The sequence below is a fragment of the Pseudomonas viridiflava genome (genome assembly GCF_003702045.1).
Lineage (GTDB): Bacteria > Pseudomonadota > Gammaproteobacteria > Pseudomonadales > Pseudomonadaceae > Aquipseudomonas > Aquipseudomonas viridiflava_C.
In genome coordinates, this window is the sequence record NZ_RBTP01000065.1 from 113,091 (window position 1) to 170,496 (window position 57,406).

General features: G+C 58.8%; 50 protein-coding genes and 2 tRNA genes (2 of these 52 only partly in view). 24 read left to right on the forward strand and 28 right to left on the reverse strand.

The annotated features are described in order from the left end of the window. Positions 1-400, reverse strand: partial view of a transcriptional activator NhaR gene (nhaR, locus tag ALP40_RS19175; RefSeq protein ID WP_122209863.1) — the 5' end (the start) only. The gene continues 503 nt to the left of window position 1, outside the view; 400 of the gene's 903 nt are visible here — the first part of the coding sequence; it begins with the start codon at positions 398-400; its stop codon lies off the left edge, out of view. Between the two features lie 132 nt (positions 401-532). Between nhaR and ALP40_RS19180 the strand changes: the two genes are divergently transcribed. Continuing rightward, on the forward strand, positions 533-775 hold the full coding sequence (locus ALP40_RS19180) for a hypothetical protein (protein ID WP_122209768.1): 243 nt from the start codon (positions 533-535) through the stop codon (positions 773-775). A gap of 38 nt (positions 776-813) precedes the next feature. After that, a complete protein-coding gene (locus ALP40_RS19185) occupies positions 814-1,572 on the forward strand; it encodes a TerC family protein (protein ID WP_122209769.1) in 759 nt (252 codons plus the stop codon). Positions 1,573-1,662: 90 nt separating this feature from the next. On the opposite strand, the gene ALP40_RS19190 is transcribed toward ALP40_RS19185, so the two are convergent. Next, on the reverse strand, positions 1,663-1,842 hold the full coding sequence (locus ALP40_RS19190; RefSeq protein ID WP_122209770.1) for a hypothetical protein: 180 nt from the start codon (positions 1,840-1,842) through the stop codon (positions 1,663-1,665). 221 nt (positions 1,843-2,063) lie between these two features. Between ALP40_RS19190 and ALP40_RS19195 the strand changes: the two genes are divergently transcribed. Then, positions 2,064-2,759 carry a peptidase C39 family protein gene (locus ALP40_RS19195; RefSeq protein ID WP_122209771.1) on the forward strand — a complete coding sequence of 232 codons (696 nt, stop codon included), beginning with the start codon at positions 2,064-2,066 and terminating at the stop codon, positions 2,757-2,759. A gap of 63 nt (positions 2,760-2,822) precedes the next feature. Here ALP40_RS19195 and ALP40_RS19200 read toward each other — a convergent pair whose 3' ends face one another. Beyond that, positions 2,823-4,106: an FAD-binding oxidoreductase gene (locus ALP40_RS19200; RefSeq protein WP_122209772.1), complete on the reverse strand. Its 1,284-nt coding sequence runs from the start codon at positions 4,104-4,106 to the stop codon at positions 2,823-2,825. Between the two features lie 184 nt (positions 4,107-4,290). Here ALP40_RS19200 and ALP40_RS19205 point away from each other — a divergent pair. Together ALP40_RS19205 and ALP40_RS19210 are read left to right on the forward strand one after the other, a co-directional pair. Continuing rightward, positions 4,291-4,367, forward strand: a tRNA-Val gene (locus tag ALP40_RS19205). A gap of 169 nt (positions 4,368-4,536) precedes the next feature. Further along, a tRNA-Val gene (locus ALP40_RS19210) sits at positions 4,537-4,613 on the forward strand. A 143-nt stretch (positions 4,614-4,756) separates the two neighbouring features. Here the strand turns inward: ALP40_RS19210 and ALP40_RS19215 are convergent. Both ALP40_RS19215 and ALP40_RS19220 read right to left on the reverse strand, forming a co-directional pair. Continuing rightward, positions 4,757-5,119, reverse strand: a complete 363-nt coding sequence (locus ALP40_RS19215; protein ID WP_122209773.1) for an NUDIX hydrolase — start codon at positions 5,117-5,119, stop codon at positions 4,757-4,759. 613 nt (positions 5,120-5,732) lie between these two features. Next, entirely contained in the window at positions 5,733-6,797 is a 1,065-nt protein-coding gene (locus ALP40_RS19220) for an NAD(P)-dependent alcohol dehydrogenase (protein ID WP_122209774.1), read from the reverse strand. Between the two features lie 267 nt (positions 6,798-7,064). On the opposite strand from ALP40_RS19220, the gene ALP40_RS19225 reads away from it, so the two are divergent. From ALP40_RS19225 to ALP40_RS19245, 5 genes are all read left to right on the forward strand, one after another. Beyond that, a complete protein-coding gene (locus ALP40_RS19225) occupies positions 7,065-9,950 on the forward strand; it encodes an EAL domain-containing protein (RefSeq protein WP_122209775.1) in 2,886 nt (961 codons plus the stop codon). 186 nt (positions 9,951-10,136) lie between these two features. Then, a complete protein-coding gene (locus tag ALP40_RS19230; RefSeq protein WP_122209776.1) occupies positions 10,137-10,691 on the forward strand; it encodes a hypothetical protein in 555 nt (184 codons plus the stop codon). Between the two features lie 294 nt (positions 10,692-10,985). Beyond that, positions 10,986-11,945, forward strand: coding sequence for a LysR substrate-binding domain-containing protein (locus ALP40_RS19235; protein ID WP_122209777.1), 960 nt, complete (start codon positions 10,986-10,988; stop codon positions 11,943-11,945). Positions 11,946-12,017: 72 nt separating this feature from the next. Beyond that, positions 12,018-12,626: an FMN-dependent NADH-azoreductase gene (locus ALP40_RS19240; RefSeq protein WP_122209778.1), complete on the forward strand. Its 609-nt coding sequence runs from the start codon at positions 12,018-12,020 to the stop codon at positions 12,624-12,626. 339 nt (positions 12,627-12,965) lie between these two features. Then, positions 12,966-14,036 (forward strand): dienelactone hydrolase, encoded by a 1,071-nt coding sequence (locus ALP40_RS19245; RefSeq protein ID WP_122209779.1) that lies wholly within the window; start codon positions 12,966-12,968, stop codon positions 14,034-14,036. Between the two features lie 112 nt (positions 14,037-14,148). Here ALP40_RS19245 and ALP40_RS19250 read toward each other — a convergent pair whose 3' ends face one another. The 10 genes from ALP40_RS19250 to glgA all read right to left on the reverse strand — a co-directional run bounded on the left by ALP40_RS19250 (position 14,149) and on the right by glgA (position 28,216). Beyond that, entirely contained in the window at positions 14,149-14,802 is a 654-nt protein-coding gene (locus ALP40_RS19250; protein ID WP_122209780.1) for a glycosyltransferase family 2 protein, read from the reverse strand. Next, positions 14,744-15,397, reverse strand: a complete 654-nt coding sequence (locus ALP40_RS19255; RefSeq protein WP_122209781.1) for a bifunctional 2-polyprenyl-6-hydroxyphenol methylase/3-demethylubiquinol 3-O-methyltransferase UbiG — start codon at positions 15,395-15,397, stop codon at positions 14,744-14,746. Before ALP40_RS19255 ends, ALP40_RS19250 begins: the two co-directional genes overlap by 59 nt. Continuing rightward, positions 15,394-16,167: a PIG-L deacetylase family protein gene (locus tag ALP40_RS19260; RefSeq protein WP_122209782.1), complete on the reverse strand. Its 774-nt coding sequence runs from the start codon at positions 16,165-16,167 to the stop codon at positions 15,394-15,396. Before ALP40_RS19260 ends, ALP40_RS19255 begins: the two co-directional genes overlap by 4 nt. Beyond that, positions 16,164-17,198: an acyl-CoA dehydrogenase family protein gene (locus ALP40_RS19265; RefSeq protein ID WP_122209783.1), complete on the reverse strand. Its 1,035-nt coding sequence runs from the start codon at positions 17,196-17,198 to the stop codon at positions 16,164-16,166. Before ALP40_RS19265 ends, ALP40_RS19260 begins: the two co-directional genes overlap by 4 nt. Beyond that, the gene (gene glgX / locus ALP40_RS19270) at positions 17,195-19,378 is read right to left on the reverse strand and encodes a glycogen debranching protein GlgX (protein ID WP_122209784.1); all 2,184 of its coding nucleotides are present in this window, start codon (positions 19,376-19,378) and stop codon (positions 17,195-17,197) included. The genes ALP40_RS19265 and glgX overlap by 4 nt, the downstream gene beginning before the upstream one ends. Before the next feature lie 157 nt (positions 19,379-19,535). Beyond that, a complete protein-coding gene (locus tag ALP40_RS19275) occupies positions 19,536-19,925 on the reverse strand; it encodes a DUF2934 domain-containing protein (RefSeq protein ID WP_122209785.1) in 390 nt (129 codons plus the stop codon). Positions 19,926-19,942: 17 nt separating this feature from the next. Beyond that, complete coding sequence (locus ALP40_RS19280) at positions 19,943-22,726, reverse strand: malto-oligosyltrehalose synthase (protein WP_122209786.1); 2,784 nt, start codon at positions 22,724-22,726, stop codon at positions 19,943-19,945. Continuing rightward, positions 22,723-24,801: a 4-alpha-glucanotransferase gene (malQ, locus tag ALP40_RS19285; RefSeq protein ID WP_122209787.1), complete on the reverse strand. Its 2,079-nt coding sequence runs from the start codon at positions 24,799-24,801 to the stop codon at positions 22,723-22,725. The genes ALP40_RS19280 and malQ overlap by 4 nt, the downstream gene beginning before the upstream one ends. Then, positions 24,794-26,605, reverse strand: coding sequence for a malto-oligosyltrehalose trehalohydrolase (gene treZ / locus ALP40_RS19290; protein WP_122209788.1), 1,812 nt, complete (start codon positions 26,603-26,605; stop codon positions 24,794-24,796). The genes malQ and treZ overlap by 8 nt, the downstream gene beginning before the upstream one ends. Before the next feature lie 18 nt (positions 26,606-26,623). Beyond that, positions 26,624-28,216: a glycogen synthase GlgA gene (gene glgA, locus ALP40_RS19295; protein WP_122209789.1), complete on the reverse strand. Its 1,593-nt coding sequence runs from the start codon at positions 28,214-28,216 to the stop codon at positions 26,624-26,626. A gap of 597 nt (positions 28,217-28,813) precedes the next feature. Here glgA and ALP40_RS19300 point away from each other — a divergent pair. Continuing rightward, positions 28,814-29,305, forward strand: coding sequence for a GNAT family N-acetyltransferase (locus ALP40_RS19300; protein WP_122209790.1), 492 nt, complete (start codon positions 28,814-28,816; stop codon positions 29,303-29,305). Between the two features lie 276 nt (positions 29,306-29,581). On the opposite strand, the gene ALP40_RS19305 is transcribed toward ALP40_RS19300, so the two are convergent. After that, complete coding sequence (locus tag ALP40_RS19305) at positions 29,582-29,755, reverse strand: DUF6026 family protein (RefSeq protein ID WP_122209791.1); 174 nt, start codon at positions 29,753-29,755, stop codon at positions 29,582-29,584. 260 nt (positions 29,756-30,015) lie between these two features. Between ALP40_RS19305 and gnd the strand changes: the two genes are divergently transcribed. From gnd to ALP40_RS19325, 4 genes are all read left to right on the forward strand, one after another. Further along, positions 30,016-31,044 carry a phosphogluconate dehydrogenase (NAD(+)-dependent, decarboxylating) gene (gene gnd / locus ALP40_RS19310; RefSeq protein WP_258198142.1) on the forward strand — a complete coding sequence of 343 codons (1,029 nt, stop codon included), beginning with the start codon at positions 30,016-30,018 and terminating at the stop codon, positions 31,042-31,044. After that, complete coding sequence (gene zwf, locus ALP40_RS19315) at positions 31,044-32,576, forward strand: glucose-6-phosphate dehydrogenase (RefSeq protein WP_122209793.1); 1,533 nt, start codon at positions 31,044-31,046, stop codon at positions 32,574-32,576. The genes gnd and zwf overlap by 1 nt, the downstream gene beginning before the upstream one ends. Next, a complete protein-coding gene (locus tag ALP40_RS19320) occupies positions 32,569-33,402 on the forward strand; it encodes an HAD family hydrolase (protein WP_122209794.1) in 834 nt (277 codons plus the stop codon). The genes zwf and ALP40_RS19320 overlap by 8 nt, the downstream gene beginning before the upstream one ends. A 104-nt stretch (positions 33,403-33,506) precedes the next feature. Further along, positions 33,507-35,327 carry a glycoside hydrolase family 15 protein gene (locus ALP40_RS19325; protein WP_122209795.1) on the forward strand — a complete coding sequence of 607 codons (1,821 nt, stop codon included), beginning with the start codon at positions 33,507-33,509 and terminating at the stop codon, positions 35,325-35,327. Positions 35,328-35,359: 32 nt separating this feature from the next. Here the strand turns inward: ALP40_RS19325 and alkB are convergent, their stop codons facing one another. From alkB to ALP40_RS19340, 3 genes are read right to left on the reverse strand one after another with little or no spacing between them, the layout of a single operon-like run. Beyond that, a complete protein-coding gene (alkB, locus tag ALP40_RS19330; protein WP_122209796.1) occupies positions 35,360-36,037 on the reverse strand; it encodes a DNA oxidative demethylase AlkB in 678 nt (225 codons plus the stop codon). A 26-nt stretch (positions 36,038-36,063) separates the two neighbouring features. Then, the gene (locus tag ALP40_RS19335) at positions 36,064-36,243 is read right to left on the reverse strand and encodes a hypothetical protein (RefSeq protein ID WP_122209797.1); all 180 of its coding nucleotides are present in this window, start codon (positions 36,241-36,243) and stop codon (positions 36,064-36,066) included. Between the two features lie 22 nt (positions 36,244-36,265). Then, positions 36,266-36,571, reverse strand: a complete 306-nt coding sequence (locus ALP40_RS19340) for a DUF1883 domain-containing protein (RefSeq protein WP_122209798.1) — start codon at positions 36,569-36,571, stop codon at positions 36,266-36,268. A 167-nt stretch (positions 36,572-36,738) separates the two neighbouring features. Here ALP40_RS19340 and ALP40_RS19345 point away from each other — a divergent pair, with 167 nt between their 5' ends. Then, positions 36,739-37,092, forward strand: a complete 354-nt coding sequence (locus tag ALP40_RS19345) for a hypothetical protein (RefSeq protein WP_122209799.1) — start codon at positions 36,739-36,741, stop codon at positions 37,090-37,092. 43 nt (positions 37,093-37,135) lie between these two features. Here ALP40_RS19345 and ALP40_RS19350 read toward each other — a convergent pair whose 3' ends face one another. Beyond that, the gene (locus ALP40_RS19350; RefSeq protein WP_122209800.1) at positions 37,136-37,417 is read right to left on the reverse strand and encodes a hypothetical protein; all 282 of its coding nucleotides are present in this window, start codon (positions 37,415-37,417) and stop codon (positions 37,136-37,138) included. Between the two features lie 465 nt (positions 37,418-37,882). Between ALP40_RS19350 and galU the strand changes: the two genes are divergently transcribed. The 3 genes from galU (at position 37,883) to ALP40_RS19365 (ending at position 41,553) form a co-directional block, all read left to right on the forward strand. Next, positions 37,883-38,722, forward strand: a complete 840-nt coding sequence (gene galU / locus ALP40_RS19355) for a UTP--glucose-1-phosphate uridylyltransferase GalU (RefSeq protein WP_122209801.1) — start codon at positions 37,883-37,885, stop codon at positions 38,720-38,722. 103 nt (positions 38,723-38,825) lie between these two features. Next, the gene (gorA, locus tag ALP40_RS19360) at positions 38,826-40,184 is read left to right on the forward strand and encodes a glutathione-disulfide reductase (protein ID WP_122209802.1); all 1,359 of its coding nucleotides are present in this window, start codon (positions 38,826-38,828) and stop codon (positions 40,182-40,184) included. A 67-nt stretch (positions 40,185-40,251) separates the two neighbouring features. Beyond that, positions 40,252-41,553, forward strand: coding sequence for an ATP-binding protein (locus tag ALP40_RS19365; protein ID WP_409077532.1), 1,302 nt, complete (start codon positions 40,252-40,254; stop codon positions 41,551-41,553). Here the strand turns inward: ALP40_RS19365 and ALP40_RS19370 are convergent. Beyond that, complete coding sequence (locus ALP40_RS19370; protein WP_122209804.1) at positions 41,546-42,577, reverse strand: DNA-binding protein; 1,032 nt, start codon at positions 42,575-42,577, stop codon at positions 41,546-41,548. The two genes, ALP40_RS19365 and ALP40_RS19370, sit on opposite strands and share 8 nt — an antisense overlap. Before the next feature lie 177 nt (positions 42,578-42,754). On the opposite strand from ALP40_RS19370, the gene ALP40_RS19375 reads away from it, so the two are divergent. The 3 genes from ALP40_RS19375 (at position 42,755) to ahpF (ending at position 46,075) form a co-directional block, all read left to right on the forward strand. Next, positions 42,755-43,714: a site-specific integrase gene (locus ALP40_RS19375; RefSeq protein WP_122209805.1), complete on the forward strand. Its 960-nt coding sequence runs from the start codon at positions 42,755-42,757 to the stop codon at positions 43,712-43,714. 101 nt (positions 43,715-43,815) lie between these two features. Continuing rightward, positions 43,816-44,379, forward strand: coding sequence for an alkyl hydroperoxide reductase subunit C (gene ahpC, locus ALP40_RS19380; protein ID WP_024687933.1), 564 nt, complete (start codon positions 43,816-43,818; stop codon positions 44,377-44,379). Between the two features lie 133 nt (positions 44,380-44,512). Further along, complete coding sequence (ahpF, locus tag ALP40_RS19385) at positions 44,513-46,075, forward strand: alkyl hydroperoxide reductase subunit F (protein ID WP_122209806.1); 1,563 nt, start codon at positions 44,513-44,515, stop codon at positions 46,073-46,075. Positions 46,076-46,163: 88 nt separating this feature from the next. On the opposite strand, the gene gloA is transcribed toward ahpF, so the two are convergent. Beyond that, on the reverse strand, positions 46,164-46,685 hold the full coding sequence (gene gloA / locus ALP40_RS19390) for a lactoylglutathione lyase (protein ID WP_122209807.1): 522 nt from the start codon (positions 46,683-46,685) through the stop codon (positions 46,164-46,166). Between the two features lie 153 nt (positions 46,686-46,838). Between gloA and ALP40_RS19395 the strand changes: the two genes are divergently transcribed. Beyond that, positions 46,839-47,390 (forward strand): DUF4946 domain-containing protein, encoded by a 552-nt coding sequence (locus ALP40_RS19395; RefSeq protein WP_122209864.1) that lies wholly within the window; start codon positions 46,839-46,841, stop codon positions 47,388-47,390. 483 nt (positions 47,391-47,873) lie between these two features. Here the strand turns inward: ALP40_RS19395 and ALP40_RS19400 are convergent, their stop codons facing one another. The 6 genes from ALP40_RS19400 to ALP40_RS19425 all read right to left on the reverse strand — a co-directional run bounded on the left by ALP40_RS19400 (position 47,874) and on the right by ALP40_RS19425 (position 56,874). Beyond that, positions 47,874-48,236, reverse strand: coding sequence for a histone-like nucleoid-structuring protein, MvaT/MvaU family (locus tag ALP40_RS19400; RefSeq protein WP_122209865.1), 363 nt, complete (start codon positions 48,234-48,236; stop codon positions 47,874-47,876). A 478-nt stretch (positions 48,237-48,714) separates the two neighbouring features. Beyond that, positions 48,715-49,815 carry a lipopolysaccharide assembly protein LapB gene (locus ALP40_RS19405; protein ID WP_181116038.1) on the reverse strand — a complete coding sequence of 367 codons (1,101 nt, stop codon included), beginning with the start codon at positions 49,813-49,815 and terminating at the stop codon, positions 48,715-48,717. A 135-nt stretch (positions 49,816-49,950) separates the two neighbouring features. Continuing rightward, positions 49,951-51,348 (reverse strand): efflux transporter outer membrane subunit, encoded by a 1,398-nt coding sequence (locus ALP40_RS19410; protein WP_122209809.1) that lies wholly within the window; start codon positions 51,346-51,348, stop codon positions 49,951-49,953. Next, positions 51,348-54,539 carry an efflux RND transporter permease subunit gene (locus tag ALP40_RS19415; RefSeq protein WP_122209810.1) on the reverse strand — a complete coding sequence of 1,064 codons (3,192 nt, stop codon included), beginning with the start codon at positions 54,537-54,539 and terminating at the stop codon, positions 51,348-51,350. Before ALP40_RS19415 ends, ALP40_RS19410 begins: the two co-directional genes overlap by 1 nt. 12 nt (positions 54,540-54,551) lie before the next feature. Then, positions 54,552-55,793 carry a multidrug efflux RND transporter periplasmic adaptor subunit MexE gene (gene mexE / locus ALP40_RS19420; RefSeq protein WP_122209811.1) on the reverse strand — a complete coding sequence of 414 codons (1,242 nt, stop codon included), beginning with the start codon at positions 55,791-55,793 and terminating at the stop codon, positions 54,552-54,554. Between the two features lie 181 nt (positions 55,794-55,974). Continuing rightward, the gene (locus ALP40_RS19425; protein ID WP_122209812.1) at positions 55,975-56,874 is read right to left on the reverse strand and encodes an AraC family transcriptional regulator; all 900 of its coding nucleotides are present in this window, start codon (positions 56,872-56,874) and stop codon (positions 55,975-55,977) included. Between the two features lie 151 nt (positions 56,875-57,025). Here ALP40_RS19425 and ALP40_RS19430 point away from each other — a divergent pair, with 151 nt between their 5' ends. After that, positions 57,026-57,406, forward strand: the 5' portion of a protein-coding gene (locus ALP40_RS19430; RefSeq protein ID WP_122209813.1) for an aldo/keto reductase. It continues 690 nt past the right edge of the window; only the first 381 of its 1,071 coding nucleotides appear in the window; its start codon is at positions 57,026-57,028; its stop codon lies off the right edge, out of view.

Sequence of the window (57,406 nt, forward strand, 5' to 3'; positions counted from 1 at the left end):
GCAGTCGCTCAAGCTTGTCCTCGCGGCAGGTGATGCGAATCGACTCCTTCAGATCCATTGTCGGCGCGATCAGGTGATAGACGATGGATTTGGGCACGACGTCCGCCACGCCGATCCGGAACAGCAATTGCTGTTCATCCGGATGCGAACTCAACAGTGTCTCCAGCTCATTGCCCAGCTGAAACATCTGCTCCGCGTAGGGCAACGCCATGCGTCCCGCCTCTGTCATTTCCAGTTGGCGACCCACGCGCTGAAAGAGATCAACGCCCAGTGACGTTTCCAGCAAGCTGATTTGTCCGCTGACGGTTTGCGGTGTGAGGCTCAGTTGCTCACACGCGCGCACGATGCTGCCGGTCTTGGCCACCACCCAGAAGTAGTGCAGTTGGCGATAATTGAGCATGTTCACTGGCCGATTCGTTAAAACCGAAGTATATCGCTTATAAAATCGAATTTTCCTTATGTTTCCATTTCCCTAGAATGCCTTCCAACGCCGGACACGACACCTCGTCCGGCTTTGCCCACCGAGGGAAATATGAATAAATCATTTTGCGCTGTACTTTTGGCAGGTTCGCTGGTGGTAATGGCCGGGTGCGATCAGATTGAGTCGTCTTCCAAGCAGATGCTGGACACAGCGGCCAATTCTGCCAGGCAGGCGATTGACGAGACGCACCAGGCTGCGACCAAAGCGGTAGAAGAAGCCAAGCAGGAACTTTCAGGACTGGAGGCGCCACCAAGCTCCGCTGAATCAGACGGCAAGTCCGGTAAAGAAATCTAACATTCGTTCAACTATTGGCTCAGGCAGGGCAGTGATCTATGGAATACCTATTGGAACTCGCGACCAGTCCGGCTGCGTGGATTGCGCTGGCGACGCTGGTCGTGATGGAAGTCGTGTTGGGTATCGACAACCTGATCTTCATCTCGATCATCACCAACAAGCTGCCGGAACATCAGCGTGAGAAAGCGCGGAAAATGGGTATCGGCATGGCGCTGGTCATGCGTCTGGGCCTGCTCAGCACCGTGGCGTACATCGTGCAGTTGACCGAGCCCGTGTTTGAAATGTTTGGCCAGGCGTTCTCGTGGAAAGACATGATCCTGATCGCCGGTGGCCTGTTCCTGGTCTGGAAAGCGACCACGGAAATCCATCACAGTATGGACGTTAAGACCGAGGAAGAGAAAACCCTGAGCGCCACCGTAGCCCTGACGATGGGCAGCGCAATCGTTCAGATCCTGATGCTGGACCTGGTGTTCTCGATCGACAGTATCATCACCGCTGTGGGCATGACTGAGCACTTGCCGATCATGATCATCGCTGTCGTGAGCGCCGTCGTCGTGATGCTGGTAGCGGCCAACCCATTGGCGAAGTTCATCAACGACAACCCGACAGTGGTCATGTTGGCGCTGGGCTTCCTCATCATGATCGGTATGACGCTGATCGCAGAAGGCTTCGGTGCCCATGTTCCAAAGGGCTATATCTACGCCGCCATGACGTTCTCGGCAGCCATTGAAGGTCTGAACATGATGGTCCGCAAGGCCAAACGCAAGAAGGCTGCACGTCTGGCTGCCAACGCCTGATCGCACCTCGCATGAAAAAACGGTCGGCTCGAGCAATCGGGTCGACCGTTTTGCATTTCAGGGTCAGCCAGAACCGTTTGCAACCCGACTTCAGTGCGCGATGGCCTGTCCGGCTTTTGGCGATCTGTCCAGCTTCAAGCGCTTGGGCGAGGGCGGGGTGACCGTGTGAGGGTGATGACGACGCGACACACGCATCACTCCCCACAACATGGCAGTAGCCACCGCAAGCCACGAGGCGACCAACATCACGATTGTCAATTCCAGGCTCATAAGTGCCTCCACGTTTCCTGCTTTTGTGTTGCATTCCTGATAACTGACAGTCTAGTCATGGGCATGTTGCGATTAATTGACCAATGGCGTTTTGGTATGACCGATTCGGTCTAATGACCTCATCTGACTGTGCTCAAAGGCTATACCCCGGCCGTTGCGAGCTCTATGATCGGCATTCAGGTCGAGCGGGGACTGCTCGATGTCAGTTGAAGTGAGTGAGCATGTTGTCGGTATCTTTGTTTGTAAGGGCGGTTCGTTCCAAAGGTTGGCTGCTGTTCGCAGCGCTGACTTTCGGTATTTGCGGCTGTGCCTCTATGGCTACACCCCAGATCAAGCGCCTCCCGGACCGCGTTGAGCTCAATTCAGTGCCGTTCTTCCGGGGCAATATCTATCAGAGTGGTCCGGGGGCGTTGGCCAGTATGCTTGCCAACCAGCAAGTACAGACCACTCCGGGCTTGCTGGATAAACCTCTGCAGCTGCCGGCCGCCGAAGATCGCCTTGAGCAGAACATGCCGAAGGTGGCTCGCGAGTACGGGTTCATGGTGTACCCGCTGGATGGAAATTTGCAGGCGCTGCTGACCCAGGTGTCGGCGGGGTATCCCGTGATGTTGCGGTTCTCCCAAGGCTCCGCGTTCTGGAAGTCACCGCGCTACGCCGTGCTGGTCGGTTACAACCGGGTCAAGGAAACCGTCTTGTTGCATGCAGGCATGGACCGCCGTTACGTGATGAGTTTCAGCAGTTTTGTGTCTGCCTGGAACGATGCTGGCGATTGGGCGGTACTGATCCAGTCACCGCGTCAACTGCCTGCTCAGGTGGATGCCCAGCGCTGGCTGAAGGCTGCCGCCGAATTGTCGCAATCGGGGCAGGAACAGGCGGCAGGCGAGGCAACCCGGACATTGAATCGTGCTGGCAAATGACTGAACAACGTGAATGAAAACGGCGCCCCATGAGGCGCCGTTTTTTTGCGGTTATCTGGGTGTTCAGAAACCCAGACGGTCTCTTAGGCTGTAATACCAGGCGCCCAGTGCCGTCATCGGGGTGCGCAGCAATTGCCCGCCGGGGAAGGGGTAGTGCGGCAGGTCGGCGAACGCATCAAAACGTTCCGCCTGACCGCGCAGTGCTTCGGCCAGCACCTTGCCCGCCAGATGGGTGTAGGTCACGCCGTGGCCGCTGCACCCTTGCGAGTAATAGATGTTGTCTCCCAGACGTCCTACCTGCGGCAGGCGAGACAGGGTCAGCAGAAAGTTGCCTGTCCAGGCGTAGTCGATCTTCACGTCCTTGAGTTGCGCAAACGCCTTGATCATTTTAGGGCGGATGATGGCTTCGATATTGGCCGGGTCGCGCGCGCCGTACACCACGCCGCCGCCGAAGATCAGTCGCTTGTCGGCGCTGAGGCGGTAGTAATCCAATAAATAGTTGCAGTCTTCGACGCAGTAATCCTGCGGCAGCAGGGTTCTGGCCAGCTCATCGCTCAAGGGCTCTGTGGTGATGACCTGAGTACCGCACGGCATGGACTTGGCTGCCAGCTCCGGCACCAGATTACCCAAATAAGCGTTGCCCGCCACAATAATGAACTTGGCGCGGACCTTGCCCTGCGCAGTATGCACGACCGGGCTTGCGCCTCGCTCTATGCGGATCGCCGCCGACTGTTCGTAAATCGTGCCGCCCAGGGTTTCCACCGCAGCGGCTTCACCCAAGGCCAGGTTCAAGGGATGAATATGACCGCCGCTCATGTCCAGCAAGCCGCCAATGTATTGATCGCAGGCCACCACTTCGTTGATCCTGCGCGTATCCATCAACTCCAGCTGGGAGTGGCCGTAGCGTTCCCACAGCCGCTTCTGCGCCTCGAGGTGAGCCATTTGCTTGCTGGTCAGCGCTGCAAACACGCCGCCATCTTTCAGGTCGCACTGAATGCCGTAGCGGGAGACGCGGTCACGGATGATTGCAGCGCCCTCGAATGCCATCTGCCCCAGCAATTGCGCCTGGCGCGGACCAACGGTTCGTTCGATGACGTCGATGTCCCGGCTGTAGCTGTTGACGATCTGTCCGCCGTTGCGGCCCGACGCCCCGAAGCCCACCTTGGCGGCTTCGAGCACCGTCACCTTGAAGCCGTTTTCCAGGAGGAACAGCGCGCTGGACAATCCCGTGTAGCCGGCACCAATGATGCAGACATCCGTTTCGACCTCGCCTTGCAGAGCGGGGCGTTCAGGTACTGGATTGGCCGAGGCTGCGTAGTAGGACTGCGGATAGGGCGTGTTAGCCATCCTGAAGCTCCGTTTAATATTCTTGACGAGTGGGCGGATCGTACCCGAGATACCTACGCTCTGCCAGCGTCGTTCAAAAAGACTCTCCGCTTCATGCCTGGCAAAAATTGCGTTAATTCATAGGGTTAGCGATAAAAAACAGATTGACAGGAATATGAAAGTCGGTAGGATGCAGCCCCACAGCAGGCACGTAGCTCAGTTGGTTAGAGCACCACCTTGACATGGTGGGGGTCGTTGGTTCGAGTCCAATCGCGCCTACCAGACAAAATCCGCTCTGCTGGGCGGTAGGAGAAAGGCGATCCGAAAGGGTCGCCTTTTTTCGTTTCGGAAAGCCAATTTCGCTGCGTTAAATAATTCGCATATTCAGAGGGTTACTGCGAAAAAAGCCATTGACACGTATCTGAATATCCGTAGAATGCCGACCCACAGCAGGCACGTAGCTCAGTTGGTTAGAGCACCACCTTGACATGGTGGGGGTCGTTGGTTCGAGTCCAATCGCGCCTACCAAACAAATCCGCTCTGCTGGGCGGTAACAAAAAGGGCGATCCGAAAGGATCGCCCTTTTTATTGGGGATTTTTTGTGGCCCGTTATTGAAGGGCTATAACCACCGCGGCCAGCGCCTTTGCACTGGCGTCATCAAAGGCCGTTTTCAGGCCTGACGGGCAAACGACTTGACGATAGTTTTCGTTGCCGTGCTTGCTTTCAGATCGCTGACGTTCTTGGGAGCGAGCCATTTACAGGCGGCTATTTCGTTCTGCGGCCTGGCCTCTGTGGAGTCCGGCACCAGGGTGATGAACACGTAGTGAGTGACCCGGTCTTTCTCATACTCTGCCAAGTAGCGCAGTTCCAGATTTTCCAGGCCGGTTTCTTCGGTCAGTTCCCGCACGGCAGCTTGCGCAGGGGTTTCCCCAGGCTCGACTTTACCGCCAGGCAGTGCCCATTTCGATTTGGGTTTGCGCACGTAGAGGACCTGTCCGTCTCGCTTGCAGATGACTGTTGCTCGTTCTTTCATATCCGTTCACCTGTTAACGCGTTCCTCACCTTCAATATCTGCAAGGACTTCATGAACTTGAGACCGGCGAGCAGTTCGCTTCAGTCACTAAAATGTAATAAAAAGTTCATTTAATTGACATAAGCACAATCAGTGCCACCTCTTGAGCATAGTCAATCAGTGAGGGGGCGAGCGCTTGATTAGGCACTTTCTCGACCCTGAGCGTCAGAGGGGGCTGGCGGGGTCTCGCGTGACCATCTACTGATACAATTTCTGGTATGTCCTGCCGTCGTTTAGCGTGGTGAGGAAAGTTATTTCCTTCTCTTCTCCCGCCAACAGGATACCTGCCGCCGCGCCGACAGGCCCAAGCACAAGTACGCCCCGTCCGTAGCCTATATTTCGCGCCCCAAAAAAAAGTGCGGGTCAATGGCTGGAAGACGAGCTGCGGGGGGTAGGTGACGGAAGGTTTGGCAGCGTTCCCCACGTTTCAAGCAATCGCCGCGGCATGGGGAAAAGAGGTTACAGCCTGCCTGAATGCCGTGTAACGAGGGGGATGTGCGAACGGTCGATTCACGTTCCATCAAGCTGGAGGCTGAATCGGCCAGCCATCGGCCGGCCGATTTCACGGGGAAGGTCAGGCTGCAGCGTTTTCCTGCTTGAGGGTCGCCATGTCAATCACGAAGCGATACTTCACGTCACCCTTGAGCATGCGCTCGTAGGCTTCATTGATGTCCTGCATGGCAATCTCTTCGATGTCCGACACGATGCCGTGCATGGCGCAGAAATCCAGCATTTCCTGGGTTTCCTGAATCCCGCCGATCAGCGAGCCGGCCAGACTGCGACGTTTGAAGATCAGGTTGAACACTGCAGGGGATGGATGGGGTTCGGCTGGCGCACCGACCAGCGTCATGGTGCCGTCGCGTTTGAGCAGCGCCAGAAACGCGTCCAGATCGTGGGGCGCGGCCACGGTGTTGAGAATGAAGTCCAGACTGTTGGCGTAGGCCGCCATTTCGTCCGCGTTCTTTGACACCACGACTTCGTTTGCGCCGAGACGCAGGCCGTCTTCACGCTTGTTGGGGGACGTGGTGAACAGCACCACATGCGCGCCCATCGCGTGGGCGATCTTCACGCCCATATGACCCAATCCACCCAGGCCCACGATGCCGACTTTCTTGCCAGGACCGACTTTCCAGTGGTTCAACGGCGAGTAGGTAGTGATGCCTGCACACAGCAACGGTGCGACAGCGGCCAGATTGCCTTCGTGAGAGATGCGCAACACGAACTTCTGATTGACGACGATGTTGTCCGAGTAGCCGCCGAACGTGTTTTCGCCCCCGAACACCGGGCCATTGTACGTACCGGTAAAGCCAGCTTCGCAATACTGTTCTTCACCTTCGGCGCAGGACGCGCACGTCTGACAGCTGTCGACCATACAGCCTACGCCTGCCAGATCACCAACCTTGAAGGTGGTGACATTGCTGCCAACCGCAGTCACTTTGCCAACGATCTCGTGGCCCGGCACCGAAGGGTAAAGCGTGTTGTGCCACTCATTTCGCGCGGTGTGCAGATCGGAGTGACAGACGCCGCAGTACAGAATGTCGATCTGCACGTCATCTGCACCGGGTGCGCGTCGCTCGAATTGATAGGGTTTGAGTGTTTCGGTAGCAGCCTGGGCTGCATAGCTGTAAGTCTTGGTCATTGCGAACACCTGTCCAGTCTGTCGTTGGCGAAGAAATCGCAGGCCAGCATAGTGGCGAACACGGGATGTTGCCTGCTCCGGGAACAGATTCTGACCGGAAAACGTACAGGTTAGTGCCATAAGGCATGAGTCTGTCACAGGTCTGCAACATCCCGACGTACGGGTACAATCCTTGCAGTACAATCGCCGCAGTAACGTGACAGCGCCGGCCCGCCTCTGGTCGGGCGTCAATTATATTCGCCGTCGGTTTCTGAATCTGGTGTTTACATGACAGTTCCTCCCTTGGCCTCCTGCGTGCGTCAGTCGACCGGCTCAGATGATCCCTGCATCAGCCTGGTCGATCGTCGCCATCGGCTGTCCAGCCACCAGGCTATCGATGAGTTGCTGGCAACGGCGCGACGTCAGATGCCCGATGTGCCGTGGGCCATTTACGTCGCCGGTGAGCAGAAGCGTCTGTTGGGGCAGGGTGCCTTTCACTATGAGTGGCCAGAGCAGATTCCTGTTGGCCGGTTCGAGGCGTTCTGTCGCCAGGGCCAGGTTCATCGCTGGGCGACCGGCAGGGGGGAGGACGCGTTGGGCTGGCTGCTGGCACCGCTGGCCGAGTATGAAAACCAAGTGCTGGCGGACCTTGCTGTCAGAGTCGGATCGCTGTTGCAGAGCGCGGCATTGGTCAGGGCGCAGAGTACTCAGCGGGCGCTGTACGAGATCAGCCTGCTGGCCAGCTCCACGCACGAGCGAGGCACGCTCCTGCAAGGAATCCACCAACAGCTCGGTACGCTGATCGATGCCGAGAATTTCTACCTGGCCCTTTATGACAGTCAGTCCGGCAAGATTACCTATCCGTATTACATCGATCGTTTTGACGACGAGGCGATGGCGCCCGAGACCTTCGAGTACCTGGACTCCTCCCGAATCTCCATGACCAGCTACGTGTTGACCCAAGGGCAATCGGTGTTTCTCGATGCTTCGGGAATCGAGCAGGCACAGGCGCTGGGGCGTTTCACCTACCGAGGGCGTCGACCGGAGTTCTGGATGGGCGCGCCCCTGAAGAATGCGTCGGATGAAGTGTTCGGTATGGTCGCCATGCAGGTGTATGACGTATCCCGGGTTTACAGTGTCCAGGATCAGGCACTGTTTTCAGTGGTGTCCCGGCATGTGGCGATGGCGATGGACAGGCTTCTGCATCGCGCCCATCTCCAGCAGACCGTGCTGTTACGCACCCAGCAACTGTCCGCAGCCAACGATGCCTTGCGTCTGGAGGTGGCAGAGCGCGAGCGCGCCGAACACTTGCAGAGCGCTCTGTTTCAAATCGCCGAACTGTCCAGCCGTCCCGGAGACATGAACGAGCTGTTCCAGAGCCTGCACACGATCGTGGGCGAGTTGCTGGTTGCCCTCAATTTCTACATCGCGCTCTACAACCCTGCTACCGGCGAAGTGACCTTTCCCTATTACGTGGATGAACGCCTGGCCAGGCCGCCAGCGTCCCGGCGAGGCCAGCGTGGCTTCACCGAATATGTCATACGCAAGCGCCAGCCTTGCCTGATCGACAGCGAAGGCGCAAAAGCGCTTGAGGCGTCGGGCGAAATCGAAGTTCAGAACCAGTCCAACCGCTCGACGTCCTGGCTGGGTATCCCGCTGTTCGACGCTGAAGAGGTGCGGGGCGTTCTGGCTGTACAGAGCTACTCGAAACACGTCAGTTACACCCTGCGTGATCAAGAGTTGCTGACGTTCGTGTCGCGCCACATCGATACCGCCCTGTCACGCAGAAGTGCGGCCGAGGCGATTCATACCGCGAACCTGCGTCTTGAAGCGCGCGTATTGGACCGCACCCGTGAGCTGGACCAGCTCAACGCGAGGCTGCAATACGAAAACGCTCATGACTCGCTGACCGGGTTGCCGAACCGCAGCCATCTGCAACAGCAATTGCAGGTGGCCTGGATGAACTTCCGCAATCACGGTCAGACGCTGGTAGTGATGTTCATCGATCTGGACCGGTTCAAGATCGTCAACGACAGCTTAGGGCATCATTGCGGCGATCTGCTGTTGATCCAGGCGGCCCAGCGGTTGCGAAGCTGTATGCGCGAAGGGGACCTGCTGGCGCGGCTGGGCGGTGATGAGTTCGCCGTGCTCGGCATTGGCGCGCGTTTGAGCACGGGTGTTGGCATCGCCCAGCGCATCCTGACGGCATTCGAGTCGCCCTTTGTCATCGACGAACACACGGTGTTCAGCTCTTGCAGCATCGGTGTGGTGGGTGCTGACGGGCAGTTTCATAAGGAGCCTGCCGACCTTCTGCGTGATGCGGACACGGCCATGTACACCGTCAAGAATGGCGGACGGGATGGTTGTGCTGTTTTCAATCAAGCGCTGCGCCGTCAAGTGTCGGATCAGATGGACCAGGAAGGCGCGTTGCGGACAGCACTCAAGCGTACGGATCAACTCATCCCTTATTTTCAACCCATTATGTGTCTGGAAACCGGTCGGCTGCTGGCCCTTGAGGCGCTGATTCGCTGGCGGCAGCTGGATGGGCAGGTCGTGACCCCAGAGCGCTTCCTGCCGGCCCTGGAAGGGCTGCGCCTGATCGGCCGCCTCGATCTGTACATGCTCAGGCAGGTCATCGCCATTTTGGCCGACCCTGCCAATGCTCACCTGCCGCCAGTCCATGTGAACTGCTCCAGCTTCAGCATTACCCGGCCAGCCTTCGCTGGCGAAGTTCTGTCAATGCTGGCCGAGCAGGGTGTTTCGCCAGCCAGGTTGTGCCTTGAACTCACCGAGGGCGCACTCGTCGCGGAGCCTGAGCAGGCGCGCCTGTCCATGAAGCAATTGGCCGATCAAGGCATGTCGGTGGTGTTGGACGATTTTGGCGCAGGGTTTTCCTCGCTCAGCTATGTGCATCAGTACCATTTCAGTGGGCTGAAGATCGACAAGTCGTTCATCTTCGAGTTGACCACCAGCACTCGCAGCCGCGCCATCGTACGGGCCATCGTGCGCATGGCCGAGTCGCTCGACCTGAGTGTGGTTGCCGAAGGTGTCGAGGACCTGCAGACCCTGGAGTTGCTGCGTGAAATGGGCGCAGGCCAGGCGCAGGGTTATTACTTCGCCGAGCCTTTGCCACTGGAGCGTCTGCAGGACGGACTAAGCCGCACGACCCATTAGCGGCAATAGATTGTCGGCAAAGCCTTGCCGCATCTGGACTTTGCCGGGTCTTTATCGAGCAATCGCCATCTTTCTGTCAGCTCCTCTTTTTGTCATTTCCATGTTAATCAATGGGTTAAGCCGATATCGCCACTTGGCACCGGTCTTGCTCTTCCCACTGGGCATCACGTCATCAGGAGGTGAAAGATGATTATTGGCAACAGTGGACTCGAACAGCTGGTTTCCCATGCTGTTGGAGCTATCGGGCGCAAAACGCTGACCGAGGTGTCTCAGGATACATTCGGAGCAGTGGCTGCAGCGGGTCTGACAAACGGGGCGTTCCCGGTGTCCTCGCAGACAACCAATGCGGCTTCCCCGGACGATTCGCAGAGCAAGGGTGGTTATAACGAGTCCTTCGCCCGGATGATGGTCAATCTCAAGAGCGCAGCTGACACCTCGCTTTCCGAGAAGACCGCCGACCGTGACAATGGCGTGATCGGATCGGCGGCCAATACCGGCGCTTCCGGCGGCGCTGCGACGGGTTCGGTTCAGCAGTTCATGGACACGCTGAAGCAGACGGCCGAAGAAAAAGTGCGTGAAAAGCTGACGGGTATCAACCAGCAGCAATACACGGCAATGACGCCTGAGGATCAATTGACCATCGACCAGAAAGTCCAGGACGCGCTCAAGGATAAGCAGAACGATGTCGCCGATGACATCAATACGCGTATCCGTGGCATCAAGGCCGGGCTGTTGGCCTGACCTGGCGTTGGGATGTATTGACGCTTTGGCAATTTGGCAGTTGCACAAGCGGTTTGCCAGCGATGGTTTTTCAGTCACATGTTCGTTACTGAACTGACCCCATCGCCGGCAAGCGGCCTCCCACAGTCCTGTGTTGTGTCTGATACGCCGCGTTTGCCGGGTTTGCTGCCGGTGCCCGGCAGGTCGCGGGCAAGCGCGCTCCTACAGTTCGGTGTTGCCGAGAAACCGTACAGCATTTGAGGTGCCTGTTTTTTCACTGCCATACTCGCGGCTTATTGCGGCGTGAGGTGTCTGGTGTTCGATCTCAATGATCTGTTTTATTTCGCTCAGGTAGTCGAATGCCGAGGGTTTGCACCGGCCGGTCGCAAGCTCGGCATCCCCAAGTCCAAGCTGAGCCGCCGTATTGCCGGGCTTGAAGAGCGTCTGGGCGTCAGGCTGATCCAGCGGTCTACCCGCAAGTTCGCCGTCACCGAAAGTGGGCGTGACTACTACGGGCATTGCGTGGCAATGCTGGTCGAGGCGGACGCTGCCGAAGAAGCCATCCAGCGTTCCAGGTCAGAACCTCAAGGGCGAATCACGCTCAGTTGTCCGCCGACGATGGGCGCGATGGGGGTCAACGAGACTGTCGCCACCTTCATGGCCGCTTACCCCAAAGTGCAGGTTTACATCGAAAGCACCAATCGGCGGGTCGACCCGTTATCCGAAAACATCGATATCGCCTTGCGTGTCCGCTTTCCTCCTCTGGAAGACGAGGGGCTGGTCATCAAGACGCTCGGACATAGCGCGCAGCGTCTGGTCGCGCATCCTGATTTGGCCGCCCACATTTCCGCCAAGTCGTCATTTAAGGACCTGGCCGGGCTGCCCAGCCTGGACCTGACATCGGCTACGCTCAATCATCGCTGGCTGCTGGAAAACGGGCCGGGGCATTACGTGGAGGTTGGTCATACGCCACGGCTCGTCTGCTCGGACCTGGATGCCATCCTTCAGGGGGCGCTGCAAGGCGTAGGCGTGGCGCAGTTGCCCGAAATCCTGGTGAGGAGTGCGCTGCAGCAGGGGCGTCTAGTGGAGTTGTTCGATGCTCATCGGCCCAAGTGTGGCGTCATTCACGCAGCGTTCGCCTCAAGGCGCGGACTGCTTCCTGCGATCAGAGCCATGCTGGATGCGCTGGAGACGTCATTCACAGCGCTCAACCACAACCCCGAATCTATCTATTGTTCTATTCATGGGACGAACAATCGCATTCAGGGCGACTAATCAAGTATTGGCTACAGCGATAGGATGCTCCCACTCAATCGCCCGGTAGCGATTTCACTTGGGAAGCCCGTTATGAATATCTTGCACATCGACTCCAGCATTCTTGGTGACCATTCGGCGTCGCGTCAGCTCAGCCGCAGCGTGGTCGAGGCCTATCAGACAGCCCACGTCGACAGCCATGTGACCTACCGCGACCTGGTCAATGAAGCGCTTGCCCATTTCTCTCCCGCTACTCTGGCCGCTGCTGGGACGCCGGTCGAAGGTCGTGATGCCGCTCAGCGGCAGGAAGTGGATGCCAACGAGGCCACGTTGCAGCAGTTTCTGGATTCGGACGTGGTTGTGATCGGCGCGCCGATGTACAACTTCACCATTGCGACCCAGTTGAAGGCATGGATCGACCGCATTGCGGTTGCAGGCAGAACGTTCCGCTATTCCGAAGCCGGCCCTGAAGGCCTGTGCGGTGACAAGAAAGTCATTATCGTTTCCACCGCAGGTGGCCTGCATGCCGGGCAGCCAAGCGGCGTAGGCCACGAGGAATATCTCAAGCTATTGTTCGGCTTCATCGGCGTGACTGATCTGCAATTCATTCGGGCAGAGGGCCTGGCTTATGGCGAGGAACCACGCGCCAACGCTCTGACTGCCGCCCGGCGGCACATCGAACAGACACTGTTCGCGACCTGATAATACGCTTTACCTGTTCACCGGAAACTCCACAGCCTGCGCGCACGGCTGTGGAGTTTTTTTGCGTCTGGAATCAATGAATAATTGACAGCTTTCTTACAGGTAGGCCGGTGCCTGCGGCCGTACACTGATCGTCTGTGATAGGTACGGTTCCGGGTTTATGTGCAGTGGTTGGCAATCGCCGACATTGGCGACGATATTTGGCCCGGCGTGTGCACTATTTCGATTACGCAGACTCTCATTTGCTGTGAGAGCGGGGCGCTGGAGCATGAGGCTCGACACAAGCGCATGAATGGACCGTCCGGCAACTCGCCGGACTTGCAAAGGTGGGGCCTTGCTATGGTACGTCTTTGTGCAGTAACGCTGATTCTTCTGCTGAATGGCCTGATTTCGGTGCACGTGCAAGCAGATGATTTCGAGCCGGGCGACACTCATCTCGGCAACGAGTGGAGCGCGGGCTACCACGAGCTGAATTTTGTCGACCCGCTGGATTCCCAACTGATGCAGGCTATTGCGTTTTACCCGTCCACCGACGCCGAACACATCAGCACTGTTCAGGGCTACCGGGTCGAGGCGGGTGAAAATGCACCCATCGCAATGGGCCGTTTTCCCTTGCTGATGCTGTCTCACGGCAATACCGGTACGCCATTGGCGCTTCACGATCTGGCAACGTCGCTGGCACGCCAAGGCTTCGTGGTCGTGGCGGTCGTTCATCCTGGCGACAATTATCGCGACCACAGCCGCCTTGGCAGCCTGAGTAATCTCTATGGCCGACCGCTGCAAATTTCCGAAGCCATCAGTGCCGCGTTGACCGATCCGATGCTTGCGCCTTATCTGAGTGCGCGGCAGGTTGGCGTGATCGGCTATTCGGCAGGTGGGGAAACCGCGCTTATCCTGGCCGGTGCCCGGCCTGAGCTTCAGCGCCTGCGTCAGTATTGCGTTGAACGCCCTCAGGACCGCGATGCCTGCAAGACCCAGGGTGAGCTCGTGGCGGACCGCGATGACCTGCATCCCCAGGCCGATCCGAGGGTCGGTGCGCTCATGCTCATGGCACCCTTGAGCCTGATGTTCGGCAGGCATACGCTGGGTGATGTGCATGTCCCGGTGCTGATGTATTCCGGGGATGACGATCAGTTGCTGGCACTGGACAAGAACGCCGAGGCGCTTGCCCGAAAGTTGCCTCAGGCGCCGGACTACAAGCTATTGGCCGGGGCAGGGCACTTTGTGTTCATGGCGCCCTGCAGCGACGAGCAGCGTGCGACCATGCCGATGGTCTGCAATGACCGTGAAGGGGTTGATCGTGAAGACATTCACCGCACCTTGAGCGCCGAAGCGGTCAGGTTCTTCACCAGCACGCTGAGCGCATTCGGCTCGGACAACTCCGGAATGCAGACCGCCAATCATCAGTAATCAGGCTGGACCGCGAAACGGGGTCTTACGGATACGGGCGCGCAGCAGACGAATTGCAGCTCACCAATGGACGCTAAACCTGCTTCTGCCTGACAGGCGCTCCATTTCAGGTTCAGGTATTCAACGAGCGCAGGTAATCGCCAAACCCGCCCCGTGCTTTGGAATCCAGTCGTGTGCTGGTGGTAACCCTGGGACGACAGCTCCAGGCGATGCGCGCCCCGATCAGTTCCAGTTGACGAACCAGGTGTACGTCCTCATGACACGCCAGCGCAGGAAAGCCGCCCGCCTGCAAATAGGCCATTGAACTCACACCGAGATTGGCACCGTGTATGTGCCGATGACCGTCACGATGTTGATAGTGCGTGTTATAGGCCGTTTGGGCAGCGACCGAAATCTCGTGGCCCCAGGCATCCGGTGTGACCGTCCCGCACACGGCGTCGGCGTCAAGCGCCAGCTGTTCCGCCAGCCAGTCGCTCGCGACGTTACTGTCGCCGTCGGTACACGCCAGCCAGCGCGCGCCCCTGTCGAGCAGAAAAGCCGCTCCCTGAGCGCGTGCCTGGCCCACGTTACGTGCCTGGATTTCAAGGGTCATGACACCGTAGAGCCCGGCGATCTCCGCCGAGCGGTCAGTGCAGGTGTCGAGTACCACCAGCACTTCGACACATTCACCGTTCAGGCTCGGGTGGGCGGCAGCCAGCAACACCGTCTCAAGGCACAGACCCAGTAGCCGCTCTTCGTTGTGAACCGGTATCAGAACGCCGATCATCCGCAAATTCCTTTACTGCTACAGATGTTTCATCACGACTCCACAGGTCCAGCAGAAAGTCCTGTTCGTGATGGCTGATAAGCCGGTGCATGGAAAGCCGCTCGGCCAGTACGTCATGGACGCGTTGTGCGTCCAACGGGCAATCGGCAATATCGGGCCGCCAGTGGCAGGCGAGCAGCTGGCCGTCTGGCGTCAGTGCTTCCAGGGCACAGTCGATCCAGCGGTGCAGATCATCCAGATCCAGGTAATAGCCCAGTTCGCTGAACACAATCAGATCGAACCGGCCTTCGGGCCACTGTTGTGGCAGCCGCGCCTGAATCACGCGAGCATGGTCGAAATCCGTCAGTCGTTGTTGGGCCAGCTCCACTGCGCGCCAGGAGGTGTCACAGCACACAAGGCTGTCGCAACGGGTGGCCAGTTCAGCGCTCAGCTCGCCATTGGCGCAGCCGGGTTCGAAGACCGCCGAGTAGCGCTCGCACGGCAGTACCGCCAGGCACAACGCACGTTTGCGGCGTTCGTACCAGCGCTGCTTGAATGCCCAAGGGTCGCTGTCGTTGCGGAACAGCTCGTCGAAATAGTGGTCGGCCACGCTCATGTAAACACCACTTCGAATGGCTGCAGCAGACGCTCCAGCACACCGGCAGGCAGTACGGGTGAAAGGCCGATACCGGGATCACCTTGCAACTGGCTGGCAAACGCGTGTGCTGCGTGGCGTTTGCGGGAAACGGTTTCAGGGTCCAGCAGCACTTTGCGTGCGCGATCCCAGGGCAGACGCTCATCCTCGGGGTCGGCCCAGTGCCAGGCCCATATGGGCACCTGGTGCAGTTGCGCGCCTGTGGTGAGGCAGGCACGGGCGCTCGCTCGGCCCACCGCTTCATGATCGCCGTGTCCATCGGCTGACCACGTGGCGAACACCACGTCGGTGGGGCGCAGATGCTGCTCCAGTAGCGCGACCAATCTATCCTCGTCGGCAGCGACATCTCCATCCTGAAAGCCGGCGCGAATCCACTCCAGCTTGTCCGGGGGGATCTCCAGTCGCTCGAGGGCTTCGGCGCTTTCCTGAGGGCGGATGGCGCTGAGTCGTTGCACAGGCCATAGCGCAGAGCCAGGGTGGCTGGCGGTGCCGTCAGTGACCGACACCAGAACAAGGGAGCGCTCCAGTTGCGCCAATTGACGCATCAGACCACCGCAGCCCAGCACCTCGTCATCAGGGTGAGGTGCAATGATGACGGCGCGGCAGTTTGGCGGGACCAGAAGGTCCGGCGTGATCGCGGCAAGCCCGGCAAGCTTTGTCGATGCGTTCCAGGCCGCCAGCGGCGTACCGCGCCCCGACTCGTCGTCACTGACTGCAAATCCTTCGCTCATGATGGGCGGACCTCGGTGTGCAGCGACCAGATAGAGGGGGCCGGAGCGTGATCGCGCAACTGCGCGCCCAGCGCTGCCAGATCCTGTTCGGCATGGCTCTGGCGCAGGAACACCGGCAAGTCGGCGATCAGGCGCGCGAAGTGCGCGTCCTTGCAATAAGGCCCCGCGCCCAACGCACGACCTACATGCTGAATGACCTGCTCGGCGCAGTGTTCAACGACCGCACGGCAGCGTCTGGCCAGCAGTTCTGTGTTGGCTCGTGGGGCGCTGTCGATGTGCAGGGCAGCATCCTGTAAAACGCGAGAAGCACCATAAAGTGCAGTGTCCGCGGCACCCAAATGCGCAAGCGCGTGGGGCTCGTCCCGCTTGCCGCACTGGTTCAGCAATCGTTGGGCGATGGATCGGGTGGCCCCGTACCAGCAGGCGGCGATGCCGATGCCGCCCTGCCAAAAGCCCGGCCTGTCGAGATAGGCACCGGGAGCGCCTATTTTCTGCCCTGTGGCGTTGTCGAATAGCACGTCAACACTGCCGGTGGCGCCCATGCCCACGGCACACCATCCCTCAGTACCGATCTGCACGCCTGGCTGGTCCAGCGGCACGGCCACCAATTGCTGACGCTGCGCTTCATCCCATACCGTGATGAGCGCATGGCTCAGCGCAACCGCGCCGGAGCACCAGGCCTTGCGGCCTGTGAGCCTCAGCGAGTCGCCTTCGCCGCTTACAAATACCCGGGCTTGCGGTGGCTCGGCCGCCCACATTCCCCAGGTACTGAATTGTTCGGGGGGCGGGGCACCCAGCTCAGCCATGATCGCCAAGGCGTCTGTGTGCCCCTCGTACAACTTGCACAACCCCAGATCGTGGCCTGCAACGCAGGCCAGTGCCTGCCAGCGCTCAAGCGTCTGGCCGCTGGCAGGCAGGGGGATCTGGTCAAACCCTTCGCTGACGATTGCCTGTAAGCACTCACCCAGCGCACGCGTATCGGCATAGCCGTGCCTGCGCCAGCCGAGAAACTCACTCAAGGCATCAATCATTGCTGGTCTTCACGCTTCAGTTCGAACAGCAGCAGCGAGCGAGGCGTAACGGTGTATTCAGTACCGAAACTGAATTGCTCCTTGCTGCGGGCGTCGTCCTGATTGGTGTCGATCAGGCACGTGTAGTGCGTGCCTTCCGGTACTTCCGGCAGGGTGAAGTTGACGCCGTCATGATGCGCATTGACCACCAGCAACAGCGTGGCATCGGCACCCGGACGACGAATACCGGTTTCCTGTGCGCGGCCATCCATCAGCATGCCCAGGCAACGGCCATTGCTGTCGTGCCATTGATCAACGGTCATTTCGTTGCCGTCCGGCGAGAGCCAGGTCACGTCTTTGACGCCGATTTCTTCGTTGTAATCGCCCACCAGGAAGCGGCTACGACGCAGAATCGGGTAGCTCTGACGCAGCTTGATCACACGGGTGACAAACTTCAGCAGGGCTTCGCCGTCACCATCAAGATCCCAGTTCACCCAGCCAATTTCGCTGTCCTGGCAGTAGGCGTTGTTGTTGCCGTGCTGGGTACGGGCGAACTCGTCACCGGCAACGATCATCGGCGTGCCTTGAGCGAGCAACAGGGTGGCGAAGAAGTTACGCATCTGACGCAAGCGCAGCGCGTTGATTTCCGGATCTTCCGTCGGCCCTTCAACCCCGTGGTTCCAGGACAGGTTGTTATTGCTGCCGTCCTGGTTGTTTTCGTCGTTGGCTTCGTTGTGCTTGTCGTTGTACGACACAAGATCGTGCAGGGTGAAACCGTCGTGCGCAGTGATGAAGTTCACCGACGCCTGAGGGCGACGACCGCGCTGGTTGAACATGTTTCCAGACGCCGTCATGCGCGCTGCGAAGTCGGCCAGTTGGCCTTCGTCGCCTTTCCAGAAGGCCCGTACGGTGTCGCGGAACTTGTCGTTCCATTCCATCCAGCCCGGCGGGAAGCCGCCCACCTGATAACCGCCCGGGCCGCAGTCCCACGGCTCGGCAATGAGCTTGACCTGACGCAGGACCGGGTCCTGGCGGCAGGCGACCAGGAAGCTGTGACGCTCGTCGAAGCCATCGTGGTAGCGACCCAGAATGGTGGCCAGGTCGAAGCGGAAACCGTCGACGTGCATTTCCGACGCCCAGTAGCGCAGGGAGTCGGTGACCATCTGCAAGACGCACGGGTGGCTCAGGTCCAGCGTGTTGCCGGTGCCCGAATCGTTGATGTAATAACGCTTGTCGTCCGGCATCAGGCGGTAGTACGAGGCGTTATCGATGCCGCGCATGGACAGGGTAGGGCCCAGCTCGTTGCCTTCGGCGGTGTGGTTGTAGACCACGTCCAGAATCACTTCCAGACCGGCATGGTGCATGTGCGCGACCATCTCCTTGAATTCGGCGATCTTGCCGTGTGCAAGGTAGCGTGGGTCCGGGGCGAAAAACGCGATGCTGTTGTAGCCCCAATAGTTGGTCATGCCTTTTTGCAGCAAGTGCTGGTCATTGACGAACGCATGGATCGGCAGCAGTTCGACCGAGGTCACGCCCAGCTTGCGAATGTGATCGACAACTTCGGATGACCCCAGGCCCGCAAACGTTCCACGCAGCTCTTCCGGCACCGAAGGATGACGCATGGTGAAACCGCGTACGTGGGTTTCGTAGACAATGGTCTTGTCCCACGGGATGCCGACGCGCTGGTCGCGGCCCCATGTGTAGGCAGGGTCGATCACCTTGCTCTTGGGAACGAATGGCGCACTGTCACGTTCGTCGAAACTCAGGTCGCCGTCGGGATGGCCGATGGTGTAGCCAAACAGCGCTTCGGACCATTTCAGCTCACCCACCAACTGCTTGGCGTACGGGTCGATCAACAGTTTGTTGTGGTTGAAGCGGTGGCCGTTCTGCGGGTCGTACGGGCCGTACACGCGGTAGCCGTAGATCAGGCCGGGATGCGCGTCCGGCAGGTAGCCGTGGTAGATCTCGTCGGTGTATTCCGGCAGTTCGATCCGCTCAAGCTCCACTTCTCCTGTCGAGTCAAAGAGGCACAGTTCAACCTTGGTGGCGTTTGCCGAGAAGATCGCAAAGTTGACGCCCAGGCCATCCCAGCTGGCACCGAGTGGGAAGGGAAGTCCTTCACGAATGCGTGACGGGGTACTGGCAGGGTTTTCTGGTGTGGCCGAACTTTCATCTGCCGCGGGTGTGGACTTCGTATTCATGGGGCCTTCCTGACGTCGATTGATTTTCTAAGCGGCCGAAACCGTTATCGAAGCCGAGCGGGCTTCAACACTGAAGTTAAAGTTAGGGGTCACCGCAGGTCTCAATAAGAACGTAATGAGACCTGCAGCAATGGACTTGCGTGAGGACAGAAGAGTTTCAAGTATTCGCGGGCTTGCGTGGTTTCTTGGGCGCAGGCTTTGGAGCGGTGTCGGTCTGGGCGGCCGCAGGTGCAGGCTTGGGCTTGGCTGGAGCCTTGGGCTTGGGCGCTGCTGCAGGCTTGGACGCTGCCGGTTTCGCAGGCTTGGCATCAGGTGCAGCCTTGGCTACCGGCTTTGCCGGGCCTTTGGCTGGAGCTTTGGCGCTGTCCACTTCAGGCAGCTTGGGCTTGTTGGCCTTTCGTGCAGTGCTTTTATCCGGCGCGAGCGCTTCGGCTTCGGCAAGCTTGCGCGCCATCTCCCAGTGGCGGGCATCGTGACCGGAAGGTTTACCCTCGGACTCCCAGATCTGATAAGCGAATTCACGGATTCTTTTTTCGTCGGCACTCATCTCGACACTCCCAGGTATTACATAGTTTGAATAAGCAAATTGACGGAAAATTCTTCAAGCGCTGCGCTGAGCGGTATTTCCCCATTGCTCATCACGACGACGTCAGAAAAGAGGCCTTTCCACGTTGAATCTGAATCGGCAAACGGCACGCAAATGCGTGTGTCGCCCCAATGAGCAGCATTAATGAATGGAGCCTGTGCAGTGCCCAATAGTTCACTGCATATGCGTGGCACCACCACGATTGCTCGCTCGTTCGCCGTAACTCGCGCGAACGCCAGCACCTTGTCCGCATGACTGCCCTTGACTTCCAGCGGGTGATATTCCCCCTCACTGAACAGCGCCGGATGCCCGGCCCGCACATTCAAGGCTGCTGCAATCAGTGCCTGTTTGACCCGACCATCGTGCCAGTGAGCCAAGAGCTGTGGCGCGCTGACATTCTTAGCCAGTGCCTGTTGCCGAGCAGCGTAGTCCACAGGGCGACGGTTATCCGGGTCAACCAGACTGAAATCCCAGAATTCCGTGCCTTGATACAGATCGGGCACGCCGGGCACCGTCAAGCGTAGCAAGGTTTGCGCCAGACTATTGAGCGCACCTGCTGTAGCGATACGGTTGGCGGTCGCGCTCAGTGACTGGCGAAGCGAAAGCGCTTCGGGTGCCAGCAACACACGCTGCAGAAATTCCCTGCATGCGGTTTCGTAAGGCTGGTTCGGGGCGCTCCAGCTGCTCTGCAGCTTGGCTTCACGCAACGCCTTCTCCTGCCACTGCACCATGCGTTTGGCGTAGTCTTCATGGGCCTGATCGCCCTCCAGGTCGAGCGGCCAGCTGCCCAGCAATGCCTGATACATCATCAGTTCATCGCCCGCGCTGATGACCGGCTCTTCACCTTTAAGCGGCAACGCCAGCTGACGCCAGCGTTCCACCTGTTCGGCGTACCAGTCTGCGCATTCGCTGAGTACCGCCAGACGTGTGCGGGTGTCTTCGCCGCGCTTGTGATCGTGGGTCGCGGTGGCCAGCAGGTTGTCCGGGAAGGCTTGCAGGCGTTGCAGGCAGGCCTTGTGGAACTCCTCGACCGGCGCGCTGAAATGTTGCGGATGAAACCCGACATCGTTGCGTGACAGCAGTACCGCAGAACGGTAGAACGAAGTGTCCTCAACCGATTTGGCGGCAACGGGAGAGGTCAGTTGCTGGAAGCGCACGCACGCGTTCTTGTACAGCTTGCGCAAGTGACCGCGTGGCAGTTTTCGCCACGGTTCGCCCCCCAGCCAGCGGGCCAGATAATCCAGCACCGGCCAGTCGCCCTCGTTCAGAGTCGAGCGCGCCCCGTCCATCGCCTGTTGGAAGAATCGCTCGTCTTCGGCCGACCGACCGCAGACCGTAATGTAGGTGCGGTACACCGGGAAGTTCACGATCAGGGCCAGCAAGGCACGGCGAATTGCTCCCAGTGTCAGGTCGCGGCTCATCAGGTCGCTGCGGGCAACCTGCAGCAATGACTGCGCAACGTTTTCGAAATCGCCCGCCAGCGTCCCGTGCAGGACCAGATCTCTCGCCACCAGCACCTCTTCATCGAAGTCGGCCGTTCGTTCACTCAGGCGGCTCCACAGCGCCCCCAGTGGGGCTTCACCCTTAGGGTCGTGTTGCAGCAACGACACTTGGTTCATGAATTCATAACCGGTGGTGCCATCCACGCTCCAGTCCTGGCGCAGAGGCTCGTCGGGACCGAGAATTTTCTCGACGAAAATCGGCAAGTGCGTCAGTTGTGCGTCAGCCGGACGCTGACTGAGAAGACCTTGCACACGACGGTGCAATTTACGGCCGTAGCCTCGTGGGTTGGCCAGGCCATCGATATGGTCGATCCGCAACCCGTCGATCAGGCCATCGGCGATCAACTGGAAAATCTTGCCGTGGGTGGCCTCGAACACGTTCGGACGCTCGACGCGCAGCCCGCCCAGCTCGTTGATGTCGAAGAACCGCCGCCAGTTGATGTCGTCACCGGCGGTGCGCCAGCTTGCCAGACGGTAGTACTGACGCTCGAGCAAGTGGTGAAGCCGATCGAAACCGTCAGGCGTGCTGGAGTCGAAGCGGGCGATGACCTGCTCGATGGCTTTGAGCACCTGCGGATCGTTTGCCAGCTCTGCCAGTTCAGCCTTGGCCTGATGGGCACGCTCATAGGCTTGCGGATACTGGTTGAGGGCTGAAAAACGCTCGCCGAGTTCGTTCAACAGAGTATGGTCAACGTCACGCAACAAGGCATCGTAGGTCGTCGGGCAGATCGGGAAATGGTGTTGATAATGCTCGATGTGGAACGCTCCGCGTTGGGCGTCGAAGCGCAGCGGGATTTCGCCTGCCTGCAATACTGTGCCGTAATCGCTGCTCAAGAAGGGCAGTAAGAGTTGACCGGCCAGCAGGGGGTCTGGCGAATTCCACTGGATGTCGAAGAAATCGGCATAGGGGCTGCGACGGCCCCATTCGAGCAGGTCAAGCCACCACGGGTTGTCCGCGCCACCGACTGCCATGTGGTTGGACACGATGTCGAGGATCATGCCCATGCCGTGTTCACGCAGCGCTGCCACCAGGCGGAGCAGGGCAGGTTCACCACCCAGTTCCGGGTTGATGATCGTCGGGTCCACGACGTCGTAGCCATGCATGGAGCCGGCACGAGCCTTCAGGATCGGCGATGCATAAAGATGGCTGATGCCCAGGCTGGCAAAGTACGGCACCAGTGGAACCGCATCATCAAGGGTAAAGTCTTTGTGAAATTGCAGGCGTTGCGTCGCTCGCAACGGTTGTAAAGGCAGATTCATCGGTCACGCTCCGCAGCTTGCAGCCGGGATTGGGACAGCAATTCCAGTCGTCGAGCAGCATCTTCGTTATCAAGGAGTGAGGCTGCATCGCCAGGCAGGCGTCTGCACCAGTTAGGGTGGCTGTCTATCGTACCGGGCAGGTTCGCCTGCTCCAGAACACCCAGTGCATCCTCAACCGGCAGAAGCACCAGTGGGGCTCGGGTATGGCCCAGATAGCGGATGCTGGCGTCGATGATCTGCACCGGATCTTCAGAGCGCTCATCGAACCCCTCATTGCTCTGGCTCAGGGCGCGGCGCAGGGCGTCGTACTCATCGGCGCGGTCTTTGCGCCACTGCTGTTCAGCGTCTGCATCCACATGCCCGAGGCGAGCATTCCATTCGATATCCAGCTCGCTCAGCCAGCCGGCGAGGGTCGGCAGGTCATGGGTGCTGGTCGTGGCCAGCGCCTCGTCGGACCAGTCCAGAATCGGTTTGAACGAGCCATTGTTCTGTTCGAACAGCAACACGCGCATGCCGAGCATCGCGCGGGCGCTAAGCTTCTCACTAAGGCCTTCAGGCACGGTGCCCAAGTCTTCGCCCAGCACAATGGCCTTATGGCGCATGGACTCAAGGCTCAACAGTCGCAGCATGTCATCGAGCGGGAAATTCAAATAAGCGCCTTCACTGGGCGGTGAGCCCAGTGGAATGACCCAAAGGCGTTGCAGCCCCATGACGTGGTCGATGCGTAGGCCACCGGCGTGGGCGAAATTGGCCCGCAGCATTTCGATGAACGCTCTGAAGCCTTTGCGCTTGAGACCTTCGGGCGAAAACGCAGAAATGCCCCAGCTCTGACCGGCTCGATTGAGAATGTCCGGCGGTGCGCCCACGGTCAGGGCCGACAGTAGCTCGTCCTGACGGCTCCAGGCCTGACTGCCGCCGCCATCGGCACCTACCGCCAGGTCGGCAATCAACCCAACGCGCATGCCACTGCTGCGCGCGGCTACCTGCGCCCGTTCAAGCCCGCGTGCAATCAACCACTGGGTGAACGCGTGAAAACTGATTTGCGGATCATGCGCTTCAGCGAACTTCGCGATGCCTTCGCTGCGCGGGTCCTTCAGCTCGTCCGGCCATTCATGCCAGTTATCGCTGATACCCATCGCCGGGCACTCGGCGCGCAGTGCTTCGAATCGGCAATGGTTCTCGAGCGCTTCGCCACCGCTGTCACGGAAACTGCTGAAGTCTTCGTGCAGTGGGTGAGCGCCCACGCTGAATGACTCGTACAGCGCATGTAATGCTTTCCATTTGGCCTTGGCTGCTGCGGGCCAGTCGATCAGGGATAGCGCTTCGAGGCGTTTCAGCTCGTCCGCTACGCCTGCGTCCTCAATCGCTTGTCGCCACGCGCGTTCGCCCACAATGGCGCCCGGCGAGGCGTAAAGGCTGTTGAGGAACAGCCGGCTGGAGGGAGAGTAGGGGCTGTAGCGGTGCGGATCGCTTGCAAACATCGCATGGATCGGGCTGATCGCCAGGGCATCCGAGCCCCGTTCACCCGCAGCGCGGACAAGGTTTTCGAGTGCCTGGGTATCGCCGAAGCCGCCGTCGCCTTCGCGTCGCAGTCCGTACAGTTGAACGGTCAGGCCCCAGGCACGAGGCTTATCCGCCCCGGTGGCCATCGCCATGCTGTAGCAGGTTTTGGGCGCCACAGCGACGGTCAGGTGCTGACCGGCAATATCCAGCTGTTGATAGCCAGGAGGAGCCAGAGCGGGAAGCTGGGCGTTCGCCGTCAGGTTCGCATCCAGCGAGGAGCCGTCTTCCAGATGAAGGGTAAACGGCGTGTGCGGCTCAAACCACTTGGACAGGTCCAGATTGCTGCCCTGATCGACCGTCAATAGCGGGGGGGCACCAGCGCCTTCGCGCTCGGCTTGTAGACGTTGCAGGCTGGCGTCTATCGCTTCGCTGCCATCTGCCGGATAGCCCAGCGCCTCCAGCACCTTGCGCAGCACATCAGGGCTTACGGTCTGTGGGCGCGCGTTGGCGTCCACCCAGTGCACCGATAATCCCGCCTCAGTCGCAAGCCGCTCCAAATGCTCATTATTCATCCTGCTTCTCCATAACATCACTTGCCGTCAGGCTGACAATGGCCGTGTATGGATTGAGGATGCCCCGGTGTAAAAGTTCGGCCGATTTTGGCTCGCTGGAGAAGATCGGTTCCGCATCGTGCAAGGGTTTTGCTTTGACAGGATCACTGGCGAGGTTGAGGTCGATGCGCAAGACGCTGCCATCGCCCATGCGCCATCTCGCGCTCACCGCGTGATCGGCAAGCACCTCGGCACCCAAGGCGCGCGCACCCTGCAAGCGAGGAACGATTGCCTGTTTGCGCAAGGCCAGTAGCTGTTTGTAAAACGCAAGCCAGCTGCGGTGATCAAGCCCCTTGTCGGTGTCCAGGTCGATGGCCGCGAATGCCGGGCGTGAAGCCTCGAAGGTTTTCGGATCGTTGGGGTCGGGTATGTGCTCGCGACGCTCCGGGTCGGCGAACGCGGCAAAATCGGCAAACTCGTTGCGTCGGCCTTCGCGAACCAGATCCGCCAATTCCCCATGATGACTGGTGAAAAACAGGAAAGGCTCGCTCGCGGCCCATTCGTCGCCCATAAACATCAACGGAATCATGGGCGAGAGCAGCAGCAGGGCAGTGGCCGCTTTCAGGGCCGGGGCAGGGCACAGCTGTGGCAGTCGTTCGCCCAGCGCACGGTTGCCGATCTGGTCGTGGTTCTGCAAAAACAACACAAAAGCGCTGGGCGGCAGATGCCCGCTGGGTTCGCCGCGGGTGTGACCGTGGCGGGTCTGTTCACCCTGATAGACAAAGCCTTCGCTCAGCAGACGAGCCAACTTGTGCGTGGGCTCTTGAGCGAAGTCCGAGTAATACGCATCAGTTTCTCCGGTCAGCAGCACGTGCAGCGTGTTGTGCCCGTCGTCGTCCCACTGCGCGTCGAAGCCTTTTTCAAGCAGGCTGGCCTGATTGAATTCGTTCTCAAGGTTCAGCCAGACATGTCGCCCGGGTTCGATGCGTTCGCGCACACGTTTGGAGAATTCCGGGAGGAAAGTCTCGTCACGAATCGCGTGCACCGCGTCCATGCGTAGGCCGTCGAAACGGTACTCAAGCAGCCACATCAGAGCGTTGTCTACGAAATAGTCGCGTACCTGGGGACGACGGAAGTCAATGGCGTCGCCCCACGGCGTATGCAGGTCGCTGCGGAAGAATTCCTTGGCATAGCTGCCCAAATAATTACCGTCCGGACCGAAGTGGTTGTAAACCACGTCAATGATGACTGCGAGACCGTGTCCGTGCGCCGTATCGATGAGGTGCTTCAGTTCGTCGGGCGTACCGTAGGACGATTGAGGCGCATACGGCAATACGCCGTCATAGCCCCAATTGCGGTCGCCTGGAAATTGTGCAAGTGGCATGAGTTCGATGGCGGTGACGCCCAGGTCGGCCAGATGTTGCAGGTGCTTCTCGACACCTGCGTATCCGCCCAGCGCGCCCACGTGCAGCTCGTAAAGGACCGCTTCGTGCCAGGGGCGACCTTTCCACTGAGTGTTTTGCCATTGATACGAGAGGGGGTCGACCACAAGGCTGTGCGAGTGAACATCCCCCGACTGAGCACGGGACGCCGGATCGGGAACCTTCAGATCCCCATTGATCCTGAACTGATACCGAGTACCCGCTTTGCAGCGGGCCTCCAATACAAACCAGCCTTCGTTCTGCGGGAGCATGGCCAGTGATTGACCATCCTCCAGTTCGACATTTACCTGTTGCGCATCCGGTGCCCATAGGGTGAACCGGGTGTGCTCTGGATCTACCAAAACGGCGCCGTGGCGCCAGCTATCTTCTGTGCGCAGAGGCATCCATTGACCCCTTTTTCCTTAATAGTGAATTGAAACGCCCGCGTTTTTCTTCAACAGGTCACGGTACAGTTCTGCGTAGGGCTCTACCGCCTGATGCCAGTTGAAAGGGGCGGCCATTGCGCGGCAGCGCATGGCATTGAGTAATTCCGGGTGGGCGAACACCTTGAAGGCGCGGTTCAGCGCGTCTGTGTAGCTTTCAACCGTCGACTCGTCGAACAGAAAGCCGGTCACGCCGTCTTCGATGGTGTCAGCCAGACCGCCCGTGTTACGGGCGACAGGCAGCGAACCGAAGCGCTGGGCGTACATCTGGCTCAAGCCGCATGGCTCATAACGCGATGGCATCAGCAGGAAATCACTACCGGCGAACATGCGTCGTGCATCGGTTTCGTTGAAGCCGATGCGCACGCCGATACGACCTGGAAAACGGGTCGCGAGTGCGCGCATTGCGTCTTCTTCTTCAGGTTCGCCACGACCAATGATCGCGATCTGGCCTCCGTTGTTGACGATGTGTTCAGCCACGCCGATGGTCAGGTCCAGACCTTTTTGATAAACCAGGCGCGAAACGACCGCAAACAGCGGGCCTTTGGACGGATCGAGATTGAACAGTTCACGGACGTAGTCAGCATTGATTTCCTTGCGCAGCCACTCGTTGGGCGCGAAGTGGCAAATCAGGTGCTCGTCGGTGGAAGCGTCCCAGCTGGCATCGATGCCGTTGGGGATTCCGCTCAACTGACCTTTGTCGGCTTTGCTTTGCAAGAAGCCTTCAAGACCGCAGCCGAATTCGGGCGTGGTGATTTCTTTCGCGTAAGTCGCGCTGACGGTCGTGATGTGGTTGGCGTACGCCATGCCGGCCTTGATGAACGAGAGCTTGCCGTAGAACTCCATGCCATCCGGTCGCAGCGCCTCATCCGGGATGCCTAGTTCGCGACTGGAGCCGGTGCTCACGGTGCCCTGATACGCGAGGTTGTGGATAGTAAAAATGCTGGGTGTCGTCTGACCGCGCCACTTCATGTAGGCCGGTGCCAAGCCTGCCGGCCAGTCGTGGGCATGGACCAGCTCAGGGCTCCACTGGGTTTTCACCGCGCCCGCTGCGAACTCTGCAGCGGCAAGGCCCAGGCGCGCGAAGCGAATGTGGTTGTCGGACCAGTCGCGGCCGTGGCGGTCAGCGTACGGTGTTCCTTCGCGTTCATACAGCTCAGGGCAAATCAGCACGTAAATCACCAGACCGTCTTTCATGTCCATACGGCCGACTTTGCACGCTGGCAGTCCGGCATAACCATCCAGTTGACTGATGATATGAATAGGGTTGCCGCTATTGATTACTTGTGGGTAGCCGGGCATCAGCACACGGACATCGTGCAGGTGGCGCATGGCGCGCGGCAAGGCAGCAGACACATCGCCCAAACCCCCGGTTTTCACCAGGTCAGCCAATTCAGAGGTCACGAACAGTACTTTGCGTCTGTTGACCTGGGAAAGTGTGGGCTGTGAAGTCGAAGTCGGCAGTTGCAGCAGTGGAACGCTCGTCGTAGCGAAAACCGGCAGATGAGTCAGCTCGCTGGCCGGCTGGTTAAAACTCTCTCCCTTCTGGGTTTTGACAGCGGCGCTAATCATCGTTTTCTCCCGTTCAAACAGTGTTGGTGCATCACTTGATTTTTATTGGCCATTTCCTATGGCCGGGTAGCTGTACATGCGCTACGCAAGAACAGTACCTATTTCAACTATACATAGCGGCGATGCGGTGTGATGTAGCCATTGTCTGCAGTCAGCCAACAGCATAGGCGCTCTATTCACCTGACCCGGGGGTTATGTAGAAGTTTCGAGTTTTTTACCGGCGGTCGCCTGCTAACCGGCCAGGCAGCGTGTTTACAGGCGCTCCTCGATTTCGCACGTGCGCTTTTACGGGGCAGCGTGAGGACAATTTTATAGCGTCTTACCGGCCGTCGGATTGTTGGACAATAGCCAGGCGAGTGCTATGGCCAGCCATGAATAACACCTTAATCCTGCATTTTTATGAGCAACGTGAAGCATTCTGCCTTTTCTGGGTGCGTGCGACGGTCTATTCGCGAGCATGAGCCGAAATTTCCTACGTCAGCACTGAAACATTTTGGCGCGTGGCGCGATAGAATCGCGGTCCTTTGGTCTGCCGTTCTCCAGGCAGCCCCTATCGCAAAGTGCGCTAAGACGATTTATTGGTTAACGAGGATGGAAATGGAAGGCCCAGAGGTGTTGGTACTGCAAGCGAGTTACACCAATCCAGTCCATGCAGACGCGATTGGTTTCGTCTTGAACGAATATGCTCTGGATGCAATGGGCACGGGCCAGCCTCTGTCCAGTGACACACGCCAGCAGCTGGCGATCGAGCTGGCCAAGCGACCGCATGCCTTCAGCGTGCTGGCATTCATTGCAGGAGAGCCGGTTGGGCTGGTCAACTGTTTCGAAGGTTTTTCCACGTTCGCCTGCCGCCCACTGGTCAATATCCATGATGTTGCGGTTATCGCACCGCATCGGGGCAAAGGTATCAGTCAGAAGATGCTCGCCAAGGTTGAAGAAATTGCGCGCCAACGGGGCTGCTGCAAACTGACCCTTGAAGTGCTGGAAGGCAATGACGTGGCGCAGAGGGCCTACCGCAAGATTGGTTTCGACAATTACCAGCTGGACCCTAAAATGGGCCGTGCGATGTTCTGGCAGAAGACGCTTTAAACGCAAGGGTCTGGTCATGCGTTGGTAGAATTTACCCGCGGCAGTGATGAATTATTCGGTTGCAGGGCAGGCGTGATGCATCAGGCGTGGCGAAGGGTGTCTGGCCCATAGCGCGTATCGGGCGCAAACTGCGCATGTCGCTTTTTTGGGGGGCTGGCTGGAAGGGAGCGGGTCGCATTGAGATAATGATGCGGGACTTGAGGCAGAAACGTCAGATGGGCAAGCCAGCAGGTCAGGCTTGCCACGGAGCGGTCAATACATAGCGGGTATAGGAAGTCAGAGCTGTAAGGCAGAGCCGGAGGAGATCAGCTGGGTTTGCTGAAGCATCAGGCTCAAATGAGCGACTTTCTTCTGCAACTGCTCGCGTTCTTCTTTCAAAGCGCGCAATTCGTCGCGACGGATTGTGACGTACAGGGTTTGTGGTGCCAGTGCTGGTAGTACAGTGCCCATTGCTCACCTCGCAAATGGTGGATTCAACCTTAGACAGGTCCGTGGCAATGACTATCAATCCCTGAGTGGCCGCTGCTAACCTCTCTATCGGCTCTGATTGTGATTTCTTTTGAGTTAAATTGAAACTTTTTTATTTTTAGTTGTCGCGAACGTTTCTTGGTCGCGACAATGTGCATCACCGGACGGCATAACGATCGTCATGCTCCCTCAGGGGAACCGACGTTCTGCCTCGCTTGACTAACCAGCATGCTCACTCACAGTTGAAGCGCTGTACGACGGGTGAGGCCCTTTTTTACGAGTTTAGGAGCAACTTCATGCAACTTGGGATTATTGGACTGGGCCGCATGGGCGGCAATATCGCACGGCGTTTGATGCTCGATGGTCATACCACCGTTGTGTATGACCGTGACGAGGCATCACGCAGCGCCCTGGCCAATGACGGCGCCACTGCGGTGCAGGATCTGGCGGAGCTGGTCAAGTCCCTGGACGCCCCGCGAGCCGTGTGGGTCATGCTGCCGGCTGGCGCGCCGACCGAAGACACCATTCAGATCCTGAGCCAGTTGCTTGAGCCCGATGATGTGATCATCGACGGCGGGAACACCTTCTACAAGGACGACATTCGTCGTGCGCAAGAGCTCACTGCAAAACAGCTGCATTACGTAGATGTCGGTACGTCCGGCGGCGTGTGGGGCCTTGAGCGTGGCTACTGCATGATGATCGGTGGCGAGAAGGCCACTGTGGACCGTCTTGATCCATTGTTTGCCACCCTGGCACCGGGAATCGGAGACATTCCGCGTACCAAGGACCGCAATGCCACCGACGATCGCGCGGAACATGGCTACATCCATGCCGGCCCTGCAGGTTCGGGTCACTTCGTGAAGATGATCCACAACGGCATCGAGTACGGCATGATGCAGGCGTTTGCAGAGGGCTTTGATCTGCTCAAACAGAAAAACTCCGAACACCTGCCAGCCGAACAGCGCTTTGACCTGAACACCGCCGACATTGCGGAAGTATGGCGCCGTGGCAGCGTCGTCTCTTCCTGGTTGCTGGACCTGACAGCCGATGCGCTGGCCACGGACCCGCACCTGGATGCGTTCTCGGGCTCCGTTGCCGACAGCGGCGAGGGGCGCTGGACCATTGAGGCCGCCATCGAGCAGGCCGTCCCGGTTCCGGTATTGTCCAGCGCACTGTTTGCGCGCTTTCGCTCACGTCAGACGAGCTCTTACGCAGACAAGATGCTGTCCGCGATGCGCTTTGGTTTCGGTGGTCACAAGGAACCCAAGTAATGGGCCTGTCACGCGGCACATCCGAGCAAAAAGCCGACGTTGCACCACCGACTACGCTGTTTCTGTTTGGTGCACACGGGGATCTTGTCAAACGCCTGCTGATGCCGGCGCTCTATAATCTGGCGCGTGACGGTCTGGTGGATGAAGGGCTGCACATCGTTGGCGTCGATCACAATGCGATCAGCGACGCCGACTTCGCAAAGAAGCTTGAAAACTTCATTCGTGAAGAGTCGGCCGCGAAAGTCGCCGAGTCGGGCAAGGATCCGCTGGATCCCGAGCTCTGGGGCAAACTGGCTGAGCGAATCAGCTATGTTCAAGGCGACTTTCTCGACGACTCGACCTACCAGGACATCGAAAGCAAGATCAAGAGCACTGGCTCTGCCAACGCAGTGTTCTACCTTGCCACGGCACCTCGGTTCTTCAGTGAAGTGGCGAAACGCTTGGGGTCCTCGGGTTTGTTGAACGAAGCCGATGACGGATTTCGCCGCGTGGTCATCGAAAAGCCGTTCGGTTCCGATTTGGCCAGCGCGGTCGAGTTGAACGGCTGCCTGCTCAAGGTGATGAGCGAAAGGCAGATCTACCGCATCGATCATTATCTGGGCAAGGAAACGGTCCAGAATATTCTTGTCAGCCGTTTTTCGAATGGCCTGTTCGAATCGTTCTGGAACAACCACTACATTGACCACGTGCAGATCACCGCTGCAGAAACGGTTGGTGTTGAAACCCGGGGCAGCTTCTACGAGAACACCGGCGCATTGCGCGACATGGTGCCCAATCACCTTTTCCAATTGCTGGCAATGGTCGCGATGGAGCCGCCAGCCGCCTTTGGTGCGGATGCGGTGCGCGGCGAAAAAGCCAAGGTAGTCGGAGCGATCAGGCCCTGGAGTGAAGAAGAGGCGCTGGCAAACTCGGTCCGTGGTCAGTATGCACAAGGCGAAATGGTTGGGCGCAAGGTAGCCGGTTATCGCCAGGAGGATCGTGTCGCGCCGGACAGCACCACGGAAACCTACGTGGCGCTTAAGGTCATGGTGGACAACTGGCGTTGGGTGGGTGTGCCGTTCTACCTGCGCACCGGCAAGCGCATGAGTGCTCGCAGTACCGAGATCGCGATCTGTTTCAAGCCTGCGCCTTACGCACAGTTTCGCGACACAGAGGTAGACCGCCTCAAGCCCAATTACCTGAGAATACAGATTCAGCCGAACGAAGGCATGTGGTTCGATCTGTTCGCTAAACGTCCGGGTCCGACCCTGGAGATGGAAGACATCGAGCTGGGCTTTGCCTACAAGGATTTCTTCGAGATGCAGCCATCGACGGGATACGAAACGTTGATTTACGACTGCCTGACTGGTGATCAAACGCTGTTTCAGCGAGCCGACAATATCGAAAACGGCTGGCGCGCCGTGCAGCCGTTTATCGATGCCTGGGCTAAAAACCCGGCAGTGACGCCCTACGAAGCGGGCGAAGATGGCCCTTCTTCCAGTGATGAATTGCTGAGCCGCGATGGTCGTGAATGGCGGGACCTCAATGTCTGAGCAAGTGGATCTGCCCGTATCTGAACTGCCCGTACGTTTCCTGCTTTCCGACATCGATGGCACGCTGCTTCGCCCCGATCACAGCCTGAGCCAGGCCAATATCGACGCCATCCATGACCTGCAACAGGCTGGCGTCCAGTTCACCGTGGCCAGCAGTCGGCCTCCACGTGCGATGCGTCAGGTGATTGAGGCCTTGAACATCGAGTTGCCGACAGTGGCGTTCAACGGCGGAACCATCACCCATGCCGATGGCTCTCTGCTGGTAGCGCATCGCATTGATCCTGAGGCCGTACGCACCTGCCTGGAGCTGTTCGCGACGCAGAAGGTCGCAGTCTGGGTGTTTGCCGACGACGACTGGTTGCTGCTCGATCTTGCCGGCGACTATGTCGATCATGAGCGGCACGCCTTGGGGTATGAGCCGGTTCAGGTGAGCAGTTTCGAGCCGTATCTGGATCGGGTCGACAAGATCGTCGCCGCGAGCCAGGATTTCGAACTGCTTAAGTCGCTGGAAAGTCGCCTTAACCCGCTCATTGAAGGGGTGGCGCTGGCTGCGCGCTCGCAACGCTACTACCTCGACGTCACGGCGCTGGACGCCAACAAGGGTTCAGCGCTGATCGCATTGGCTGATTATCTGGGTGTCGACCTTGCCCACACGGCCGCCATCGGTGATGGCGGTAACGATGTGGCAATGTTTCACAAAGCCGGACTGTCGATTGCGATGGGGCAGGGTGAGGCCAGCGTGCTGAGCCAGGCGGACCATGTGACGGGGAGCAATGTCGAAGACGGCGTTGCTGCGGCCATCAGGCGTTACATGCTGCCTGGCTAGTGTCTGTGCGGCCCAGGCAGGCCGCAATCACGTGTTTCATTTGCGTCTGGTTCATCAGAGCGGGTATTCATGGCGACAATCCTTCGTAAGTCAGAGCATTACCCATGACCGCATTGATTGAAGACTACGCACTGCTGGGCAACTGCCAGACGGCTGCACTGGTTTCGCGCGACGGTTCCCTGGACTGGCTCTGCTTTCCGCGTTTTGACTCCCCCTCCTGCTTCTCGGCGTTATTGGGTGACAGTGATCACGGTCGCTGGAGAATTGCCCCGCACGCCGAGGTCGTCTCCGTGCAAAGGCGTTATCGCACCGGCACGCTGATTCTTGAGACGCTGTTCGAAACACGCACCGGGCGGGCAATGCTCGTCGAGTTCATGCCCATGCATACATCAGGGCATGTGGTGCGGATGGTGGTGGGGTTGTCCGGCGAGGTCGCCTTCGACATGGATTTGGCCATTCGTTTTGACTACGGCAGTACCGTGCCTTGGGTCGAGAAGAAAGATCCACATACCCTGACCGCCGTAGCCGGTCCCGAGATGCTGGTGCTGCGCAGCCCGGTGCCGCTGCTTCCAGAGGATCACCATACGGCCAGCCATTTCAGCGTCGGGGAGGGCGATCGCAAGGTGTTCACCCTGGCGTATCAGGCCTCCTATGCGACCATGCAGGGTGACATTGATGCCGAGCAGGCGCTTGAAACCACCGAACGCTACTGGCGTGAATTTTCGGACCGCTGTCCTGATGTAGGTCCCTGGACGGAACAAGTCAAACGCTCACTGATCACGCTCAAGGCCATGACCTATGCCTCCACGGGCGGTATCGTCGCTGCGGTGACGACTTCATTGCCTGAGCAGTTGGGGGGCGAGCGCAACTGGGATTACCGCTACTGCTGGCTGCGGGATGCCACGATGACGCTGTTGGCGTTCATGAATCTGGGCTATTTCGAAGAAGCGACCGCCTGGCGCGACTGGTTGCTGCGCTCGGTTGCCGGCAATCCTGAGCAGATTCAAATCATGTACGGGGTAGGGGGCGAGCGTCGGCTGGCAGAGTTCGAATTGCCGTGGCTGAGCGGTTATGAGGGCTCGCAGCCAGTGCGTGTGGGCAATGGCGCGGCCACGCAAGTCCAGCTGGACGTCTATGGCGAAGTGGCGGACGCGATGATTCAGGCGCTCAAGGGCGGCATGCCTCGTCACCCCCGCAGCGTCGCCATCTCCAAGGTGGTCATGCCCTTCCTGGAGAAGGTCTGGCACCTGCCGGACGCCGGTATTTGGGAAATTCGTTCCGAGCCTCGTCATTTCACCCATTCCAAGGTCATGGCCTGGGTGGCGTTCGACCGTAACGCGACGCAAATCGCCCAAGCGGCTGAAAACGACGAAGACCGCGCGTTGAGCAAACATTATCGTCAGGTGGCTGACGAGATTCATGCCGACGTTTGTCGCAATGGTTTCAATGCGCAACTCAACAGCTTCGTGCAGACGTATGGTGCGAAGGAATTGGATGCCAGTCTGCTGCAGATCGTCCTGACCGGTTTCCTGCCGGCCGACGACCCGCGTGTGATCGGCACCGTGGCGCAAATCGAGCGCACGCTGATGAAGGATGGTCTGTTGTTGCGTTACGACGCCGAGCGCAGTGTGGACGGTGTATCAGGGGCCGAGGGGACGTTCCTGGTGTGTTCGTTCTGGCTGGCCGATGCCTACGTACTGCTGGGGCGCGCAGACGAGGCGGCTGCCTTGTTTGGTCGGCTTTGCGATCTCTGCAACGATGTCGGCCTGCTGGCCGAGCAATACGATCCTCAGGCGGGGCGCATGTTGGGCAATTTTCCTCAGGCGTTCAGCCACATAGGGATCATCAACACTGCGCTGAATCTTCATCGTGCGGTGTGCCCGGCGAGGGCGCGCATGTCAGGTGAACTGGATGGCTGCGTCTGATCCTGTCGAGCTCGGTCAAGCCGCGCAGCGTATCAGCCCGCCTTTCTGAAGGTCAGATTGATGCGCTGTTCGCCGAGCAAAGGATGATGGTCCGCCTTCACGGGCAGGATCCCGTGAAAGCGCAGTCTGTCCTCGCCTCCCCAGACCACGACATCGCCATGAAACAGTGAGACACGCTCAGGCTTGTCGCTGCGTTGCAGGCCGCCGAACTGGAAAATGGCCGCTATGCCCAGAGACACCGAAACAACCGGCCAGCGTTGGTCCTGCTCGTCCTTGTCCTGATGCAGCGTCATTTTGGCGCCCGGAACATAGCGATTGATCAGGCAGGCGTCAGGCATGAATCCGTCGAAGCCTGCCATTTGTGCAGCGTTCTGTGCCAGTTCCAGAAAGACAGTCGGCATTGGAGGCCACGGTTTTTCGGTTTGCGGGTCGGTATGGCTGTAGCGGTAACCATGAGGGTCGGTGATCCAGCCAAGCTCACCGCAGCTGCTCAAAGCGGCTGACATGGTGTGCCCACCGGGGGTGACCATCTGTCTGAAGGGCGCTTGCGACACTGTTTCGCGCAGCGCGGGCAGCAATCGCTCGATAACCGGCAGGGCGAGGCCTCGGAACAGCCAGGACTGCGGGCCTATCTGCTGCCGAGTCGCGGGCTGAGGCGGGTCATCGGCAAACAGATCGAAGGTAGCGCCAGTATCGCCCTTGCTTTGCATGATCGAGTCCAACACCTGCTAGTGTTTTATAACGCTTTGCTGACTTTGACATCGCTGATCTGTTCGTCGCTTTGACCGTGCATTTTTTCCAGCGCAGCGCGGGCTTCTTCTACGGATGCAGAGTGCAGTTGGGCGAATTCGAAGCGGCGTTCGCCGTTGAGTTTGTAGCTGACGGCGAATTTGGTGGTACGAGCAGGACTGTTCATGGTGACTCCTTGTATCGGCGTATCAGCGCAGGCTTGAGGTCGAGCGACGTACGATCTTGATGGAATGGGTGAAGGCCGGCTTGCGCCCTGGCGTGGCATCCGGTTTGCGCCCAGTGGTGTCGATGGTGATATTCCAGAAGCCAGTGCTGGGGGCGGCGATCTTGGCCGGGAAGGTGTCAAAAGCCCCGCCGTGGTAGGTGTGGCGGCCGCCGTTCTTGAAACTGCGAAAGTTTGCGTCGTTCATCAGGCGAATGTTGCAGAGCTGTGAGCACTGAATGACGACCAAGTCGTCCTCGTTCAGGTGCTCACGCTGGTGTACGAATTTCATGTAAAACTCCGGAGAATTGGCTTTTTCTGAAAAATCAAAACGATAGCATGCGGCGTACGCCAATTGACGTCAGCGGGCCGTTAATTGCGCCTTTTTAGGCAAATAATCGCTCGCCGGGGATTTAATCGGGCCGGTGCTGGTCGTACCACCTTTATTTGGAGGATTCTATGAAACTGGCAGCAGTAGTCATCCTGGCATTGGCAATGACCGGCTGTGCGACGGTAAGCGATATCGAGCACACGCCCGCGACCATGAACATGATATCGGGCAAGACCCCGCAGGAATACGCTGACTGTTTCATGGGCAAGATCGGCAGCAGTCGCTCGCAGCCGACCGTGGAACCTCGTCATGACGGACTGCGCTTGATCGTGGCTCAGAAAATGAGCAAGTCACCGACTGCCATCGTCGATGTCGAAAACCGTTCGGGGGGCAGTTCTATCAAGGTCTACGAGCGTCTTGCCAATGTGCCCATCCGTTTTCGCGACGTTCAACACGCTGCCGAAGCCTGCATCTCAGGCTGAATGAGTCAGCCCGCTCCATTGCGGAGCGGGCTGTATCAGCGACTTACTTGCAAACCACCAGAACGCTGCGGCTCTTGTAGTTGCCCACGTCCACGCCTAAAGTCTTTTCGCTTTCCTCGGGCCGCGGTGTGCCGTCCGTACCGACAATCTCATACCCGGTGCCAGCGCACGAGGCGTCGGCCTTTTCATAGCAACTGGCCCAGGACATGGCTTCGCCAGAGCAGTCGATGCTCAGCCCTTGCTTGCCATTCTTAAGATACGTGTTAGAGGCGGTGGCGCAGCCGGTGAGGCCCAGCACAGCAATAATGGACAACAATCTGATCATGTTTTTCGCTTCGAGAGAGTAAGAGCCGAGAGGCGGGTATATGCGTTGTTCGACTGGCGGGTGGTGCCATCGTTCCGCCATGTTTTAATCATATCTACTGTGTGCCGCTTTTTTGTCGCCCTTGGGCAAGGGGGGCGCGCTCCTGTCATGTATCTGCGTGGTTCAGGGCGACGCCAAGCGATTATCTGAACTACGCTACTGCCGGCGGATGCCCGTACCTATCGAGTTTGGAATGTCACGCGATACTGAAAAATGACGGCGTGCGGGGCGGAAATGCAAGCATCATGCCTGAAGCGAAGGCCGTTATCAGCTGAATCAGTGGTCGCAATATATGCATTTTGCGGAACTATCCGCGCCTGATTGTCTCTACCAACACATCCTGCGGCCCGTGGCGAGGCATTGTAAGGTGACCGCCGCCTGATTAGACTCCGCCGTAAACACCAACAGCCCTTATTAAGGACTTTTATGATCAAGAAATGCTTGTTCCCAGCAGCCGGTTACGGCACTCGCTTTTTGCCAGCGACAAAGGCCATGCCCAAGGAAATGCTGCCGGTGGTCAACAAGCCACTGATCCAATACGGTGTAGAAGAAGCCCTTGCGGCTGGTCTGAGCCAGATTTCAATCGTAACGGGTCGCGGCAAGCGCGCGCTGGAAGACCACTTCGACATCAGCTACGAGCTTGAGCACCAGATCAAGGGCACCGACAAGGAGAAGTACCTGGTCGGCATCCGCAAACTGATCGACGAGTGCAGCTTCTCTTACACTCGCCAGACCGAAATGAAAGGCCTGGGTCATGCGATCCTCAGCGGTCGTCCGCTGATTGGCAACGAAGCGTTCGCAGTGGTTCTGGCGGACGATCTTTGCGTCAACCTCGATGGCGACGGCGTTCTGGCTCAGATGGTCAAGCTGCATAACCACTACGGCTGCTCGATCATCGCGATCCAGGAAGTCGATCCTAACGAAACCAACAAGTACGGCGTGATTGCCGGCGACGAGATCAAGCCAGGCCTGTTCCGTGTCACCGACATGGTTGAAAAGCCAAAGCCTGAAGACGCGCCATCCAACATGGCGATCATCGGCCGTTACATTCTGACTCCGGATATCTTCGAGAAGATCGAGCAGACCGAGCCAGGCAAGGGCGGTGAAATCCAGATCACTGACGCGCTGATGAAGCAGGCTGCCGAAGGCAATGTCCTGGCGTACAAGTTCAAAGGTCAGCGTTTCGACTGCGGTGGTGCCGAAGGCTACATCGAAGCGACCAACTTCTGCTTCGAGCACTTTTACAAGACTGGCAAGGCTTACTGATAGATTGCTGTCTGCGTTTCAAGTCAGAGCCACCTTCGGGTGGCTTTGTCATGTCTGACTGACCGCCAAGCGGTTATGCTGTGCCCCTGCTAAGGAGACAATGATGGCTTACGATTTCGATCTGTTTGTAATTGGCGCGGGTTCAGGGGGCGTCAGGGCGGCGCGTTTTGCTGCGGGTTTCGGCGCCAGGGTGGCCGTTGCCGAGAGCCGCTATCTGGGCGGCACCTGCGTCAACGTTGGGTGCGTGCCCAAGAAGCTGATGGTGTACAGCTCGCATTTCTCTGAAGATTTCGAGCATGCCAAGGGCTTTGGCTGGGCGCTGGGCAAGGCGAGTTTCGACTGGCCGACGCTGATCGCCAACAAGGATCGCGAAATCAATCGCCTCAACGGCATCTATCGCAAGTTGCTGGTCGACAGCGGCGTCACGCTGCTGGAAGGCCATGCCAGGCTGGCAGGTGCCAACAACGTTGAAATCAACGGCCAGACCTATACGGCCGAACGCATTCTTATCGCGACCGGTGGCTGGCCTCAAGTGCCTGACGTGCCTGGGCGCGAGCATGCGATTACCTCCAACGAGGCTTTTTTTCTCAAGGAGTTGCCCAAGCGCATCGTCGTGGTTGGCGGGGGCTATATCGCCGTAGAGTTTGCGTCCATTTTCAACGGACTCGGCTCGGACACGACGCTGGTTTACCGTGGCGATATGTTCCTGCGCGGCTTTGACGGCAGTGTGCGCACACACCTGCACGAAGAGTTGCTCAAGCGTCACATGGATATCCGTTTCAACAGTGACATCGAGCGCATCGAGAAGCAGGCTGACGGCACGCTGAAACTGAGTATGAAAGGCGGCGGCACGCTGGAAACCGATTGCGTGTTCTATGCCACTGGCCGTCGTCCGATGCTCGACAACCTCGGGCTGGACAGCGTCAATGTCAAACTCGACGATCACGGCTACATTGAAGTCGATCAGGACTACCAAAGCAGCGAGCCTTCCATCCTGGCCATTGGCGATGTCATCGGCGGTGTACAGCTGACGCCGGTGGCGCTGGCCGAGGGCATGGCGTTGGCTCGACGCCTGTTCAAGCCGGAACAGTACCGCCCGGTGGACTATAACCATATACCGACGGCCGTCTTCAGCCTGCCCAACATAGGCACCGTGGGCCTGACCGAAGAAGCAGCTGTGGAGGCGGGGCATCAGGTGCAGATTTTTGAAAGTCGTTTCAGGCCGATGAAGCTGACCCTGACCGATGATCAGGAACGCACCCTGATGAAATTGGTGGTGGATGCCAAGACCGATCGCGTGCTGGGCTGCCACATGGTGGGGCCTGATGCGGGCGAGATCGTGCAAAGCCTGGCGATCGCGATCAAGGCCGGGGCCACCAAGCAGGTGTTCGACGACACCATTGGCGTGCATCCGACGGCTGCCGAAGAGTTTGTAACGATGCGTACGCCAGTCAAACGTTAGGTAATAAACGCCCGAGACTCAGGATGAATCTCGGGCTGACAGACAATCAAGAGGAAGGACCCTGGCAGTGAACAGGCATAAACCGACGGGCACGATGCCCTTGCATTCGCCTCGTCATCCGCACAATCCCACTCAACAGATCGATGTGCTCCGCGAAAGCGAGCGGCAATTCAGGTTGTTGGCCGATAACATGAGCCAGTTGGCCTGGACGGCTGATCCGCGTGGTCATATCCAGTGGTACAACGAGCGCTGGTATCTCTACACCGGCACTTCCCTTGAAGCCATGCAGGCGCTGGGCTGGCGTTCGGTGCTCAATCCTGAGCATCGGGAGCGGGTGGTGACTCGCCTGCAGCATTGCTTTGCAACCGGTTCCATCTGGGAAGATACCTTTGCGTTGCGCTCCAAAGAGGGCGTCTTCAACTGGTTTTTGTCTCGCGCCCTGCCGATGCGTGATGAGCACGGCCACATCACCCACTGGCTGGGCACTCATACCGACATCACGGCCCAAGTCAGGGCTGAAGAGGCGTTGCGCGAGCTGAATGAAAACCTTGAGCTGCGAGTTGCCGAGCGCACTCGGCAGCTGGCTCGGACTAACGAACTTTTGCAGATCCAGATCAACGAGCGTGCCCAGGCTGAAGAAGTCCTGCGCCATGCGCAGAAGATGGATGCGATCGGCCAGTTGACGGGCGGCATCGCGCATGACTTCAACAACATGCTTACAGGCGTGCTCGGGGCGCTGGATCTGATTCAGCGCAGGGCGATGGCGGGGCGTCTGGATGATGTCGAGCGCTATGTCGGTGCCGCCATCGCATCGGCCAATCGAGCGGGTGCGCTGACTCAGCGACTGCTCACGTTTGCACGTCGCCAGCCCATCGACACGTGCGTGGTCGATATCAATCGCATGATTGCCTCAATGGAAGCGCTGCTACAGGGGACCGTGTCGAATCAGACGCATCTTGGTTTCGATCTGGAAGACAATCTGCAAGCGGTGTGGACGGACGAGCACCAGTTGGAAAACGCGTTGTTGAATCTGGTCATCAACGCCCGGGATGCCATGCCTGAGGGCGGTAGGTTAACGGTGATCACGCGGGCGGCAAGTGTCACGGTGCGTCAGGGTGCATTGACGCCGGGTGAGTATGTGGTGCTCGGTGTCGAAGATGATGGCTGCGGCATTGATAAGAATGTGATCGATCAGGTGTTCGATCCGTTTTTCACCACCAAGCCTGTCGGGCAGGGAACGGGGCTGGGGTTGTCGATGGTTTACGGTTTCATCAAGCAGACGGGTGGGCACGTACAGATCGAGAGTGCTCTAGGGCTGGGCACCCGGGTTGATCTGTATCTGCCGTGCCAGGTTAATCCCGTTACTTGACGGAGTCAGTCGGTTTCGTGGCGGTGTTCGGTTTTTTTCTGGGTGAGCGGGTTTTGACATCGGGTTCGCCAGACGACGTCAATGCCTCCAGCGCCGCTTCCTTTTTGATCAGCATTAATTCCAGCATCCGGTTTTGCTGCTGCGTGTCCTTAAGATTCTGCTTGAGGTCGACGGTGTCGGCCTCAAGTCCGCGTATCTTTTCTTCCAGCAAGGCGCATTGGGTCTGAATGCGCTGATGATCCAGGGTCGATGACATAAGTTGGCTGCTGGTCTTTTCTGTCAGGTCCTTTTGCAAATTCAGGTCGCGCTGAGTGCTGCGGTTTTCAGCGAGCAGTCGTTCGTTGTCACGGTTCAACTGGGTGATGTCTTCCTGACGAATGCTCAGGCTTTGCTGGGCGTGCCGCAGGTCCATCTGCAACTGCTGGACCTGGCCTTCGTGGCGCTGCAATTCGTGCTCGCGCTGCTCCTTGACCGACTGTCGATAATGTTCCAGTGCGTCGCGAGCGTGCTGGTGTTTTTCTTCGAGCGACCGAATTTGCTCGTTCTTGTCCAGCAGGCGCGTCTCCTGATCTGAATTGGCCTGGATGAGTCGGGTGTTTTCGCGGTGTGCGCTTTGCAGTGTTTCCTGAAGGTCGAGCAGGGCAGTGGCCTGGCGTTCAAGCATCATGTTCTGGTCGCTGATCCGTTCGTTCAGGCCCTGTATCTGCTGCTGTGCGGCCGACAGCTCCCGTTGCATCGCTTGGCAGGTCGAAACGTGGTCGGCACTCAGCTGATCAATGCGTTCCTGAGCTTGCTCTTCCAGTCGTTGGGCAAGATGGGCCACCAGATGCGTCAGTTCTTCGTTGATAGCTGGCGCAGGCGAGTGCGTGGTTTCAAGTTCCTTGAGGTAGCGATGGATGGTGGTCTTCGACCCGGTATTGCCCATTTCGATGCGTACTGCATCGATGCTGGGGTTCTCGCCTCGCGCCAGCAGGGCGGTCCTTGCCTTGAGCACCAACGCCCTGTTTACGCCGCCCCGTGCCATAAATTCTCCTACGATTTCGTACTGTGGTATGTACCCTGTAAATACATACTATATAGATCGGGTAAAGTTGTCATTATTTGAATTTTATGGTACGGGATATTGGCGTATTATCCCGTGTCAGGCGTTCTGAGCACTTAAATTGGCGCTCGATCAGTACACAACAGCAGGTTATTGCCCATGAACGATGTCGATCGCTATCTGGAAGCCGCGACCCGCTACAACACGCGGCGCAGCTATCGATCTGCCATTGAGCACTTCGAGGTGACGTGGGGCGGGTTTCTGCCTGCGACCAGCGAGAGCGTGGCGCGGTATCTGGCGCGGTATGCAGGAGAGCTGTCAGTCAATACGTTGAAATCGCGGCTGTCGGCGCTCGCTCAATGGCATTCCAGTCAGGGATTTGTCGACCCGACGCGCTCGCCAGTCGTGCGTAAGGTGCTCAAAGGCATCCGCGCCCTGCATCCCGCTCAGGAAAAGCAGGCGCAGCCCCTGCAATTGAACGACCTTGAGCGGGTCGTCGCATGGCTCGAAACTGAATCGCAGCAGGCGCAGGCCCGTCACGATCAATCCGGCGTGCTGCGCTGCCGACGTGACCGGGCGCTGATTTTGCTGGGCTTCTGGCGGGGGTTTCGCAGTGACGAGCTGTGCCGGCTGAAGATTCAGGATGTCAAGGCGATGGCCGGTGCCGGTATCACGCTTTATCTGCCACGCAGCAAGGGCGATCGAGACAATGCCGGCAGGACCTATCAGACACCCGCGCTACAACGGCTGTGCCCGGTAGAGGCTTATATCGACTGGATCAATTGCGCCGCGCTGGTGCGTGGACCGGTGTTTCGGGCGGTGGATCGCTGGGGTAATCTGGGTGAGGAGGGTCTGCACGCCAACAGCATCATTCCTTTATTACGCCAGGCGCTGGCTCGCGCGGGCATTGCCGCTGAAGGCTATACCAGCCATTCGCTGCGCCGTGGCTTTGCCAGTTGGGCGCATCAGAATGGGTGGGACATCAAGTCGCTAATGGCCTATGTGGGCTGGAGGGACATGAAGTCTGCGATGCGTTACATTGAAGCTTCACCGTTTCTGAGTGCCAGCGAAGGCCAGATCGGTCTGAAGGTTTCTTCTATTGATAAGCTGCCCTCATAGTGAAAAGCAATCAGTGACATCAGGTTTGCCAATGAGCCATTGTCATCGATCATGCGTAAGCTTCACTCCATCGAATCAACAACCCATCAGGAGATATACCGATGCCTATCATCAACAGCCAAGTAAAACCGTTCAAGGCAACCGCTTACAAGAACGGCTCTTTCGTTGACGTTTCGGACGCCGACTTCAAAGGCAAGTGGTCTGTCGTATTCTTCTACCCGGCTGACTTCACCTTCGTGTGCCCGACCGAGCTGGAAGACCTGGCTGACAACTACGCTGAGTTCCAGAAGCTGGGCGTTGAAATCTACAGCGTTTCGACCGACACCCACTTCGCCCACGCTGCATGGCACAACACTTCGCCTGCAATCGGCAAGATCCAGTACACCATGATCGGCGACCCGACCTTGACCATCTCGCGCAACTTCGACGTGCTGATCGAAGAAGCCGGTCTGGCTGACCGCGGTACGTTCGTGATCAACCCGGAAGGTCAGATCAAAATCGTTGAGCTGAACGACGGCGGCGTTGGTCGTGACGCTTCTGAGCTGCTGCGCAAAATCAAGGCTGCTCAGTACGTCGCTGCTCACCCAGGTGAAGTTTGCCCAGCCAAGTGGAAAGAAGGCGAGGCCACTCTGGCTCCGTCGCTGGACCTGGTCGGCAAGATCTGAGTCGTATGAATCGGCTAGGGGCGCTGAGCTCTTGAGCACGTAAACCGCATCGCCCCAAAAAACGCCCGGGCGGTAATCGCCTGGGCGTTGTTATTTCTACTCTCTGAAAATATTTGTCGAAGGAAGCCGCCACATGTTGGACGCCAATCTTAAAGCCCAGTTGAAATCTTACCTGGAGCGGGTCACTCGCCCCATCGAGATCGTCGCGTCCCTTGATGACGGCGCGAAGTCTCAGGAAATGCTCGCTCTGCTCAATGACGTGATCAGTGTTTCCAAAGACGTCACCTTGAATGACAGCGGCACCGATGCGCGCACGCCATCGTTCTCGCTCAACAGCCCTGGCCACGCGATCAGCCTGCGTTTTGCCGGTATCCCTATGGGGCACGAATTCACCTCGCTGGTCCTGGCGCTGCTGCAAGTCGGCGGCTATCCACCCAAGGTCAGTGCGGAAACCATCGAACAGGTTCGCAATCTTCAAGGCGAATTCAAGTTCGAAACCTATTTCTCGCAGTCCTGCCAGAACTGCCCGGACGTCGTTCAGGCGTTGAACCTGATGGCCGTGCTGAACCCGAACATCAAGCATGTTGCAATCGACGGCGCGCTGTTCCAGGACGAAGTCACCGATCGCAAGATTATGTCGGTGCCAAGCATTTACCTGAACGGTGAGCTGTTCGGCCAGGGTCGTATGGGACTGGAAGAAATTCTGGCCAAGATCGACACCGGTGCCGGCGCACGTCAGGCCGAGAAGCTCAATGCCAAACAGGCGTTTGACGTGCTGGTCGTCGGCGGTGGCCCTGCAGGTTCGGCAGCTGCTGTGTATGCTGCCCGTAAAGGCATCCGTACCGGCGTCGCCGCCGAGCGATTCGGCGGTCAAGTGCTCGATACGATGGCCATCGAGAACTTCATCTCGGTACAGCACACCGAAGGCCCGAAACTGGCCGTAGCGCTCGAAGAGCATGTCAAGCAGTACGAAGTCGACATCATGAACCTGCAGCGTGCGGACAAACTGATCCCTGGTGCGCACGGTGAGTTGCATGAAGTGCGTTTCGCCAGCGGCGCTAGCCTGAAAGCCAAGACCTTGATTCTGGCGACCGGCGCACGCTGGAGGGAGATGAACGTTCCAGGCGAGCAGCAATACCGTAACAAGGGTGTGGCTTACTGCCCGCACTGCGACGGTCCTCTGTTCAAAGGCAAGCGCGTTGCAGTGATCGGCGGTGGTAACTCGGGTGTCGAAGCGGCAATCGACCTGGCAGGCATCGTGTCTCACGTGACCCTGCTGGAGTTCGACGTTCAGCTGCGCGCCGATGCGGTATTGCAGCGCAAGCTGCACAGCCTGCCTAACGTGACCGTCATCACCAGTGCCCAGACCACTGAAGTGACCGGTGACGAGCAAAAGGTTAACGGCCTGCGTTACAAAAACCGTGTGACTGGCGAAGAGATCACCGTGCCGCTGGAAGGTATCTTCGTGCAGATCGGTCTGCTGCCTAACAGCGAATGGCTCAAGGGCTCCATCGAGCTGTCGCCGCGTGGTGAGATCGTGGTCGATGCGCGCGGTGAAACATCGGTGCCGGGTATCTTTGCCGCCGGTGACGTAACGGTTGCGCCTTACAAACAGATCATCATTGCCCTGGGCGAGGGGGCCAAGGCTTCGTTGAGCGCCTTCGATCACCTGATCCGTACCTCTGCGCCAGCCTGATGTTCGTTCGCTGAATGCAGTACTGAGCCGTAAACAAAAAGCCCCATGAGCGATCATGGGGCTTTTTCGTTTGCCGTGGATTTAACGCTTAGAGCGGCGTTGGCTGGATGATCTCTACCCAGTAGCCATCCGGGTCCTTGATGAATGCCAGGCTGTTCATGCGGCCATCCGAGAGACGCTTCTGGAACTTCACGCCCAGGCTTTCAAAACGCTCGCAGGCCGCGACGACGTCAGGCACCGACACGCAGATGTGACCGAAGCCGCGCGGGTCGCTGTTGCCGTCGTGATAGACGGCCGACGGGTCGTTCTCGGTGCCGTGGTTGTGGGTCAGCTCCAGAATGCCCGGAATCGACTTCATCCACTCGTTACGAGCGGCATCGTCGGTCGGGATCAGCTTTTTGTCGGTCAGTGCCAGAAAGTACAGGCTGAACTCGGCTTCCGGGAAGTCGCGCTTCTCGACCAGGCTGAAGCCCAGCACGCGTGTGTAGAAATCCAGCGATGCAGTGATGTCTTTGACGCGCAGCATGGTGTGGTTGAACACGAACTGCCGGGTCGCGGTTTCGGGTTCGGCAGTCACGCCAGGAATGGAATTGAGGTCTTGCAGGCTCATGTGTGTCTCCAACATAGGTATTAAGGGTGCCAGATGATACGGAGCAGGGTGGCCTGTGCGAAACGCCGGCCCGTATAAAAGACCGTGGCCCTTGCGGGTAGCGGCCGACAGGCTCAGACTTTCCGGCCGACCGTTTTGATGGCCATGACCACCATGATTTTCTCGCAATGCCGACTTTCGCTCTTGAGCTTGTGCCTGCTGGGATGCCTTACAGAAGCGCATGCCGCCGACGTCATGATCATCTGGCCCGCAGGCTGGGAAGTGGAGTCTGTGCCGACAGCGGCGGACACCTCTTCTCAACCTTCCGTGCAGGTCAGACAGCGCGCTGTCAAAAACGATCAGTCGGGCAATCCACTGATGGTAATGGAGCTGACCCAGACCCGCTTGACGCCGGGGCATGAGGTCAATGTGCAAGGCGTGTTGCTGGAGATGCGCAAAGCGGTTCAGGTCAATTTTGCCCGAAGCGGTTTTCAAAGCGTTTGCACCCATGTGAAGAGCGGGCAGCTCAGTCAGGTGCCTGCGCTTGAAACCACCTGCACCGTCACTCAGAACGGCGTTCACGTGCTCACTCAGACGCTCGTGGCGGCAGCAGACAAGCAGAAGGCGTGGTCGCTGTCGTACGCAGGATCGGCGCAGGGCTACGCGGCGAACAAGGAGGAGGCGCTGAGTATTCGGGAAAGCCTGCGTTTGGACGAAGAGCCGTGAGGCTGCTTTTTCGCAGGCAAAAAGAAGCCCGCCGAAGCGGGCATGGGGCGCTATTCCTTTAGCGGCCTTCACTATGGAAGAGTGCATGTGAAAAATGTGTGAACCTCTTTCATGCTCGTCGTCAAGCGCGCGAAGGGTTCCTACGCGCTGAAAAGGCCATGCGTTAATTAACTATTCTGATTCTTCAAGGCTGACAGTTTGCTGAACAAACACTCAATTCCGTGTGATCCAAACTGCGTGCTGAATCGTATGAGCCATTGCAGAAATATTGGCGTCATTATTTTTACAGTATGAGCATTGTGACAGCTTATCGTCGCGTCGCTTGGTTTGACCGTGCCGACTCATGAATAGCCGACTGCAATGATGCGACAAAACTGAACAGCCTGGCGTTAACATTGATGTGCGACCATGACAATAAACAGACGCTGTCTGGACGGCAATAAAAAGCCCTGCAAGTGCAGGGCTTCAAGTGCGTAGTTGTGATCAGGCACGAAGCCAGGAATCAACAGTGTCGACACCGTATTGCTCTTTCCAGGCTTTGAGACCCCGGTGATTGCCGCCCTTGGTTTCAATCAGTTCACCGGTGTGCGGGTTCTGATAAACCTTTACGACGCGTGCACGGCGGCGTTTGGGGCCAGCCGGTGCAACCGCGGACGTAGAGCTGCCGGGATCGAGGATAGCGATGATGTCGCGCAGGCCTTTGCCGTAGCTACCCATCAGCTCCTGGAGCTTTTGCTCGAATTCAATCTCCTTCTTCAGGCCCGCATCATTCTTCATGGATTCCAGCTGAGCCAGCTGTTCCTGAAGGGCTTTTTCTGCTGCTCGAAACTCGGCAAGTCTGGACAAATAACACACTCCGACAATGTCATGGCTGTTGCCAGCCCAATAAAGCGATAAGACAAAACTGTTTGGCCGATCCGCTCGTACGGTTTCTGCCCACGACCCGCGTTTTCAATTGTAAAAACTAAGCCTTCCTGACTGGCCGGTCCGCAGATAGAGGGTAGTTACAACTCAACGGCCGGCAAATAATGCACCTTTTTTCTCAGTTAGAAAATAGTCTTGTTGAAATTGGTTAAAGCAACTGCATGCGGCAGTTGTTTGTCGTGGGCGGGGAGTGTGTTATTCGGTGCAGCGTTGTGTAAGTTATTTCCTATAATTCAGCTGGCCTGAAAGTGGCTGATGAATCATTGGCGGACACGAAAAAGCGAAGGGTCCGACAGGCGGATGTGATCGATAATGCAAAATCCGGCACGTCTCTGGAAGCGGTGCTCCTGAGGCTTGGAGCAACGCCCCGGGGGGGCTTCTGCGGTTTTCGTCGCGCCGGTTACAGGCCTTGCTGCAAAGCGGGGTCGTCAGGGTTTTGTTGTTCAAGCTCGGCCAACAGAATCTGTACGTTCTGCAACTGGCCGTTTTCCTTCCAGTACTGGATCAGTAAAACGCGTGCCTGGCGGTTGGCCGGGTCGTTCTGAACAATCTGCACCAGTTGTTTTTGCGCAGCTTCCAGTTGATCCAGATCATGCAATGCCACGGCAAGGTCATAGCGGTAAGCAGTGTTTTGCGGCTCCAGCTCCAACGCCTTGGCCAGGCTAAGCAAGGCGAACTCGCCTTGCCCATGATTCACTAGCCATATGCCCAGTGCGTGCTGCAGCAACGGCGCGTCCGGATGGCGTTCCAGAAGTCCGGCGAAAAGACTGCGCGCCTGTTCGGCCTGACCTTTTTTGTCCAGCAGCTCGATATGGGCCAGCGCCGCCTCGATATTTTCCGGGTCCAGCATGGTGGCACGTTGCAAGGCCGCCAGCGCGGGCTCCAGATCACCGGTCTGCAAATACAGCTTGGCGAGCTGCAACTGGTTGTCAACGGTCGCGGGCTGACTTTTGAGCGACTCCTGAAAGGCTTCTGCACTCTGTTGCAGCACGGCGAAATACAACCCCACGTCGTCAGGTGACAGGCCCAGCAGCGCGCGGGTGGCCGTGAATCTGACGGATTGATCCTTGTCGTCCAGCATCGGTCCGAGCAACAAACTGCGCTGACTGGCGGGGACCAGCTTGACACTGGTTGCGATGGCGGCCTGACGCACGGCGACCGATTCATCGTTGAGGCAGGCGTCGAGCAGCTTCAGCGCCTGGGGACTAGGGTAATTACTCAACTCGGCCAGCAGGGCAATGCGATGGGCGTCCGACAGGTCCGCGCGCGCCAGCTGTTGATACAGCACACGCGCCGCGCCGGGCTTGCCCTCATGGGCCTGATTGAGGGCCTGCACGTAAGTGTGAGTCAGGTTGACTGGCGTGGTTTGCGTAGGCGCGCCGCGCCATCCCCAGAACAATACCGTCAGAAACAATGCCGCGAGCACGGCCACCCCGGCGATCATCCAGCGACGACGATTGACTGATTGAGGTGACGAGTCCTTTGGGGGCTGTTTGGACATACCGATATCCATTGTTTGACGGCTTGCAGCTTCGTGGAGTCGCTGGCCTGTGTCAAACCGCGAGGGTAAACGAACGGGCAAAAAAATGCCCCGCGTCCTGAAGGGGCGGGGCACATCGGCAGCGTGATTGGCGTGTCAGGCGTTTGGCTGCCAGCCACCGCCCAATGCCTTGTAAATAGCCACGATGCCGCGATACAGCTCAATTTCTCCCTGTGCCTGAGCGTCTTCTGCCGCCAGACGCTCACGCTCGGCGTCCAGCAAGACGAGGAAATCGGCGGTTCCCTCACGGTACTGAACCGAGGCCAGACGTGCCGCCGCACGGCTGGATTCGCTCTGCCTGATCAACGACAGCAATCGTTGCTGACGCTTGTCGTAATCGCTGAACGCATTCTCCGACTCCTCGAGCGCGAGCAGGACTTGCTGTTCATAGGTGGCCAGTGCGCCCTCGGCATCGGCATTCGCGCTACGGATTTGAGCGCGAACGCTGCCCAGATCGAAGGCCGCCCACGTGATGCTCGGCCCCAGTGACCAGGCTTTTGCCGCTGACGAACCGATCTGTGAACCACGGCCTGCGGTAAAACCCAGGAAACCGCTCAAGCTGACCCGTGGAAACAGATCCGCAGTCGCCACCCCGATACGGGCGGTGGAGGCGGCGAGTTGACGCTCCGCAGCCAGTACATCGGGGCGATTGCGCAGAACCTGTGTCGGATCGCCAATCCGCAACGCCTTGGCGATGGCGGGCAATTTGGTCGGGCTCAGATCCACGCTCAGCGTTTCCGGCCGCTCTCCCAGCAGCGTCGCGATGCGGTTGCGTTGACGATTCTGTTCAGCCTGCAATTGCGGCACAGTCGCCTCGACCGCCGCGACCCGCGCATCGGCACGCATCACATCCAGTTCATTGCCGACACCGGCATCGCGCAATTGTGTGGTGACACCCTGCGAACTCTGCTGGTTCTTAAGGTTGTCACGCGCAATGGCTTCGCGCAGCTGTGCGCCACGCAGTTGCCCGTAGGCATCGACCACCTCGGCAATCAAGGTAACTTGCAACTGGTAGAGATTGGCCTGTGCAGCGGCTTCGTCGGCGTCGCTGGCTTCCAGCTGGCGCTGGATACGTCCGAACAGGTCCAGCTCCCAGGCCATGTCCAGACCCAGATCATAACGCTCAGTGTTGACGCGTCTGTCGGTCACGCCAGGCTGCTGGCCTTTGCCCAGATCGCTGCTGGCGCGACTGGTCACCACGGGCATGGCGTCGTTGGCCACGTCATCACGAATGGCCCGCGCCGCTTTCAGGCGGGCAAACGCGACGCGCAGGTCGCGGTTGCCGTTGAGTGACTGAGTGACCAGTTTGTCGAGAGTCGGATCGTCAAACTGTGTCCACCACAGCGCATCAGCCTGGGTGCGGTCGTAGTTGCCCTGAGCGGCAGCGGCGAGTGTCGCAGGTGCCGTGTCAGGCGCCTTGTAGTCCGGGCCGACGGCGCAGGCCGCGAGTGCCAGGACCAGCAGGCTGGGGGCGAAGAGTTTAAGCGCGCTCATCAATGCGTCTCCGCAGGCAGTGTTTGCAGTTTCTGCGCCCGTGCGGCCTTGCGGGCCTCCTGGCGCTCGACGAAGTTACGGATCAGCACGTAGAACACGGGGGTCAGCAGCAGTCCGAAGAAGGTGACGCCGAGCATCCCGGAGAACACGGCCACACCCATTGCGTGACGCATCTCGGCACCGGCGCCGCTGGACAACACCAAGGGCACGACACCCATGATGAAGGCAAACGACGTCATCAGGATCGGGCGCAGACGCAGGCGGCAGGCTTCTAGTACCGCATCCAGCGGGCTCATGCCTTCTTGCTGTTTGTCCTTGGCGAACTCGACGATCAGGATCGCGTTCTTGCACGCCAGGCCCACCAGTACGATCAGGCCGATCTGAGTGAAGATGTTGTTGTCGCTACCGGCAATGATCACCCCGGCAATCGCCGACAGCAGCGTCATCGGTACGATCAGGATCACCGCCAGCGGCAGACTCCAGCTTTCGTATTGGGCGGCCAATACCAGGAACGCCAGCAACACACAGAGCGGGAAGACGAACAGCGCGGTGTTGCCCGACAGAATCTGCTGGTAGGTCAGTTCGGTCCATTCGTAGACCATCCCGTTGGGCAGCTCTTGCTTCAGCAGTTTCTCGACCGCTGCCTGTGCCTGACCCGAGCTGTAGCCGGGTGCGGCGGCGCCGTTGATCTCGGCCGTGATGAAGCCGTTGTAGTGCATCACGCGATCCGGACCTGCGGTGTCGGTGACCTTGACGAAGGTCGCCAGCGGGATCATTTCGCCCAGGTTGTTACGGACCTTGAGCTGACCGATCTGGTCGGCATCCTGACGGAACTGTTGTTCAGCCTGAACGTTGACCTGATAGGTACGACCGAAACGGTTGAAATCGTTGGCGTACAGCGAACCCAGATACACCTGCAGGGTGTCGAAGATGTCGCTGATGGCCACGCCGTGGGTCTTGGCCTTTTCCCGGTCGATGGAGGCATCGACCTGCGGTACGTTCACCGTGTAGCTGGTGAACAGGCCGGCCAGTTCAGGCACGCTGCGGCTCTTGGCGATGACGTTCTGGGTTTCCTTGTACAACTCGTCATAGCCCAGATTGCCACGGTCTTCGATCTGCAGACGGAAGCCGCCGATGGTGCCCAGCCCCTGTACCGGAGGCGGCGGGAAGATCGCCATGTAGGCTTCCTGAATCGACGCGAACTGGCCGTTCAATGCTCCGGCGATGGCATTGGCCGACTGGCTTGGGTCGGTGCGCTCATCGAAAGGCTTGAGCGCAACGAAGACCACGCCGTTGTTCGGGCTGTTGGTGAAACCGTTGATCGACAGGCCGGGGAAGGCAATCGCGTTTTCAACGCCCGGCTGTTTCAGGGCCAGGTCGGACATGCGTTTGATGACGTCTTCGGTGCGGTCCAGGCTCGCCGCATCCGGCAACTGGGCAAACGCCACCAGGTATTGCTTGTCCTGGCTCGGCACAAAACCGGTCGGTGTGCTGGAGAAGCCCATCCAGGTTAATACCATCAGGCCTGCATACACCAGCAGGGCAATGCCACTGCTGCGAATGACGCGTGCAACCGTACCCACATAGCCATGACTGGCTTTCTCGAAGAAGCGGTTGAACGGACGGAACAGCCAGCCGCCCAACATCCTGTCGAGGAAGCGGGAGAAACGGTCTTTGGGTGCGTCGTGGCCTTTGAGCAGGACGGCGGCCAGTGCAGGCGACAGGGTCAGCGAGTTGAAGGCCGAGATCACGGTCGAGATGGCAATGGTCAGCGCGAACTGTTTATAGAACTGTCCCGTGAGCCCGGAAATGAATGCTGCGGGTACGAACACCGCACAAAGCACCAGCGCCGTGGCAATGATCGGCCCTGTCACTTCGGCCATTGCCTTGTGGGTGGCTTCGACCGGCTGCAATCCCAGTTCGATGTTACGTTCGACGTTCTCCACCACCACGATGGCGTCATCCACCACGATCCCGATCGCCAGCACCAGCCCGAACAGCGACAGCGCGTTCAGCGAGAAGCCGAACAGGTGCATCACGGCGAACGTACCGATCAGCGAGACCGGCACCGCAACCAGCGGGATGATCGAGGCGCGCCAGGTCTGCAGGAACAGGATCACCACCAGCACCACCAGAATCAGTGCTTCGAACAAGGTGTGAATCACCGCCTCAATGGAACCGCGCACGAAGATGGTCGGGTCATAGACGATGCTGTAGTCCATCCCTTCGGGGAAGCCCTTTTTCAGCTCAGCCATCTTGGCCCGCACATCGTTGGAAATGTCGATGGCATTGGAGCCCGGACGCTGGAAGATCGGCAGGGCCACGGCGGGCTGGTTGTTGAGCAGCGAGCGCAGAGCGTACTGATTGGAGCCCAATTCGATGCGGGCGACGTCTTTCAGGCGTGTGATTTCACCGTCGGCACCGGCACGGATCACCACGTTTTCGAATTCTTCCTCAGTGACCAGACGGCCTTGAGTGTTGATCGACATCTGGAAGCTGGTGGCATTGGGGGAGGGGGGCGCGCCCAGTTGGCCTGCGGCGACCTGACGGTTCTGTTCACGGATTGCGTTGACCACATCGGTCGCGGTCAGGTTGCGTGAAGCGGTCTTGTTCGGATCGAGCCAGACCCGTAGCGAGTAGTCGCCCATGCCGAACAACTGCACATCGCCTACACCGCCCAGCCGCGCCAGCTCATCCTTGATGTTGAGCACCGCGTAGTTGGACAGGTACAGCATGTCGTAGCGTTGATCCGGCGAAGTCAAGTGCACGACCATCGTCAGGTCGGGCGAGGCCTTGTCGACGGTGATACCGATCCGCGTCACCTCTTCAGGCAGCTTGGGCTCGGTCCGGGTCACGCGGTTCTGCACCTGCACCTGTGCGTTGTCCAGGTCGGTGCCCAGCGCGAAGGTGATGGTCAGGGTCAGCTTGCCGTCAGCCGTGGCCTGCGACGACATATACAGCATGTTCTCGACGCCGGTGATGGCCTGTTCCAGTGGCGAGGCCACCGTTTCACCGATGACCTTGGGGTTGGCACCGGGGAAGTTGGCACGCACCACAACTGTAGGCGGCACGACTTCCGGGTATTCGCTGATCGGCAGCTGGAACAGTGAGATCGCGCCCGCGATCAGGATCAGCAGCGAGAGCACGGCGGCGAAGATCGGCCGCGAGATAAAGAATTTTGAGAAGTTCATCGAACGAGTCCCTTAGCCGCGAGGCGCAGTGGCGCTGGCGAGTTTGGCGGTCGCGTTGGGCGCCGACTGTTGCGGATTGCTGGCTTCAAGGGCCTGGCGTTGTTTGAGCAGCAGGGCAAGGGTGTCGGCACTGGCCATTGGCGTGACTTCCGGGTCCACAGGCTGGCCGGGACGGACACGCTGCAAACCTTTCACGACGATGGTGTCGTCCTTGGCCAGACCATTGCGCACGATGCGCAGGCCTTCGATTTTCGGACCCAGTTCCACCGGGCGATACGCGGGCTTGTTGTCCTTGTCCATCACCAGCACGAACTTCTTGCCCAAGTCGGTGCCGACCGCTTCATCGTTGATCAGGACGGCAGAGTACGTACCGCTGCCGACCAGCTTGAGGCGTGCATACAGACCCGGGGTAAAACTGCCATCGGTGTTGTCGAACACGGCGCGGCCACGGATGGTGCCGGTGCGCGGGTTGACCTGGTTATCCACGAAGTTCATCTGACCCAGGTGCGGATTGCCGTTCTCGTTGGACAGACCCAGGTAAACCGGGGTGGTCTGGCCGCGTTGACCCTTGCGGGCGAGTTCGGTGTACTTGAGGAATACGCGCTCATCGGCGTCGAAGTAGGCGTAGACCTTGTCGGTGGACACCACGCTGGTCAGCGGCGTGACATCAGCGGTCACGATGTTGCCGGCGGTGATCTCGGCACGGCTGACGCGGCCGGTGATAGGCGCAGTCACACGGGTGAAGCTGAGGTTGAGGCGAGCCAGATCCAGTTGCGCCTGGATCGCGGCGACACCGGCTTTTGCTTCCTGAGCAGAGGTGGTACGCGAATCGGCCAGTTCGGCGGAAATGGCATTGTTGGTGCGCAGACGCTCGCCACGCTGGGCTTCGTTGTCGCTGCGCACGGCCACTGCGCGTGCCTGTTGCAACTGGGCTTCAAGACGGCGGACTTCGGACTGGAAGGGGCGTGGGTCGATCTGGAACAACAGGTCGCCTTTCTTGACCAGCGAACCGTCGGTGAAGGCCACCTGATCGATCTGGCCGGATACGCGCGGGCGAACTTCAACGGTTTCCGGCGCTTCGAGGCGGCCGGTGAACTCGTCCCATTCGTTGACGGGTTGTTCCAGCACTTTGGCAACGCTGACCTTGGCGGCGGCCGGTGCCTGAGTGGCCTCAGGTGCGCGACCACAGGCGCTGATCACGACCAGTGCAAGGGCGGTGAGGGGATAGCGCAGATGAGCGAGTGTCTGGGGCATGGGAAGTTCCGCCGATAGTAAAAGATGGGCGGATTCTGGTGCGCGAGCCGTGGTATTAACGAATCGAATAAATCGAAGGTTACTATCATCCGGAATGATGCAAACGGCAGGGCTTGAGCAATGTGACGCCCGATGTCTAGATCACCTTTGCCGGATGCACGATCAGGTGGTCGGCCAGACCCTATCGATCAATGATCTCGACGGATCCTCGCAGTCGCCCTGCATCCCGGGCTGGGGGGAGGCCGAACAGGCGTACGTAATCCCGGCTGAACTGCGAGGGGCTTTCATAGCCCACCCGGTAGCCCGCGCCAGCCGCGTCAATGGCTTCGGCCACCATCAGGCGACGTGCCTCCTGTAATCGCAACTGACTACGAAACTCCAGCGGACTCATTGAGGTGACGGCCTTGAAATGTGCGTGAAAGGTGGAGCGGCTCATGCCGGCGATATCGGCGATGGCGTCGATCCGACAAGCCTGTCGGTAATGCTCGCGCAGCCAGGTAATCGCTTTGGCAATCTGCCGCAAGCGACTGTCTGCCCGGGCCATCTGCCGGACGATACCGTTGCTGCTCTCGTTCAGCAGCCGGTAAAGCATCTCCCGGATGAAGAGCGGTGCAAGTGCGTCGATGTCGTGGGGCGTGTCCAGCAGAGCAGCGAGCCTGGCAGCTGCGTCAAGCAGTTCCGGCGTAATGGCATTGAGTTCGATACCCGCCGTCGGCAGGTCGCTCTCTTCGCGGGTTGCCGGGTGTCGAAGCGCCAGCTCGCTCAGGATGGCCATGTCCAGGTCCAGCACGAGGCACAGATACGGTAACGCCTCGCTCGCTTCGATGACCGAGCCCATGACAGGCATGTGTACCGACGCCACCAGATAGGTGGCGGCGTCATACACGTAGGACAAGGCGCCGGCCGCCACCTGCTTGCGACCCTGAACGATGAGGCACAGGGTTGGCTCATAGACCACCGGCATCGGCACGGTAGGTGCGCCCGAACGGACCAGGCTGACACCGGCGACGGGCGTGGTGTGCATGCCGTCTGTCCGTGCATGCCGACTGATGATATCGACCAGTTTTTCCAGAGAACTCATAGCGGCTCCGTCCCACTCGATGATGAAACAACTCTCGATCCCGTTCGGATAATCATGCAAGAACGCAGGACGATCCGGCTATAGCGTAGCGCCTCCCTGACGGCAGACTGAACCCGACTGTTCAGAACTTCATCTCTACAAGGAGGCAATCATGCCCGCTATCACTGCTCTCGACCACTACCGCCTACTCGGACGATCAGGTATGCGCGTTTCGCCACTGGCCCTTGGCACCATGACCTTCGGTGCTGACTGGGGCTGGGGTGCGGAACAGGATCAGGCACGGCAAATATTCGATGCCTACGTCGACCGAGGCGGCAACTTCATCGATACCGCCGTCAACTACACCAACGGCGCGTCAGAGCGCATTCTGGGGCGGTTTCTCAAAGGCAAACGTGAGCGCCTTGTGGTGTCCACCAAATACACGATGGCTCGCGAGCCGGGTAACCCCAACTCGGGCGGCAATCATCGCTTGAACCTGATGCGTTCGGTCGAGGCCAGCCTCAAGCAGCTCGACACCGACCGTATCGACCTG

Coding starts and splice junctions, on each gene's coding strand:
- ALP40_RS19180 (WP_122209768.1), top strand. CDS start 533: ATGAATAAATCATTTTGCGCTGTACTTTTGGCAGGTTCGCTGGTGGTA.
- ALP40_RS19185 (WP_122209769.1), top strand. CDS start 814: ATGGAATACCTATTGGAACTCGCGACCAGTCCGGCTGCGTGGATTGCG.
- ALP40_RS19190 (WP_122209770.1), bottom strand. CDS start 1,842: ATGAGCCTGGAATTGACAATCGTGATGTTGGTCGCCTCGTGGCTTGCG.
- ALP40_RS19195 (WP_122209771.1), top strand. CDS start 2,064: ATGTTGTCGGTATCTTTGTTTGTAAGGGCGGTTCGTTCCAAAGGTTGG.
- ALP40_RS19200 (WP_122209772.1), bottom strand. CDS start 4,106: ATGGCTAACACGCCCTATCCGCAGTCCTACTACGCAGCCTCGGCCAAT.
- ALP40_RS19215 (WP_122209773.1), bottom strand. CDS start 5,119: ATGAAAGAACGAGCAACAGTCATCTGCAAGCGAGACGGACAGGTCCTC.
- ALP40_RS19220 (WP_122209774.1), bottom strand. CDS start 6,797: ATGACCAAGACTTACAGCTATGCAGCCCAGGCTGCTACCGAAACACTC.
- ALP40_RS19225 (WP_122209775.1), top strand. CDS start 7,065: ATGACAGTTCCTCCCTTGGCCTCCTGCGTGCGTCAGTCGACCGGCTCA.
- ALP40_RS19230 (WP_122209776.1), top strand. CDS start 10,137: ATGATTATTGGCAACAGTGGACTCGAACAGCTGGTTTCCCATGCTGTT.
- ALP40_RS19240 (WP_122209778.1), top strand. CDS start 12,018: ATGAATATCTTGCACATCGACTCCAGCATTCTTGGTGACCATTCGGCG.
- ALP40_RS19245 (WP_122209779.1), top strand. CDS start 12,966: ATGGTACGTCTTTGTGCAGTAACGCTGATTCTTCTGCTGAATGGCCTG.
- ALP40_RS19250 (WP_122209780.1), bottom strand. CDS start 14,802: ATGATCGGCGTTCTGATACCGGTTCACAACGAAGAGCGGCTACTGGGT.
- ALP40_RS19255 (WP_122209781.1), bottom strand. CDS start 15,397: ATGAGCGTGGCCGACCACTATTTCGACGAGCTGTTCCGCAACGACAGC.
- ALP40_RS19260 (WP_122209782.1), bottom strand. CDS start 16,167: ATGAGCGAAGGATTTGCAGTCAGTGACGACGAGTCGGGGCGCGGTACG.
- ALP40_RS19265 (WP_122209783.1), bottom strand. CDS start 17,198: ATGATTGATGCCTTGAGTGAGTTTCTCGGCTGGCGCAGGCACGGCTAT.
- glgX (WP_122209784.1), bottom strand. CDS start 19,378: ATGAATACGAAGTCCACACCCGCGGCAGATGAAAGTTCGGCCACACCA.
- ALP40_RS19275 (WP_122209785.1), bottom strand. CDS start 19,925: ATGAGTGCCGACGAAAAAAGAATCCGTGAATTCGCTTATCAGATCTGG.
- ALP40_RS19280 (WP_122209786.1), bottom strand. CDS start 22,726: ATGAATCTGCCTTTACAACCGTTGCGAGCGACGCAACGCCTGCAATTT.
- malQ (WP_122209787.1), bottom strand. CDS start 24,801: ATGAATAATGAGCATTTGGAGCGGCTTGCGACTGAGGCGGGATTATCG.
- treZ (WP_122209788.1), bottom strand. CDS start 26,605: ATGCCTCTGCGCACAGAAGATAGCTGGCGCCACGGCGCCGTTTTGGTA.
- glgA (WP_122209789.1), bottom strand. CDS start 28,216: ATGATTAGCGCCGCTGTCAAAACCCAGAAGGGAGAGAGTTTTAACCAG.
- ALP40_RS19300 (WP_122209790.1), top strand. CDS start 28,814: ATGGAAGGCCCAGAGGTGTTGGTACTGCAAGCGAGTTACACCAATCCA.
- ALP40_RS19305 (WP_122209791.1), bottom strand. CDS start 29,755: ATGGGCACTGTACTACCAGCACTGGCACCACAAACCCTGTACGTCACA.
- zwf (WP_122209793.1), top strand. CDS start 31,044: ATGGGCCTGTCACGCGGCACATCCGAGCAAAAAGCCGACGTTGCACCA.
- ALP40_RS19320 (WP_122209794.1), top strand. CDS start 32,569: ATGTCTGAGCAAGTGGATCTGCCCGTATCTGAACTGCCCGTACGTTTC.
- ALP40_RS19325 (WP_122209795.1), top strand. CDS start 33,507: ATGACCGCATTGATTGAAGACTACGCACTGCTGGGCAACTGCCAGACG.
- alkB (WP_122209796.1), bottom strand. CDS start 36,037: ATGCAAAGCAAGGGCGATACTGGCGCTACCTTCGATCTGTTTGCCGAT.
- ALP40_RS19335 (WP_122209797.1), bottom strand. CDS start 36,243: ATGAACAGTCCTGCTCGTACCACCAAATTCGCCGTCAGCTACAAACTC.
- ALP40_RS19340 (WP_122209798.1), bottom strand. CDS start 36,571: ATGAAATTCGTACACCAGCGTGAGCACCTGAACGAGGACGACTTGGTC.
- ALP40_RS19345 (WP_122209799.1), top strand. CDS start 36,739: ATGAAACTGGCAGCAGTAGTCATCCTGGCATTGGCAATGACCGGCTGT.
- ALP40_RS19350 (WP_122209800.1), bottom strand. CDS start 37,417: ATGATCAGATTGTTGTCCATTATTGCTGTGCTGGGCCTCACCGGCTGC.
- galU (WP_122209801.1), top strand. CDS start 37,883: ATGATCAAGAAATGCTTGTTCCCAGCAGCCGGTTACGGCACTCGCTTT.
- gorA (WP_122209802.1), top strand. CDS start 38,826: ATGGCTTACGATTTCGATCTGTTTGTAATTGGCGCGGGTTCAGGGGGC.
- ALP40_RS19370 (WP_122209804.1), bottom strand. CDS start 42,577: ATGGCACGGGGCGGCGTAAACAGGGCGTTGGTGCTCAAGGCAAGGACC.
- ALP40_RS19375 (WP_122209805.1), top strand. CDS start 42,755: ATGAACGATGTCGATCGCTATCTGGAAGCCGCGACCCGCTACAACACG.
- ahpC (WP_024687933.1), top strand. CDS start 43,816: ATGCCTATCATCAACAGCCAAGTAAAACCGTTCAAGGCAACCGCTTAC.
- ahpF (WP_122209806.1), top strand. CDS start 44,513: ATGTTGGACGCCAATCTTAAAGCCCAGTTGAAATCTTACCTGGAGCGG.
- gloA (WP_122209807.1), bottom strand. CDS start 46,685: ATGAGCCTGCAAGACCTCAATTCCATTCCTGGCGTGACTGCCGAACCC.
- ALP40_RS19395 (WP_122209864.1), top strand. CDS start 46,839: ATGATTTTCTCGCAATGCCGACTTTCGCTCTTGAGCTTGTGCCTGCTG.
- ALP40_RS19405 (WP_181116038.1), bottom strand. CDS start 49,815: ATGTCCAAACAGCCCCCAAAGGACTCGTCACCTCAATCAGTCAATCGT.
- ALP40_RS19410 (WP_122209809.1), bottom strand. CDS start 51,348: ATGAGCGCGCTTAAACTCTTCGCCCCCAGCCTGCTGGTCCTGGCACTC.
- ALP40_RS19415 (WP_122209810.1), bottom strand. CDS start 54,539: ATGAACTTCTCAAAATTCTTTATCTCGCGGCCGATCTTCGCCGCCGTG.
- mexE (WP_122209811.1), bottom strand. CDS start 55,793: ATGCCCCAGACACTCGCTCATCTGCGCTATCCCCTCACCGCCCTTGCA.
- ALP40_RS19425 (WP_122209812.1), bottom strand. CDS start 56,874: ATGAGTTCTCTGGAAAAACTGGTCGATATCATCAGTCGGCATGCACGG.